The organism is Streptomyces sp. NPDC048353 (assembly GCF_055587165.1).
In genome coordinates this window covers 1-54,791 of the sequence record NZ_JBVJGU010000004.1, presented here as the reverse complement: position 1 = coordinate 54,791, position 54,791 = coordinate 1, and the positions used below count along the sequence as shown (strand labels likewise).

Here is a 54,791-nt window from a genome sequence, read left to right as displayed (position 1 = left end):
TCAAGAACGCGCAGGGCGACTTCTCCTCGTGGGTGCTCTACGGCGCGGACAACGTCAAGGACGAACTGTCGGACGCCGTGATCCGGCAGATCCTCTCCACCGTGCGGCTGGCACCGGCGACCTCCTGACCGGTAAATCGCTTGGTCCGAGGGGGCGGCGGCGGGGATAGTCCCACAGTGAGCTCTCCCGCCGCCCCACCCCCCTCCCCTCCGGTCGTCCCGCCGCCGCCTCCCGCTCCCTCGTCCCGGTGGCGCTCGCGCCGCCCCGAGTGGGCGGGGCGCAACTATCTGCTGCTGACCGCCGCCGCGATCATCACCAACCTCGGTACGCACGGGGCGCTGATCGCGGCGGCGTTCGCCGTCCTCCACTCCGGTGGCGACGCCGGCGACGTGGGCCTCGTGGCGGCGGCCCGTACGCTGCCGCTCGTCCTCTTCCTGCTGATCGGCGGCGCCCTGGCCGACCGCCTCCCCCGCCACCGCGTGATGGTGGCGGCCAACGCCCTCAACTGCGTCTCGCAGGGCGCGTTCGCGGTCCTCGTCCTGACCGGCGACCCGCAGCTGTGGCAGATGATGGCCCTGACCGCGCTGTGCGGCACGGGCCAGGCCTTCTTCAGTCCTGCCGCCGAGGGCATGCTGATGTCCAGCGTCAGCGGCGAACAGGTCAGCCGGGCCTTCGCGCTCTTCCGGATGGGCATGCACGGCGCCGGGATCGGCGGAGCCGCGCTGGGCGGCGCGATGATCGCCGCCGTCGGCCCGGGATGGGTGCTCGCCATCGACGCGGCGGCCTTCGCCGTCGCCGGGGCGCTGCGCGCCTTCCTCGACGTCGGTCACATCGCCGCCCGGCAGCCGGGCGGCGGTCTCCTCTCCGATCTGCGGGAGGGCTGGCGGGAGTTCGTCGGGCGCCCGTGGCTCTGGTCGATCGTCGCGCAGTTCTCCATCGTGGTGGCGCTGATCGGCGCGACCGAGTCCGTGTACGGGCCGCTGGTCGCCCGGGACCATCTGGGCGGGGCCCGGCCCTGGGGGCTGGCACTGGCCGCTTTCGGCGCGGGGATGCTGTGCGGCGCGCTGCTGATGATGCGGTGGAAACCGCGGCGGATGCTGCTCGTGGGGACGCTGGGGGTGTTCCCGATCGCGCTGCCCTCGGCGGCGCTCGCGGTGCCTCTGGACGTCGTCGGGGTCTCCGTCGCCATGTTCGTCAGCGGAGCGGCGATCGAGGTGTTCGGCGTGGCCTGGATGACGACGCTGCACCAGGAGATCCCGGAGGAGAAGCTGTCGCGGGTCTCGGCGTACGACTATTTCGGCTCGACGGCGATGCTGCCGCTGTCGACGGCGCTCGCGGGCCCCGCGGAGAACGTCTTCGGGCGCGGGTCGGCGCTGTGGGGTTCGGCGGCGCTGATCGTGGTGGTGACGGGGCTGGTGCTGCTGGTCCCGGACGTACGGAACCTGACGCGGCGTACGAAGCGGGTGACGGGCCTTGACGAGGGCGCCGTCCCCCGCGCGGCCCCCGCCGCGCCTGCGCGGCCGTAGGGCGCCCGACGCCCTCGCCGGGGCGTGTCACCCGATGCTGAAAGACCCGTCCGGCGGTACCGGAGAGGGCACGGCGTCCTCGTCGTGGACGGGCCGGGCGTCGCCGGTGAAGCGGGCGAGCGAGGCGCCGTACTCCACCCGCGCCGGGAACGCGTCGGCGGCCGCGCGGCGGGCCAGGCGGGCCGTGTCGATCTCCGCGTCGGAGGCGACGAGAACGGCGTTGCCGAAGCGGCGTCCGCGCAGGACGGCGGGTTCGGCGATCAGCGCGAGTTCGGGGAAGACGGCGGCGAACGTGGCGAGTTGGGAGCGGAGAAAGGCGAAGGGGGTGCCGTCGGCGAGGTTGGCGGCATAGAGCCCGCCGGGCCGCAGGACGCGCCGGGCGGACCGCGCGTACTCGACCGAGGTCAGATGCGCGGGCACCCGCGAGCCGCCGAACACGTCGGCGACCAGCACGTCCACCGCCCCCTCCGGCGCCTCCTCCAGCCAGGCACGGGCGTCCGCCGCGTGCACGGCGACCCCCGAACCCTCCGGCAGCGGAAGCCGCTCCCCGACCAGGGCCAGCAACCCCCGGTCGGCCTCGATCACCTCCTGCCGCGAACCGGGCCGGGTGGCGGCGACGTAACGCGGCAGGGTGAGCGCCCCACCCCCCAGGTGCAGGACATCGAGGGGCTCGCCCTCGTCGGCGGCGCTGTCGAGGACGTGGGCGAGCCGGCGCGTGTACTCGAACTCCAGATACGCCGGCTCATCCAGGTCGACGTACGACTGGGGCGCCCCGTCGACGGTCAGCAGCCACGCCCGCGCCCGGTCGACGTCGGGCATGAGCCGGGCGACACCCTGATCGACATCCCGCACGACGGGGATCTGCTCGTTCGCGCTCTCGTTCACCTCCCCATTGTGCCGAGCGGGGCGGGGGGCGGTCCCCCCACCCCGCTCGCCCCGGCCGGCGGGCCGGCGGCCGTCACCCCACGGACGTGACCGTCCCGGCGCCGACCGTGCGGCCGCCCTCGCGGATCGCGAAACCGAGGCCCGGCTCCAGCGGTACGTCGCGGCCGAGTTCGACGGCCATGGTGACCGTGTCGCCGGGGCGCGCGAGGGCGGTGACGCCGAGGTCGACGTCGCCGACCACGTCCGCCGTGCGGATGTAGAACTGCGGCCGGTAGCCGGTGGAGACCGGCGTCGTGCGGCCGCCTTCCTTCGCCGACAGGACGTACACCTGGGCGGTGAACCGGCGGCGCGGCACCACACTGCCCGGCGCCGCCACCACGTGGCCGCGTCGGACGGCGTCCCGTGGGACCCCGCGCAGCAGCAGCGCCACGTTGTCCCCCGCCTCCGCCGACTCCATGGGCTTGCCGAAGGTCTCCACCCCGGTGACGACCGTCTCGGTGTCCGCGCCGAGGACCTCGACGCGGTCGCCGACGCGGATCGTGCCCCGCTCGACCGCCCCCGTGACCACGGTGCCGCGCCCCGTGATGGTGAGGACGTTCTCGACGGACATCAGGAACGGCGCCTCCACATAGCGCACGGGCATGGGCACGTACGTGTCCACCGCGTCGAGGAGCGCCTCGATCGCCCCGGTCCAGCGCGGGTCGCCCTCCAGGGCCCGGAGGCCGGAGACGCGTACGACCGGGACGGAGTCGCCGCCGTAACCGTGCGCGGTCAGCAGCTCCCGTACCTCCAGCTCGACCAGGTCCGTCAGCTCGTCGTCGCCCGCGTCGGCCTTGTTGAGGGCCACCACGATGTGGTCGACGCCGACCTGACGGGCCAGCAGGACGTGCTCGGCGGTCTGCGGCATGATCCCGTCGAGCGCCGACACGACGAGGATCGCCCCGTCGAGCTGGGCCGCGCCGGTGACCATGTTCTTGACGTAGTCGGCATGGCCCGGCATGTCGACATGGGCGTAGTGGCGGGTGTCGGTCTCGTACTCGACGTGCGCGATGTTGATGGTGATGCCGCGCTGCGCCTCCTCGGGCGCGCGGTCGATCCGGTCGAAGGAGACGTAGGACGTCGGGCTGTCGGTGCCGCGCTCGCTGAGGACCTTGGTGATGGCGGCGGTCAGGGTGGTCTTGCCGTGGTCGACGTGGCCCATGGTGCCGATGTTGAGGTGCGGCTTGGTGCGCACGTATGCCGTCTTGGGCATGGTTTCGCTCTTCCTCGAGCTCGAAGCGTGAGGGGACCCCGGGGCCGAACCGACCCTCCCCCTACGGGGTCCGCCGGACGATCCGGGGAGGGTCAGCTTCGGGCGCCGTCGAAAGCGGCGGCGGAGTACGCGAAGGAGGCGAGGGGAGCATCGGCAGCCTTCGGCGCGGCCGCGACTGCGGGCCGTGCTGCGAGGAAGGCGTACCGGGACATGCCCACGATCATGGCGGGACGGGCCGTCGGCGTCGAACGATTTTCCCGGCCGGTACGACCGGGGGGAACCGCCCCCGTCGCCGGCGGCGAGGTCATCCAGGACGCCTGCCCGCAGCAGGCGGGTCCGCCCGTGCGAAGGGCCCGCACCACGTGGTGCGGGCCCTTCGCCACCCGGAGGCCCGCCGAGGGGGGAGTTCGGCGGAGCCCCGCATATCCAGAGCGGTCCCATGCGCTCCCCACGCGCATGCCCCCGATCCCACCGTTCACACCCCCCGATCACCGGCCCACGGCCGCCAGGACGGGGCCGACACCGGCAACCGTCAGATGTTCTTCAGGGCTTCGCGTACGGAGAGCGGCGAGAGCCGCCCCTCGTTCGCCCCGACGAAGGCCCGCACCTCCCCGGGCGCGGTCTTCGCGTACTCGCGCAGCGCCCAGCCGATCGCCTTGCGGATGAAGAAGTCCGGGTGCGAGGAACGGCGCAGGCAGTAGGCGAAGAGGCGCTCCGTGTCGGTGGCGGCCTTGAACCGGAGTTGGTGCAGGAGCGCGGTGCGCGCCACCCACAGGTCGTCGTCCTCGATCCACTCGTCCATGCGGGCCGCGAGGCCGGGGTCGGCGGCCACGAGCCCGCCCACCACATGTGCGGCGAGGTGGTCGACGGTGTCCCACCAGGAGACGGTGGTGACGAGCTGCCGGGCGACGGGCAGGAAGTCCGAGGAGCAACTCCTCACGTGGCGGCGGAGATAGTCGACCGCGAAGTAGTGGTACTCCCGCTCGGGGAGGGCGAAGCAGCGGAGGGCGACGGCCGCGCAGTCGTCCTCGCCGGGGCGCGCGAGGCCGTCCAGGACGGTGCGGGAGAGGGCGCGCCGCTCGGGGGTGCGCAGGCCGAGAAAGGGCGCGACACCCTTCATGTAGGCGATCTGCTCCTGCGCCCGGAAGGGGTTCGCGGCGGACGGGTAGACCTTCACCAGGCGGGCCAGTACGGCGTCGGCGAGAGCGCTGTCGGGCACGGCGATCGTCATGCATCTCACAGTACGGTGGATGACGGACATTACGGCGATCACATGTCCTCTTCGGTTAGTCTCCCCTGATGCCTGCCCCCGTCACCCGGCCGCCGGGCTCCCTCGCTCTCCGCTGCTCCCGGGCGCTGCTCTCGCCCCGGGCTCGGCTCTCCCTCCTCGCCGTCGTGCTGGTGTGCGCCGCGACGACGGTGGTGCTGTTCGAGCCCCAGCGGCTCCTCGCCGAGGGCTGGCCACCCCAGATGAGCGGTGCGGGGGCCGTGGTGCTGTTCGGCCTCGCGTACGGGCTCTGCACGGCGGCCTTCGTGCCCCGGCCGATCCTCAACCTGGCGGCGGGCGCGCTGTTCGGCACTCAGGCCGGGCTCGGGGCGGCCGTGGCGGGGACGGTCCTCGGGGCGGGGATCTCCTTCACGCTCGGGCGCCTGCTGGGTCAGGAGGCGCTGCGGCCGCTGGTGCGGGGCCGTTGGCTGAAGGCGGCCGACGGGCAGTTGAGCCGGCACGGGTTCCGCTCGATGCTGGCGATCCGGCTCTTCCCCGGGGTGCCGTTCGCCGCGGCCAACTACTGCGCGGCGGTCTCCCGCATGGGGTACGCGCCGTTCCTGCTCGCCACCGGGATCGGGTCGATCCCCAACACGGCGGCGTACGTGGTGGCGGGCAGCCAGGCCGGTTCCCCGACCTCGCCCGCCTTTCTGATCTCGATGGGGTTCATCGTGCTGTCCGGCCTCGCGGCGGCGGTCGTCGCCTGGCGCAAGCGGCACAGCCTCCGGGCGAAGGCGGCGGCCCCGTCGCCGGAGCGCGTCGAGGCGGAACGCCCGCTGGCCGGGGCCGGAATGGGCGCGGGCGTGCGGGGCGGTCCGGACAGGGAGCGGGGATAGCGGCGCAAATCGCCCCCGCGCCCGGTCCGGCAGCCCACCCGTGACGTCTCCTCAGAGCGCTTCGACCACCATCGCGTTGGCCAGGCCGCCCGCCTCGCACATCGCCTGCAGGCCGTACCGCGCGCCGCGTGCCCGCAGCGCGTGGACCAGGGTGGTCGTGAGACGGGTGCCGCTGGCGCCGAGGGGGTGGCCGAGTGCGATCGCGCCGCCGTGGACGTTGACCTTGTCCGGGTCGGCGCCGGTCTCCTGCTGCCAGGCGAGCACCACGCTCGCGAAGGCCTCGTTGATCTCGAAGAGGTCGATGTCGGCCAGGTCGAGGCCCGTGCGCCGCAGGACCTTCTCCGTCGCCGGGATGACGCCGGTCAGCATGAGCAGCGGGTCGGAACCGGTCACGGCGAAGCCGTGCAGCCGCGCGAGCGGCCGCAGGCCGAGGCGTTCGGCGGTCTCCGCCGCCATCACGAGCACGGCCGAGGCGCCGTCGTTGGTCGGGCTGCTGTTGCCCGCGGTCACCGACCAGTCGATCTGCGGGAAGCGTTCGGCGAAGACCGGGTCCTGGAAGGCGGGCCGCAGGCCGGCCAGGATCTCGGGCGTCGTCGAGGGGCGGACGGACTCGTCACGGCGGACGTCGCCGTAGGGGGCGACCTCGGCGTCGAAGAGCCCGGCCTCCCAGGCGCGCGCCGCCTTCGCGTGCGAGGCGGCGGCGAAGTCGTCCATCGCCTCCCGTCCGAGGGACCACTTGGCGGCGATCAGCTCCGCGCTGACGCCCTGCGGAACCAGGCCTTCGGGGTAGCGCTCGGCGACCCCGGGGCCGAAGGGATCCGCGCCCGGCGGCACGTTCGACCACATGGGGACGCGGCTCATCGACTCGACTCCGCAGGCGACGACGATGTCGTACGCCCCGGAGATCACGCCCTGCGCGGCGAAGTGCACGGCCTGCTGCGAGGAGCCGCACTGCCGGTCCACGGTGGTGGCGGGCACGGACTCGGGGAAGCCCGCCCCCAGCCATGCGTACCGGGTGGTGTTCATGGCCTGCTCGCCGACCTGGTCGACGGTGCCGCCGATGACGTCGTCGACGAGCACCGGGTCGATGCCGGCGCGGGTGATCAGCGCCTCGAGGGTGTGGGAGAGCAGGGCCACGGGGTGGACCTCGGCCAGCGCGCCGCGGGCCTTTCCCCGGCCTATGGGCGTACGGACCGCTTCGACGATGACGGCGTCGCGCATGATGACGGCTCCTCGATCACCTGGTGAGTTGGAAAATCGAACCAACACGTGTCGGTAACATAGCCCAGTCGGTTGGCTTTTCAAACCCACCCGCTGCCCTCTGCTCTAGGCTTGCCGCATGAAGGCCGCTCCCCGCCCCTGCTCGATCGCCGACGCCCTCTCCCTGGTCGGTGAGAAGTACTCCCTGCTCGTGCTGCGCGAGATCTCGCTCGGCGTGCGCCGCTTCGACCGGATCGCCCGCAACACGGGTGCACCGCGGGACATCCTCACCGCGCGGCTGAAGCGTCTGGTGGAGGCGGGGATCCTGGAGAAGGTGCCGTACAGCGAGCGGCCCCGGCGCTTCGAGTACCGGGCGACGCCGGCCGGTGAGGAGCTGGGGCCCGTGCTGCTGACGCTGATGGCCTGGGGCGACCGGCATGTGAACAAGGACGACCGGCCGGTGCTCCTCGAGCACAGCTGCGGCGAGATCCTCAGTCCGCGGGTCGTGTGCGCCTGCTGCGGCGGCGAGGCGGACGCCACGAACCTCACGACGCACGTCCGCGCGCCCGGCTGGACGGCGGCGGGCCCCACCCCGGCCCCCGCGCCGGCCCCCGCGCCGGCCCCCGCCGCGACCGCCGAACCGGGCCCCGCCCCTTCGAACGGCCCCGTGCGGAGCCCCTCGGAGACCTGAGAACGGTCCCGTCATCTCGGGACGGTACGCTGCGCAGCGACCGGCGGTCGATCTCCGATCCGACCGCGGCGGCCTCGGGGGGTGACGCTCGCGCGGCCGCATCCTGGTCTCCATCCGACCGCACGAGCATTCCGGGACGGCCCTAGCCCCATGAGTTGGTTCGAATCATTCATCCTCGGACTCGTCCAGGGGCTGACGGAGTTCCTTCCCATCTCCTCCAGCGCGCACCTCCGCCTCACGGCGGCCTTCGCGGGGTGGCACGACCCGGGCGCGGCCTTCACCGCGATCACCCAGATCGGCACGGAGACCGCCGTGCTGATCTATTTCCGCAAGGACATCGCGCGGATCGTGTCGGCGTGGTTCCGCTCGCTGCGCGACAAGTCGATGCGCGGCGACCACGACGCCCAGATGGGCTGGCTGGTCATCATCGGCTCGATCCCGATCGGCGTGCTCGGTGTGACCTTCAAGGACCAGATCGAGGGCCCCTTCCGCGATCTGCGGCTCATCGCCACCACGCTCATCGTCATGGGCATCGTCCTCGGCATCGCGGACCGGCTGGCCGCGCGGGACGAGGCCGGCGGCCGCCACCGGGTGGTCCGCGAGCGCAAGACGCTCAAGGACCTCGGCGTACGCGACGGTCTGATCTACGGCTTCTGCCAGGCGATGGCCCTGATCCCGGGCGTCTCCCGGTCCGGCGCGACGATCTCCGGCGGTCTGCTCATGGGCTACACCCGCGAGGCGGCGGCCCGTTACTCGTTCCTGCTCGCCATCCCGGCCGTCCTCGCCTCGGGCGCCTTCGAGCTGAAGGACGCCGGCGAGGGGCACGTCTCCTGGGGCCCGACGATCTTCGCGACGATCATCGCCTTCGCCGTCGGCTACGCCGTCATCGCGTGGTTCATGAAGTTCATCACGACGAAGAGCTTCATGCCGTTCGTGATCTACCGGATCCTGCTCGGCATCCTGCTCTTCATCCTCGTCGGCACGGACGTCCTCAGCCCCCACGCGGGCGAGTCCGCCGGCTGACCGACCCCTCCCACCCCGGGGCGCGTTCCGGAAGTCCCGGCCGTTCGGCGGCCGGTCCGTCCGGGCGGGAGCCGGGCTGCGCGCCGGGCGGTGGAGGGGCGCCGGACTCGGGGTTTCCGGCGACTCTGCTCGGGTGCGCCCCACCCGAACGGACCCGACGATCCTCCCGCGCCTCGCGGGCGTCGGCGAGGGTGTACGAAGGGCCGTTCGACGCGTCCCGTTCGCACCCCGTGCGAAGAGAACACTCCTCGCCGCCGAGCGGTCCCCGGGCGGACGCCGCACCCTGGAACCATGGCCTGGCACCCACCCATCGTCGTGCACCGCCCCTCCCCCGGCGGCGGCCGGCGCGTCACCGTGCGCGGCCAGATCGTCGGCCTGGCGCACAACGACACCGATCTCGTCGAGTTCCTGCGCCGCGCGGGACTCGAGGACGCCGACATGATCCTGGACGACCCCCAGCTGGTGGAGTGGCGCGGCGGCCGCCCGCACCGCTGGGAAGCCGCGTAGAGCGGGTCCTCGAACGTTCCGCCTGGCCGCAGGACGACGGTCGAGTCGCCGATCCGCAGCGTGCGGTGCGGCTCGCACTCCGGGGCCACCGGCGCCTCGGCCACCGGGGGCGGCTTGACCATCGGGACAGCATCGCCGGGATCCGGCCGCTCTGACGCACGGCTCTTGGCCCCGGGCCCCGGCTGCCCGACACTGAGCCGATGACGCAGCGCGTGGATCTCGCGACCGTGATGGACCGGATGGCCATCGACGACCTCGTCACCGGGTATGCGGTGGCCGTGGACGATTCCGACTGGGCGGGGTACCGGGCGCTGTTCACCGCCGAGGGACGCGCCGACTACCGGGGCTCCGGCGGCATCGAGGGCCCCGCCGCCGAGGTGGCCGACTGGCTCGCGGAGACGATGCGGCTCTTTCCGGTACGCCAGCACCTCATCGTGAACCGGCGCGTCCAGATCCAGGACCTCGGCGGCTATCCCGGCGACAGCGCGGAGGTGCGCGCCGACTTCGTGAACCCGATGCGGTTCGAGTCCGGCGAGGACTTCGTGTGCGGCGGGCGCTACACCTTCGCCCTGCGGCGTACGGACTCCGGCTGGCGGCTGCGGTCGGTGACCGTGGACGAGAAATGGCGCCGGTTGTAGCCGCCACGCGCACACTGGAGGCGTCACCCCGACGGCGTGGGACTGGAGGCGCGGAATGCGGTTTCCGTACGGCCGACGCGGCCGCCGCCGTGCTCCGGGCCCAGGCACCGGCCCCGACCGGGACCCGGACGGGACCCCCGACGAAGACCCGGACGGCACCCCCGAGCAGAGCCGGGGGAAGCCCGGACCGAACCCCGCTGTCGGCGCGGGCCTCGACCGGTACGCCCCCGGCCGGGGCCGGGCCCTCCTCCCCGCCCCCCGCTCCTCCGCCGCCCGCGCGGCCCTCGCGGTGCTCTTCGGGGCCGTGCCCGCGCTCGCCTTCCCCGCCCCCGGGCTCTGGTGGCTCGCCTACGTCGCCCTCGTCCCCTGGATGCTGCTGCTCCGTACGGCTCCGACCGCGCGCCGGGCGGCCGTCGAGGGCTGGCTGGGCGGCATCGGGTTCATGCTGGCCCTCCACCACTGGCTGCTCCCGAGCCTGCACGCCTTCCTGCTCCTCCTCGCGGCCCTGCTCGCGCTCCTGTGGGTGCCCTGGGGCTGGCTGGTGCGGGCGATGCTCGGGGACGGCCCGTCCGGTCCGCGCGCCGTCGCCTCCCTGCTCGCCCTGCCCTCCGGCTGGCTGCTCGTCGAACTCATACGGTCCTGGGAGGGCCTGGGCGGCCCCTGGGGCCTGCTCGGGGCCAGCCAGTGGCAGGTTCCCCCCGCCCTTCGGCTCGCCTCGGTCGGTGGCATATGGCTGGTGAGCCTCCTGGTGGTGGCCGTCAACACGGCCGTGGTCCTGCTGCTGTCGACGGCGGCCGGCCGCCGCGCGGGTGTGGTCGGGCTCGTGGTGTGCGGCCTCGCCGTGGGGTCGGTGTGGTGGGGGGCGTCGCCGCCGCGCGAGCGGGGGACGGTACGCGTCGCCGTCGTCCAGCCCGGTGTCCTCGACGGGCCGGACGGGGCCGAGCGGAGGTTCGCCCGGGGCGAGGAGCTGACGCGGGGGCTGACGGGCCGAGGCGTCGATCTGGTCGTCTGGGGCGAGAGCAGCGTCGGCGCCGACCTGGCGTCCCGTCCGGACCTCACCGCCCGGCTGACCGCGCTCGCCCGGGCCGTGGACGCGCCGATACTGGTCAACGTGGACGCCCGCCGCTCCGACCGGCCCGGCATCTACAAGAGCAGTGTGCTCGTCGGGGAGGACGGACCGACCGGTGACCGGTACGACAAGATGCGGCTGGTGCCGTTCGGCGAGTACGTCCCGGCCCGGGCGGTGCTCGGCTGGGTGACCTCGGTCGGCAAGGCGGCGGGCGAGGACCGGCGTCGGGGCGCCGCGCCGGTGGTGATGACGCTGCCGGCCGAGAACGGCCGTCCGGCCCTGCGGATCGGCCCGCTGGTGTGCTTCGAGTCGGCGTTCCCCGACATGAGCCGCCTGCTGACCCGGGAGGGCGCCGGACTCCTGATCGCGCAGTCGGCGACCTCCACCTTCCAGGACAGCTGGGCTCCCGCCCAGCACGCCTCGCTGGCGGCGTTGCGCGCCGCGGAGTCGGGCCGCCCGGTGGTGCACGCGACCCTGACGGGCGTCAGCGCGGTGTACGGCCCCGACGGGCGGCGCGTCGGCGCGCCGCTGGTCACCGACCGCAGCGCCGCCGCCGTGCACGACCTGCCGCTCTCGCGGTCCGCGACGGGTTACGTACGCCACGGCGACTGGCCGCTGTGGGGCGCCGTCGCCGTGCTCGCCGTGCTCTGTGCCGTCGAGGGCATGGGTGTGCTCAGGAGGCCTGCGTCAGGGACTCGCGCACCACGCGCTCGCACAGCTCGTGGGTCAGCAGCGCGTCCCGCGCGCTGAGCGGCGTGCCGGCCCGTACCGCGTCGAGGAAGGCGAGGACCGCCTGCTCGATGCCGCGCTGGCGGGCCACCGGGAACCAGTCGCCGCGCCGCCGGACCGACGGCTGGCCCTTGTGGTCAACGACGTCCGAGAGGTTGAGGACCTGGCGCTTGGTGTCCTGTCCCGAGACCTCCAGGATCTCCTCGGTGGAGCCGCTCATCCGGTTCATCATGCCGATGGCGGTGAAGCCGTCCCCGGAGAGCTGGAGCACGACGTGGTGCATCAGGCCGTCGCGGATCCGGGCCCGTACGTCCGTGTGCTCGACCTCGCCGGGCAGCAGGAAGCGCAGGGTGTCGACGACGTGGATGAAGTCGTCGAGCACGAGGGTGCGCGGGTCCTCGGGCAGCCCGACGCGGTTCTTCTGCAGCAGGATCAGCTCGCGCGGGTGGTCGAGGCACTGCGCGTACGAGGGGGCCATACGGCGGTTGAAGCCGACGGCCAGGCTGACGCCGGTCTTCTCGGCCAGCTCCACGATCCGTTCGGAGTCGGCGTACTCGTAGGCCAGCGGCTTGTCGACGTAGGTCGCCACCCCCGCTTCGATCAGCCGGGTGGCGATCTCGGCGTGGGCGGCGGTCGAGGCGTGGACGAAGGCGGCGTCGAGACCGGCGGAGAGGAGGGAGTCGAGATCGGTGTGACGGCGGGCGGACGGCACGTGGTAGGTGTCGCCGAGCCGGTCCAGGGTCGCCGACGTGCGGGTCTGGAGGTGGAGTTCGACTCCCGGCAGGGCCGCGAGGACCGGGAGGTAGGCCTTCTGCGCGATGTCGCCGAGTCCGATGCAGCCGATCCTCACGGGGTCTCCTTCGCCGTTCCACGCATGCCGCTGTCCGTCCGCCGGCCCCTGCCGGCCGCACGCGCCGGTCAGCTTACGCGGGGCCGCCGTGCGGTCCGGCGGGGGCCGGGGCCGGGGGCCTCCAGTCGGCGATGCCGTCGAATCCGCGCAGGACGAGTCCGGGTCCGAAGCGGGAGACCGCGGCGATGAGCGTGTCCCGGACGGCGACGGCGGGGCGGGCGGAGACCAGGGTGAGCCGGCCGGTGCGCGCGGCCTTGCGGACGATCGCCGTGGTGCGCGGCAGCCGTTCGGCGGTGTACGCGGCGAGGGCGCGGCTCGGCGGGAGGCCGGGTCGGGCGTGGTGGGCGAGGACGATGGCGTCCTCGATCGCCTGGTTGCCGCCCTGGCCGAGGGTGGGCTGCATGGCGTGCGCGGCGTCGCCGAGGAGTGCCACGCGGCCGCGGTGGAAGGCGGGCAGCGGCCGCGGCATGTGGTGGACGTCGTGGCGCAGGACCCCGTCGGCGCCGGCGGCGGCGAGGATGTCGGGGACGGGGTGGTGCCAGTCGCCGAAGAGCCGCAGGAGTTCGGCCTTCTCGCCGTCGGGGGCGTGGGCGCCGGCGGGCGCGGGGGCCATGGCGTACGCGTAGGTCCGGCCGTCCTTGAGGGGCTGGGTGCCCCAGAGCCGGCCGGCTCCCCAGGTCTCGTGCGGGGCGAACGGGCGGCCGGGGGTGGGGACGACGACGCGCCAGGTGGTGAATCCGGAGTAGGTGAGGCCGGTGTAGTCGGGGAAGAGCGCGTGGCGGACGGCCGAGTGGATGCCGTCGGCGCCGAGGACCAGTTCGGCCTCGATGTCGCCGTCGGGGGTGCGGAGGGTCGCGGGCCGGCGGTCGTCGCCGGGGTCGGCGAGGGTCGCGGCGGCCCCCGTACGGATCACCCCGTCGGGGAGGGCGGCGGCGAGGAGGTCGACGAGGGTGGCGCGGTGGAGCACGGCGAGCGGTCCGCCGAAGCGTTCGGCGGCGGCCCGGGCGCTGGTACGGGCGAGCCAGCGGCCGTTCGGGGCCCGCATGCCTCCGTCGCCCTGCCAGGCGGACAGTTCGCGGACGCGGTCGCCGAGACCGACGACGTCCAGGGCGCGCTGGGCGTTGGGGGCCAGCGCGATGCCGGCCCCGACGGGCGCGAGGGCCGCGGCGCGCTCCAGGACGGTCACGCTCCAGCCCTGACGGCGGAGGGCGACGGCGGCGGTGAGACCGCCGATACCGGCTCCCACGACGACGGCACGGTGCTGTTCCATGACGACTCCCCTCGAAAACTACATCTGTAGTGACGCCTTCACCGTACCCGACGAACTACGCCTGTAGTGAGAGGGGTGGATAGGTTGGTCCCATGACCGCACGCACCCCCGAGGCGCCCGCCGCCTCCCCCGGTCCCACCCGCGCCGACCGGATCGGCGACGCGGCGCTCGACCTGCTCGTGGAGCGGGGGATGCGCGGCCTCACCCACCGCGCCGTGGACGAGCGGGCCGGGCTGCCCCAGGGGTCGACCTCCAACCAGGCCCGCACCCGCCAGGCCCTGCTCGAGACGGCCGTACGGCGCCAGGTCGAGCGGGAGGCGGGGGTACTGGCCCCGCAGGAGATGCCCGCCCTGGCCGGCGGCGCCGACGCGCTGGTCGACGCCCTCTCCCTCGCCCTGCACCGCTATCTCACCGACCACCGGTCGCTGCTCGTCTCCCGTTACGAACTCGCCCTGGAGGCCACCCGCCGGCCCGAGCTGCGCGGCTTCTTCGACTCCGCCGGCGCCGTGTTCCACGGTCCGCTGGTCGCGATGATGGAGGGCGCCGGTTCCGCCGAGCCGGAGCGGCACGCCCTGTCCCTGATCGCCTGGTGCGAGGGGCTGATGTTCTCCTGCGCCGCCGGATCGTTCCATTCCGTCGTGCCGAGCCGCGACGAACTGCGCACCGGCTTCCGGGAACTGCTCCGCGGCATGCTCGGCCGCTGAACCGCCCCGAACCCGCTGGCGCCGGGCAGCACGCGTGGGCCACGATGCCTCGCATGACCTCTCCGGAAAGCACCGCCACCACCGCCGCCCCCACTCCCCCGGGCGCCGTCGCCCCCGCCACCGTCGCCGCCCCGCGCGCCGAGGGCGCCGAACGTGCCATGCCGTCGACCCTCGCCGGTGAGCGCGAGATGCTGGAGGGCTGGCTGGAGTTCCACCGCGCGACGCTCGCCATGAAGTGCGAGGGACTCGACGACGCGCAGCTGCGGACGGCTTCGGCCCCGCCCTCCGACCTGAGCCTCCTCGGCCTGGTACGGCACATGGCCGAGGTGGAGCGCGGCTGGTTCCGCCGCGTGCTGGCCGGCGAGGAGGCCGGCTGGATCTACACCAGGGAGGAGCGCGACAGCGACATCCACGTCACGGAGACGGACACCTGGCAGGAGGCGTACGCCACTTGGCAGGGCGAGATCGCCCGGGCCCGCACCCTGGCGGCGGCCCGCGGCCTCGACGACATCGGCACGGGCAGGCACCGCAGCGGCGAACGCTTCAACCTGCGCTGGATCTACACCCACATGATCGAGGAGTACGCCCGGCACAACGGCCACGCCGACCTGCTCCGCGAGCGGATCGACGGAGCCACCGGCGACTGATCGGGCCGGCACCGGAGGGCGGCACGGCCGCTGGTCGACGACCCCTTGTCATCGTGATCGCGGCCGTCACCCGTGTGGGGCATTCCCCGTCGGTAGGGGCGCGAAGATCGCGGTCGGGCCCGCAGAGTGGCGCGGTGCATGGAACGAGAACCACAGCGAAGGTCCTGGCCGGGGTGGCGGTCGCCGTCCTCTCCGGCTGCGTCTCGGTCGCGACGCCGCCGCCCGCCCCCGAGCCGTCGCCCGAGGCCGGCCGCTCCGCGCAGGACGTGACGCCGCAGGGCGCCGACGGGCCCCAGCTCCTCGAAGGCCCGGCCCGCGAGGCCCTGGAAGCGGCGCTCCCGGCCCCCGCGCCACGCAAGCCCCGCGCCACGGCCCCCGGTCCACGGGCGCCGCACTCCGGACCGCCCGCCTCGGAACAGGACGGCACAGGCCCCTCGTCCGCTCCGCCGCGGCGGAGCGACGCGGAGACGGGGCGGCCGCCCGCTCTGCCGGAGCCGCCCCGCTCCCTCGACGAGGTGTGCGATCTGGGCGAGCGCCTCGGGGGCTGGCGGCCGGACAGCGACGAGGCGAGGATCTGCCGGGGCGCCGCCCTGCCCTGACGGGCAGCCACCGTGGGCCGCGCACCACTCACAGGGTGCGCAGCCGTACCTCCAGGCGGTCGATCGCGGCGCGGACCCCCTGGCCGTACCCGTCGTCGTCGAGGGCTTCCGACGCGGCGCGGGCCCGGTCCAGATGGGTCCGCGCCGCGTCGGGCCGCCGCAGCTTGACGTAGTCGGCGGCCAGGTTGAGGTGGAGCGAGGGGTACAGGGCGCGCAGCGCGACCGCCGAGTCGTGCCGGGCGAGCCGTTCCTCGCCCAGCTCCTCGGCGGCCAGGAGCGCCCGCAGGTCCCAGGCCAGCTCGGTGTCCGGGTCGTCCTGCGCGTCCGCCGTGTAGTGCGCGAGGGTGCAGCGGTGCAGCGGGTCGCCGTCCGGGCCGATGCGCTGCCACAGCTCCACGAAGCGGTTGCGGGCCTCCTCGCGGTCCCCGCCGTGCAGCAGCATCAGCGCCTGCCCGATCCTGGTCATGACGCCGTCGTCCGCCACCTGCTGCTGCTCCGTCACTGCGGCCTCCACGCGCTTTCGGTCCACGTCCTTCGACGCCAACGGCTGTCCCGTCATCCCCGGCGGGCGCTCGACGACAGCTACGGCACCTCGCCGCGGTGTCGGAACGCCCGAATACTCCCAGTATGCGGGCGTGCCTCCGCCTTGCGATGCACCACATCCGACGCCGCGCGCCGATCCGCCAGGGATGACGGGACAGCCCTGAGCCGCAGCGGTCACCGATCCGGCACAGGCTCGGGCGGGCCCCCGAGCCTGTCAACCGGGCGGGCTCAGCCGAGGTCCGGGATCCGCCAGTCGATCGGCTCGTGGCCCTGGGCGGCGATCGCCGCGTCGATCTGCGTGAAGGGGCGGGAGCCGAAGAACTTCTTCGCCGACAGCGGCGAGGGGTGCGCGCCCTTCACGACCACGTGCCGCTCCTCGTCGATCAGCGGGAGCTTCTTCTGCGCGTAGGCGCCCCAGAGGACGAAGACGGCCGGGTCCTTCCGCGAGGCCACCGCGCTGATCACGGCGTCCGTGAACTTCTCCCAGCCCTGGCCCTTGTGGGAGTTCGCCTCGCCGGCCCGGACGGTGAGGACCGCGTTGAGCAGCAGGACGCCCTGCTCGGCCCACGGCATCAGATAGCCATTGTCCGGGACGGGGTGCCCCAGCTCCTCCTTCATCTCCTTGTAGATGTTCCGGAGGGAGGGCGGGGTCCTGACCCCGGGCCGCACGGAGAAGCAGAGGCCGTGCCCCTGCCCCTCGCCGTGATACGGGTCCTGGCCCAGGACCAGGACCTTCACCCGGTCGTAGGGCGTCGCCGCCAGGGCGGCGAAGACCTCGTCGCGCGGCGGATAGACCGGCCCCTTGGCCCGCTCCTCCTCGACGAACTCGGTGAGCTGCTTGAAGTACGGCTTCTGCAGCTCTTCGCCGAGGACGCCGCGCCAGGACTCGGGCAGCATGTCGGTGTCGGTCACGTCAACAACCTCCGGTAGACCATGTTCTCCACTGATCATCGAACCTACCGGGGGCCACTGACAACGCCCGCGCGCGGGCCTCCCGTCCGGCTTCCGCCGGTCCGGGAGGCGACGCGCGAGCGGGCGCTTCCTACCAGCTGGCGCGGCGGTTGAGCTCCCACATCTGCATGACGGTCTGCGGGTCGAGCGCGCGCTCGCCGCCGCCGATGTCCTCGCTGGCCGCGATGTAGAGCTTGCCCTGCCACAGCGGCAGCAGGCGGACGTCCTCCACCATGAGTTCCTGGGCCTTCTTGAACTCGTCCGTGGCCGCCCCCCGGTCGCTCTCGCGCCGGGACTTGGGGAGGAGCTGGTCGGTGATCTCGGGGCGCAGGTACGGGGTTCCGAGCACGTTCTGCTTGCCGATGAACGGCGCCACGAAGTTGTCCGGGTCCGGGAAGTCGGGGAACCAGCCGCGGCCGAAGACCGGATACTGGCCCTTCTGGTAGCCCGCCTGGAACTCCTTCCAGGGCTTGCTGCGCAGGGTCACCTTGAAGAGGCCGGACGCCTCCAGCTGCCGCTTGAGCTCGGCGAACTCGGGCGCCGTGGCGGAGCCGTAACGGTCGGTGGTGAACCAGAAGTCCAGCTCCACGGGGTCGGTGATCCCGGCGTCCCGCAGAATGTCGCGGGCCTTGTCGACGCTGGGCTCGCCGAAGCGGTCGAAGAACTCGGTGGTGTGACCGGCGATGCCCTTGGGAACCATGGAATAGAGCGGCTCGGCGGTGCCCTGGTAGACCTTCGCGACGAGTTCGTCGCGGTCCACGAGCTGGGCGATCGCCTTGCGGACGGGCGCCTTGGCGACGGTGGAGTCCTGGGCGTTGAAGACGAGGTAGCGGATGTCGGCGCCGGTCGACTCGATGAGCTGGAGGCCCTTGTTCTCTTCCTTGTCCTCCTGGAGGGCGACGACCTCGGCGGCGGTGAGTCCGCGGTAGGTGGCGTCGATCTCCTTCGCCTTCAGAGCGGCGACCATCGGCTCGGACTCCTTGAAGTACCGGATGGTGACGCCGCCGTTCTTGCGGTCGGCGAACCCCTTGTAGGTGGGGTTCTTCGTCAGCTCCGCCTTGTCGCCCTCGGCGTAATCGTCGAGGACGTACGGTCCGGAGCCGACGACCTTGCCGTCCTCGCGGAGCTTGTCGGCGGGGTACTCCGCCGGGTCCACCAGCGACATGGCGGGCGTGGCAAGGATGAAGGGGAAGGTCGCGTCGGGCTTGTTCAGCCGGAAGACCACCGTCCGGTCGTCGGTGACCTCGATCTTGTCGAGGGAACCGAGCATGCCGTTGGGGCCGCCCTCGACGTTGATCTTCCGAATGCGTTCGATGGAGTACTGGACCGCCTTGGCGTCCAGTTTGTGCCCGTTGGAGAATGCGAGACCCTCGACGAGTTTGCATTCGAAGATCCGGCTGGACGTGTCCTTGAATTCGCAGTCGGCCGCGTCGGACTGCGGTGTCGTGCTTCCGGTCGGGAAGCTCACGAGCGTCTGGAAGACATTCCGGAACAACTCCCAGGAGTTGTCCCAGGCAGCGGCCGGATCAAGCGTGGAGGGAGAACTCGTCGTACCGACGACGATTCTCTGCTCCCCGGCGGATTCAGCATCCGAAAACAGGCTGCATCCGGAAACCAGGGATATGGACGCAAGGGCTGCAGCGGCCTGCAGACTGGTCCGGTTGAACACGTGCACGCTCCTCGTTCAGCCATGGGTCGGCCGACCATACCGCAGCACCCCGCCAGGTCAATGTTCGACCCTGGCGGGGCACTTGCGTCATTCACTGCATAACCGGGTCTAAACCGGTCACATATTCCGGCGAGTGTCCGGATACCGGTCACCCGACTCCGGCGTTGAGGAAAATCCCACCGTCGACCACGAGCGTCTGGCCGGTGATCCAGTCCGACTGGTCGGACGTGAGGAAGGCGGCCGCCCCGCCGATGTCCTCGGGGACGCCGAGCCGGCCGAGCGGGTACGCCGCCGCTGCCTCGGCTTCCCGGCCCTCGTAGAGGGCCTGGGCGAACTTGGTCTTCACGACCGCAGGGGCGATCGCGTTGACCCGGACGCCGGGCGCGAGCTCGTGCGCCAGCTGGAGGGTCAGATTGACCATGGCCGCCTTGCTCATGCCGTACGCCCCGATGAAGGGCGAGGCGGAGATGCCGGCGACCGAGGCGATGTTCACGATCGCGCCGCCGTGCTCCTTCTGCCAGGCGCGCCAGGTCTGCTGGGCGAAGCCGAGCGCGGAGATCACGTTGGTCTCGTATACCTTGCGTGCCACGTTCAGGTCGAGTTCGGCGATGGGGCCGAAGACCGGATTCGTACCGGCGTTGTTGACCAGGAAGTCGACCCGCCCGAAGGCCTCCATCGTGGCGTCGACGGCGGCGGCCTGGTGGGCCTCGTCGTGCGCCTTGCCGGCGACCCCGATGACCCGGTCGGCGCCCAGCCGCTCCACGGCCTCCTTGAGGGCTTCCTCGCCCCGTCCGGTGATGCAGACCCGGTCGCCGCGGGCGACCAGGGCCTCGGCGACGCCGTAACCGATGCCCCGGCTCGCCCCGGTGACGAGGGCGACCTTGCCGGAGAGTTCGGGAAGTGCGGTGGTGCTCATGTCCGTCTCCTTTTCCGCTCGCGTGGGGGCGAGGTCAGTTGAGCGGGCCGCCGGCCACGTACAGGACCTGACCGGAGACAAAGCCGGCGTCGTCGCCCGTGAAGAAGGCGATGGCGTTGGCGATGTCGTCCGGGTTGCCGACGCGCTGCACGGGGATCATGGAGGCGGCCGCGGCCTGGAACTCCTCGAAGCCCATGCCGACGCGCTCGGCGGTCTGCGCGGTCATCTCGGTGACGATGAAGCCCGGCGCCACGGCGTTGGCGGTGATGCCGAACTTGCCCAGCTCCTTGGCCAGGGTCTTGGTGAAGCCCTGCAGACCGGCCTTGACGGCGGAGTAGTTGGCCTGGCCGCGGTTGCCGAGCGCCGAGGAGGACGAGAGGGAGACGATCCGGCCGAAGCCCGCGTCCACCATGTGCTTCTGACAGGCCTTCGCCATCAGGAAGGCGCCCTTCAGGTGCACGTTCATGACCGTGTCCCAGTCGGACTCGGTCATCTTGAAGAGCAGGTTGTCGCGGAGCACGCCCGCGTTGTTGACGAGGATCGTCGGCGCGCCGAGCTCGGCGGCGACCCGCGCGATCGCGGCCTCCACCTGGGCGCCGTCGGAGACGTCGCAGCCGACGGCGAGGGCCGTGCCGCCCGCCGAGGTGATCTTCTCGACGGTGTCCTTGCAGGCCGCCTCGTCGAGGTCGAGTACGGCGACGGCGCGGCCTTCCGCGGCCAGCCGTACCGCGGTCGCGGCGCCAATGCCCCGCGCCGCGCCGGTGACGACGGCTACGCGCTGCTCGGTGGTGGACATGCTGGTTCTCCTCGCCCTTGGATCATCCCTGGTGTGCGGCCCACACTGCGTCCCGCTGATGAGCGACCGCTTAGTACCTTCCGCAGGACGAGACGCTAGAAGCCCTGGCACCCGGTGTCAACGGCCCACCGGGTGCACCCGATCACTACCCTTCCCACGGACGCGGTTCAGCGCACCAGGAGATCGAGCAGCCTTTCGACCTCGGCGCCGGGATCGGCGGTCAGACCGGTGTGCACCGGGCCGGGCTGCACCACCGTCGAGCGGGGCGCGATGAGCCAGCGGAACCGGCGCCCGGCGTCATCCCGCGCCGCCTGCCCCGCGTCGTCGCCACCCCGGCAGACCCCTTCGACGCCGTGCAGCGCGGCCCGTACGCCGATCACGTCGGCCGCCGGGTCGAGCGCCCTCAGCTTCGCCTCGTCGAGGTGGGTCCGGGCGGCGACGAAGGACTTGGCCCGGCAGTAGACCACCACTCCCGCGTTGAAGAACTCGCCGCGCTCCACGCGGGGCATCACGCGCAGGACGGCGTACTCGAAGACATCGCGGTCGGTCACGTGGTGCGGTCCTTCTGGGTGGGGTTCGGCCGAGGGGGCAGGCGGTCGGCGAGCCAGCCGGGCGCCTGGGCGGGCGCGCGCTCGGCGCGCGGCCCGAGGGTGATCCTCTCGTGGATGGAAGCAGCGCGCGGGAGCAGCGCCTCCACGTAGGCGCGGCGCAGCGCGTCGGGCGTCTCGAAGCCGGGCTCGTCGAGCAGCCACTCGTCGGGCACGTCGGCCGCGACCTCGTGGAGCAGCTCGCGCGTGACCAGCGGGGCCAGTTCGGCGGCGGCGGAGGCGACGTCGGGTCCGAACGGGGCCAGCGCGTGGTCCGATGCGTCGTAGGGCTTGGCGGCGGACGCGGCGGCTCCGGGCCAGTTGTGGTGCCAGATCATGGTGGCGCCGTGGTCGATCAGCCACAGGTCGCCGTGCCAGACCAGCATGTTCGGGTTGCGCCAGGACCGGTCGACGTTGTTGATCACCGCGTCGAACCAGACGACCTTCCCCGCCTCCTTCGGGTCCACCTCGTACGCCAGCGGGTCGAAGCCGAGCGAGCCGGGCAGGTAGTCCATCCCGAGGTTGAGGCCGCCGCTCGCCTTGAGCAGCTCCTGCACCTCCTGGTCGGGTTCGGAGAGCCCGATGACGGGGTCGAGCTGGATGGTGACCAGCTCGGGCACGCGCAGCCCGAGCCGGCGGGCGAGCTGCCCGCAGACGACCTCGGCGACGAGGGTCTTGCGGCCCTGCCCCGCACCGGTGAACTTCATGACGTACGTACCGAGGTCGTCCGCCTCGACGATCCCGGGGAGCGAGCCGCCCTCACGCAACGGCGTGACATAGCGGGTCGCTACGACCTCTTCCAACATTCTCCCAGGTCACCCATCTCTTCATCTGACAATCCACGGACGGCTTTTGGGGGCGGAGGGGCGGGAATCGCCGGTCGACGGCGTCGGAGAGGGCCCTGGGGACGCCGACCGGCAAGCCGGTTCCCCTGCTCCCGAAGCAGACCGCCGATGGTGCCGCGCCTCGTGCCGCCGGCCTCCGGCATGAAGTGAGCAGCGTAACCGAGGGTGATCGCGCGCGAGCATCACCCAAGGGCACAGCGCCATGGTCGCGATGGATCGGGCGTGTACATGGGGTGACGCGCGAGGCGCTCGAAGAAGCTCCAGCAGGATGCCGCGCCGGCACTACCGGCGGCCCGACGTCCCCTCCTGTTCGTCCAAGGCGGCCAGGAGGCTGCGGAGCGAGGCGCGCGTGGCCCGGATCTCCTCGTCGGGGAGATCCGCGAAGAGGGAGCGGTGCCGCTCCTCGGCCCGCGCGGTCACGCGGGCCAGCGCGTCCTTGCCGGCCGGCGTCGGGGCCAGCAGGGGCGAGGATCGGTGGTCCGGGTTCACGGCGAGGTCGGCGAGCCCGAGCGTCACGAGGTCGTTGGCGACGCGCTGGACGTTCTGACGGCTGACACCCAGGCGCCGCGCGGCCTGGGGAACCGTGAGCGGCTCCTCGGACACGACGCTCAGCAGCTGCCACCGCGCCTGGGTGAGTCCTTCCGCACCGGCGGTCTCCTCGCCCAGCCGCCGCAGGGCGCCGGCCGCCTCGTAGACGTCGGCGATCAGCAGAGCTACCTCGTCGGGCATCGCACACTCCCTCCCATTGACAACACGTTGCCACTGCAGCAACATGTTGTCATCTTGTTCGCTTCGGATCCCCTTAGGACACGACATGCCCAGGACCGACCTCTACCGGAATGTTCACATGGGGCAGCGCGCCCGCATGTTCACGCTGGCCATCGAGCTCGGGGCCGCCGACCTCGACGGGGCCGGCGCCGCGGTGTACGCCGAACGCTGCCTCGACCTGACCCGGGAACTCCGCGCGCACGCCGAGCACGAGGACACCTTCATCCATCCCCTGCTGCGGCAGCGCGCCCCCGCCGCCGCCGACGCGCTGGACGCCGAACACCTCCGCCTCGACGCCGCCTTCGCCGCGCTCGACGCGAGCGCCCGCGCCCTGCCGGGCACCGCCCCCGACGACCTGCCGGAGGCCCGGCACGGGCTGTACCTGACCCTCAACGAGGTGATCGCCGCCTATCTCGCCCATCTGCACGCCGAGGAGACGGTCGCGATGCCGGCCCTGTGGGAGAACGCCACCGACGGTGAACTGGAGGCCGTCTTCGCCGCCTTCCGCGCCTCCCGCACCGCGGACGAGGCCCTGGCGGACCTCCGCGCGATGCTGCCCGCCCTGCCGGCCGCGACCAGAGCCGCGATCGTCCGCGGCGCGGTCGAGGCGGCACCCGGCGAGGAACACCGCACGCTGGCCGCCCTCACCACCACCCTCGCCCCCGACCAGCGCAACCGCCTCTACGCGGACCTCGGCCTGCCTGAGCTGTGGGCACTCCGCGACCGCTGACTTCGGAAATCGCGTAGCTGCCGCGTTCCCGGCGCCGGTACCGTCCGGTCCGAGACCAGCCGCACCAGCGGCTTCCCACGTCCAGAGAGCGACACGCACATGACCGGCCGGCGAGCAACGACGACCCTGTGGCGCCCGACAGGCCCCGAGGAGCTGGATCTGGTCCGCGCGCTGAACTGGCGCGCTTGGCCGCCTCGGCTCCCCGAGCAGCCGATCTTCTACCCGGTCCTCGACGAGGACTACGCGATCAAGATCGCGAGGGACTGGAATGTGAAGCACAGCGGTGCCGGCTTCGTCACCCGCTTCGAGGTCGAGTCGGAGTTCGTCCGCCGGTACCCCGTGCAGCAGGCCGGAGGGCGGACGATTCTCGAGCTGTGGGTCCCGGCGGAGGAGCTGGACGACTTCAACGCTCACATCGTCGGCGAGATCCAGGTGGTCCACGAGTTCCGCTGAGGCTCCGATGACGACGGCCACCCCGCCTCCGCCCCCCGGCATCACGGTTGAGGTCGCTCGGTTCCGTGAGGGCGGTACGGTGAGGGCATGAAGGAGACCGCGACCGTCGAGACCGTCCTGCCACCGGCGCCCGGCGCCGAGGAGTATCCGGCGCTCGATCTCGCCAACACCGCGATCGCCCTGCCCGGCGGGCAGTTCGCGGATCTTCTGGGGACGCCCGCCGTCGCCGGCCAGTGGCTGGTCGATCACGGCCTGGCCCCCGCGGACGTCCGGATCCAGGAGATGTGCGCGGCGCGGATGCGGTCCCTGCGCGAGCAGGTACGGGCCCTGCTCGCCTCCCGCGTCGGCGGTCATCCGGCCCCGCCCGGCGCCCTCGCGGCCGTCAACGACGCGCTCACCCGGGTGCCCACCGCCTCCCCGCTCGCCTGGGACCCGACCCAGGGGCTGCACCGGACGACCCCGCACCCCGTCGACCAGATGCTGGAGCAGGCCCTGGGCATCCTGGCCGCGAACGCGGCCGATCTGCTCACCGGCCCCGACGCCGAGCGTCTCGCCGCCTGCGACTCCGCCCCCTGCAACCGCTTCCTCATCCGTTCGGGGCGCCGCCAGTGGTGCTCGACCCGCTGCGGCGACCGGGTTCGCGCGGCCCGCGCCTACGCCCGCCGCACCCAGGGCGCCGTCGATTGAGCCCATCTCCCGTCCCGAGGCCGTGACCGACGCCACCCGAGAGGCCCCTCCGCACGCGCGGAGAGGCCTCTCGCATCTCCACTTCTCACGTTAAGGCTTGCACTTATCCGTGAGACCAAGCTAGGTTCACTCACGGATAATCATTCTCTCAACCGTGAGGTTCCGATGACCGACGCTCCCACCACGCCCGCCACCACCGCCTCCGCCCTCGTCCCCGTCCACGTCTTCGGCGGCCCCACCGCCCTCATCGAGTACGGCGGCCTGCGCTTCCTGACCGACCCGACCTTCGACGCCCCCGGCGCCTACGACTCCGGCCTGACCAAGACCGCCCCGACGGCCACGACCCCCGCCGCCCTCGGCCGCGTCGACGTGGTCCTGCTCTCGCACGACGAGCACGACGACAATCTGGACGCCTCCGGCCGGGACCTGCTCGCCGACGTGCCGCTCACCCTCACCACGCCCGGGGGCGCGGGGCGCCTCGGTGGAACCGCCCGGGGCCTGGAGGACTGGGAGTCGGTCGACCTCGACCGCCCGGGCGGCGGCACGGTCACGGTGACGGGCGTCCCCGCCCTGCACGGCCCCGGTCGGCGGGAGGAGCTGGAACCGGTCGTGGGCGAGGTCGTCGGCTTCGTCCTGACCGGCGAGGGACTGCCCACGGTCTACGTCAGCGGCGACAACGCCCAGCTCGGCCCGGTCCAGGAGATCGCCGACCGGTTCGGACCGGTCGACACCGCCGTCCTGTTCGCCGGCGCCGTCCGCCTGCCCGTCCTCGACCACCAACTGCTCACCCTGGACAGCGACCAGGCCGCCGAGGCCGCCCGGATCCTCGGAGCACGTCGGATCGTGCCCGTCCACTTCGACGGCTGGGCCCACTTCACCGAGGGCCGCGACCGGCTGGTCGCCGCGTTCACCGCGGCCGGACTGATCGACCGCGTACAGCTGGGCTGACCACCCCGAAACCGGCCCGGTGCGCCGTCGCCTCACCCGGTCGGGTTGCTCGTGAACGATCCGGGCCGCTCGCGCGTACTTCCTCCCGACAAGGTCATCGGCTCGGTCGGATCGATATCTAGGGGAGCGTATGAGCACAGTGGCACGCCGGACAGTGGTCTCCGCGGCGAGCGGCGCGGGCCTGGTGGCGGTACTCGCCGCCTGCGGCGGCGGCTCGGACGGTGACGGCTCGGGCGGCAAGGCGGGCGGCGGTGGCGCGACCGACGCCCCGGCGGACGCGGGCACGGGCGCACCGCTCGCGAAGACCGCCGATGTCCCGGTGGGCGGCGGCATGGTGATCGCCGACAAGGGCGTGGTGATCACCCAGCCGACCGCCGGCGAGTTCAAGGCGTTCTCGTCGAAGTGCACCCACATGGGCTGCGCCGTCAGCGGAGTCGCCGACGGCGTCATCACCTGCCCCTGTCACCAGAGCCTCTTCGACGCGTCGGACGGCAGCGTCAAGGGCGGCCCCGCGACCGCGCCGCTGCCACCGACGTCGATCAAGGTCGAGGGGGACGCGATCACCCTGGCGTAGGACTCTTCCAGCAGCGCAGCACCTCCTCGGTGGTGGTGACGGTCGAGACGAGCGCGAGCGTGTGGCGGATCATCGCGGGGGTGTAGTCGGCCGGTACCCCCGCGATGGCGTCGCCCGGCACGACCACGGTGTAGCCGAGGTTGACGGCGTCGAACACCGCGTTGGGTACGGCCACGTTGGCCGAGACGCCGGTGACCACGAGAGTGCGGCAGCCGAGGTTGCGCAGCACCGGGTCGACGTCGGTGCCGGCGAGCGGCGAGAGCCCGTGGAGCCTCCGTACGATCAGGTCCTCGTCCGCGACCTCGATCGGTTCGGCGATCCGTACCGCCGTGCTGCCGCTGTGCTGCTGTACGGGCAGTCGGGCCACGGCCTGGAAGAGCCTGGCGTTGCTGTTGGCGCCGCGCCCGTCGGGCCGGCGCTCGGCGACGGCGTGCAGCACCTGGACATCGGCCTCGTGCGCGGCGGCGACCAGGCGCGCCACGTTCGCCAGCGCCCCCGAGGAGCGGGCCACGGCGGCGAGTTCGGGAAGGGCGCTGTCCCGGCCGACGACGCCCTGCTGGCATTCGACGGTGAGCAGCACTGTGCCCGGCGGGTCGAGCAGGTCCTGGAGTCGAGCCCTTCGAGCGGTGTCGGTCATGTCTCCCCCTCCGGTCGCCGCGGGACCTGGCTCCCCCGGGCGGGCGAGGCTAGCCACCCTCGCTCTCGGAGGGAAGAGCCATCATTGTTCCGTCCTTGCTCTCCGCGGGAGGAGCCCTCATGCTTTCTGACACTTCATCAGAGAGCGAGAAGGGGGCGGGCGATGACCGTCACACAACGCCGTGGGCGCCGGATCATGATGAGTCCGGCCGAGCTGGACACCTTCCTCACCGAGCAGCGCACCTGCCGGGTCGCGACCGTCTCCGCCGACGGCCGGCCGCATGTCGGTGCGCTGTGGTTCGTCTGGGACGGCACCTCGCTCTGGCTGTACTCGATCACCCGGAGCCGCCGCTGGGCGCAGTTGCGCGCCGACCCGCGGATCGCGGTGGTGGTCGACGACGGGGAGGAGTACGGAGAGCTGCGCGGTGCCGAGCTGTCGGGCACGGCGGTCTTCGTGGGCGAGGCTCCGCGTACGGGTGAGCCCTGCCCGGAACTGGAGGTTCCCGAGCGCCTCTTCGCGGCGAAGAACTTCGGCCTGGAGACGATGCCGCACGACGGCCGGCACGCCTGGCTGAAGCTGACTCCGGACGCGATCGCCTCCTGGGACTTCCGCAAACTGGCCCGGCTCTGAGCACCGGGGGCAGAGGCCCCCGGAGACCGAACCGGCGAACCGGCGACCGGACCCGGACCCCGGACCGCCCGACCCCCGGACCCGGGCCTCGGACCCCGACGCCGGACCCCGACCCCCGGACCCCCCACCCCCGACCCCGAACCCCCGCCTACGGACCCCGGTCGCGAGACCCCGGGGCCCCGTCTCAACTGCTCTGTGCGGCCCCCGCCTCCCTCAGCGCCCCCACCGCCGCCCGGATGGACGGCCGCCGGGCGGCGTCCGCGCGCCAGGTCGCGTAGATGTGCCGGCGCATCTTCTGGCGGACGGGAACGAAGGCGACCCCTTCCGGCGGGCGGCCGCGGCCGAGCCGGGGTGTGACACAGACGCCGAGGCCGGCCGCGATCAGGACGAGCTGGGTGTGGTGCTCCCCGGCGAAGTGCGCGATGCGCGGCTCGATGCCCTGGGAGCGCAGGGTGAACAGAAGCCAGTCGTGACAGAACTCGCCCTCGGGCCACGACACCCAGTCGTCGTCGCCGAAGTCCTCCAGGTCGACCTCGGCGCGGCCGGCCAGCGGATGGTGCGCGGGCATGGCCACGTCGGCGGCGTCGTCGAGGAGATGGACGCGCTCCAGGCCGCCCGGCACGGGGGCGCGCTTGTTGCTCCAGTCGAGCACGATCGCGAGGTCGGCGTCGCCCCGCAGGACTTCCCGGATGCCCCGCTCCGGCTCCATCTCGGCGGTCCGCACCCGCAGGTCGGGGTGGTCCACGCGCAGGGCTCCGAGCGCGCCGGGGAACAGCCCGCGGGCGGCCGTCGGGAACCCCACGACGCGCACCTCCCCCACCACCTGGCCGCGCTGCGCCTCGATGTCGGACTGGGCGAGCTCGACCTGGGAGAGGATGCGGGCGGCGTGCTCGGCGAGGAGCAGTCCGGCGTCGGTGAGCCGCACTCCCCGCCCGTTCTTGGCGAGGAGCTGCTGCCCGACCTCCCGCTCCAGCTTCGACAACTGCTGCGACACGGCCGAAGTGGTGACGTGCAGCCCGTCCGCCGCGCCACTGACCGACCCGTGCCGCGCCACGGCGTCCAGGGTCCGCAGGCGCTCCAGATTCAACATGTAAGCAATGCTAAGGGAACTCCTCCAAGAAATCTCGCTTGTTCTACGAGATGGGAGAAGTCACTCTGAGAGGCATGAGCTCCGTCGCCCCGTCCCGGGCCCCCTCTCGCGCCCCTCGCCGCTCCGCCATGCTGGACTGGCGCGTCCGCTTCGGCGTCCTCGCCCTGATCTGGGGCTTCAGCTTCCTCCTCATCAAGGTCGGCACGGAGGGGTTCGCTCCGTTCCAGGTGACCTTCGGCCGTCTCCTGTTCGGTACGGCGGTGCTCGCCGTCGCCATGGCGATCAAGCGTGAGCGGCTGCCCAGGGGCGCCCGCACCTGGCTTCACCTCTCGGTCGCCGCGTTCCTCCTGAACGCCCTGCCGTTCTCGCTCTTCGCGTACGCCGAGCTGACGATCCCGTCGACGCTCGCCGGCATCTGCAACGCCACGACCCCCCTGTGGGGCATGGTGCTCTCCCTCGTCGCGCTCTCCGAGGACCGGCCGACGCGGGTGCGGGCGGCGGGGCTGGGCATCGGGTTCATCGGGGTGCTGACGGTGCTGGGCGCCTGGCAGGGCTTCTCGGGTCTCGACGTCACCGGCACGGCGTTGGCGCTGCTCGCGTCCTTCAGCTACGCGGTGGGGTGGATCTACGTCCGTCGCACGCTGAGCGGAACCGGCGCCTCCCACCTCTCCCTCGCGGGCTCCCAGGTCGCACTGGGCACGCTGCAACTGGCCGTCGTGACCCCAATGTTCACCTCGCTCCCTGACTCGGTCGAGATCGTCCCGCTGCTCGCCGTCATCACCCTGGGGGCGCTGGGGACGGGGTACGCGATGCTGCTGCAGTACGGGATCGTGGCCGAGGTGGGGCCGACGACGGGGGCGATGGTCACGTACTTCATCCCGGTCATCGCCACGGCCGCGGGCGTCGCGGTGCTGGGCGAACAGCTCTCCTGGAACACCCCCGTCGGCGCCGTCATCGTCCTCGCGGGTGCGGCCCTCACCCAGACGCGCGGCCCCCGCCGCCGGGCCGGGGCGGCGACGCCGATCGCCGCGGCGGCCACCGCTCCGCCGGCCACGGAACCCCTGGCACCCCTGCCCCCGGCGGCGACACCGACCGGGGCGCCCACCCCCGGGGACGCCGCCGTGCGGTCTCCCGCCGATGCCGCCGGCGCATGCCCCTAGGGAGAGACCGGAAGATGTCGGGCGGGTCGTTCGGGACACGGCTCGCCCACCGGGGACCCTGCGGGCGGACGACGCCACGTCCGAAACACGACCTAGCCGTACGTGCGTGCCGGAGCCGGCCCCGCCGCCGAGGCGATCGCGTCGGCCAGGTCCTCGATCTCGTCCACGGCCAGCCCTGAGACGGTCAGCCGGACGGCCGGCCCGGCGTCGATCCGGAAGCGGGCCCCCGGGGCCACGGCCCACCCCACGCCGATGAGACGGGCCACGGCCCCCGTCTCGTCGGCGACGGGGACCCACACGTTCATCCCGGTGCGACCGTGGGCCTCGATGCCGCGCCGCCCGAGGGCGGCGACCAGTCCGTCGCGCCGCCGGGCGTAGGCCCGCGCGACCTCCGCCGTGTTCACGGCGCCCGTGACCCACAGGTGCACCACGGCGCGCTGGAGCAGTCTGCTGACCCAGCCGGGCCCGAGCCGCTGGCGCCCGAGGACTCGGTCGACGGTCTCGGGGTCACCGGTCAGGGCGGCGACCCGCAGATCCGGCCCGTACGCCTTGGCGACCGAGCGCACCAGCGCCCAGCGGTCCGTCGTACCGGCCAGGGGGTGCAGCGGCAGGTCGACGAAGCCGTGGCCGTGGTCGTCCTCGATGAGGAGCACGTCCCGGTGGGTGGCCAGGAGGGGGCGCAGCTCCGCCGCGCGGGGCGCGCTCACCGCCGCGCCGGTCGGGTTCTGTGCCCGGGCGGTGACGACGATCGCGCGCACACCGGCTCGCAGCGCTCGTGCCAGGGCGTCCGGCAGCGGGCCTTCGTCGTCGACGGCGACCGGGACCAGCCGCAGTCCGAGCGCCGGAACGAGGTCGAGCAGGCTCCCCCAGCCCGGGTCCTCGACGGCGACGGCGTCTCCCGGCCGGAGGTGGACGGCGAGGATCCGCTCGATGGCGTCGAGCGAGCCCGAGGTGACGGCCATCGGCCCGCCGGGCACCCCGTCCGCGTCCAGCGCGGCCCGCGCCAGCCGCGCGAACTCCTCGTCGACGGGCGCCTCGCCGTACATTCCGGGCCGCTCGGCGTCCCTCAGGGCCGCCTGGGCGAGCGCCGGGCCCAGCGCCGGCAGGAGCGCCGGGTCCGGGTTGCCCTTGCTCGCGTCGCGGACGCCGGCCGGGGCGTCCACCCGGATCGAGCCGCGTGCCGTGGTCGCGGGCTTCGGCCGTACCCGGCTGCCCCGTCGCCCGTCCGTCGCGATGACCCCGCGCTCGCGCAAAGTGCGGTACGCGGCCGCGACGGTGTTGGGATTCACCCCCAGGCTCTGCGCCAACTCCCGCATGGGTGGCAGCAGTTGCCCCGGCTCCAGCGCACCGGCGGCCACCCCCCGCTCCACACTCGCGGCGATGTCCGATGCGCGACGACCCTCGATCCGATACTCTCCTAGCACAAAAGAGATTATGCACTAGTGCAATGGAGAGCGCAATGACCGACACCTACGAGCGGACCGAGCGGACCTTCCCCACCCGCGGCCGCGATCGAGCCTCGTACGACCGCGCGCTGGTGCACTCGATACTCGACGAGGCGTACGTCTGCCATCTCGGCTTCGTCCGCGACGGTGCGCCGGTGGTTCTCCCGACGCTGTACGGCCGGGTCGGCGAGCGTCTCTACGTCCACGGTTCGACCGGCTCCCGGCCCCTGCGGATGGCGGGCCGGGGCGCCGAGGCTCCGGGGCTGCCGGTCTGCCTGACCGTCACCCACGTCGACGGCCTCGTGCTCGCCCGGTCCGCCTTCCACCACTCGATCAACTACCGCTCGGTCGTGGTACACGGCACCGCCCGCCCGGTGACCGACCCCGAGGAGCTGCGCACCGCCCTGGACGCCCTGGTCGACCACGTCGTCCCCGGCCGCTCCGCCGACTCGCGCCCTGCCGATGCCAAGGAGCTCGCCGCCACGGCGGTCCTCCGGCTCGACCTGGACGCGGTGTCCGCCAAGGTCCGCACCGGCGGCCCGAACGACGACCCCGAGGACGCCGCGCTCCCCCACTGGTCCGGCGTGGTCCCCGTACGCAGGAGCTACGGCACCCCCGTCCCCGCCGACGACCTCGACCCCACGATCGCCCTGCCCGACTACCTCTCCGCCGTCTGAGAGGGCCCGGCGTGCCCACGTCTAATTACGCGAACCGCAAGCCGGAGGCGGTCCAAGGCCGCATCGTCGCCGCCCTCGCCGAGCGCGACGGGTCCGGCGACAGGACCGCCCGCGCCCACCGGCTCCGCCGCCGTACCGACACCTGACTCAAGCGGGTCGAACGCCGTCGGCTCCCGTGCGCCGTCACCCCGTCCGCCTGCTCCCGGTGCGCGGCCTCCGTCCGTCAGCTTCCCGCCCGGTCGGCGGGAGCCGAGGCCCGGTCGGCGGGCGGCCCGGATTCGAAGGCGGCTGCCCCGGCCCCCGCCACGGGCTGGGCCGAGGCGGCCTTCGGGGTCGAGGACTGGGCGATGAACGCGCCGATCAGGACCACCGCGCCGCCGATGATCTGCGGGGCGGCCAGGTGCTCCCCCAGGAGCACCCAGGCCAGGACGGTCGCGATCACGGCCTCCAGGCAGGCGACGACGCCGGCCACCTGGGGCGAGAGCCTGCGCACCGAGATGACTCCCGTGACGTAGGCGAGGACGGTGGCGATCAGGACGATCCAGCCGAGCAGCAGCCAGGCCGGCGCGGCGCTGCCGTTCATGTCGGCGGTGCCGCCGAGGACGGACCAGTCCATCCCCCACGGCCGGGCGATGACGGTGAGGACGAGGGCGCCGAAGAGGAGTCCGTACGCGATGACGCCGAGGGGATCGGCCGGGTCCGACTCGTCGCCGCTCTGGTCGGAGAGGACGAAGTAGCCGACCTGGCAGCAGGCGGCGCCGAGGGCGAGCAGCAGCCCGAGCAGATCGAAGCTCAGCCCGGACCAGACCTGCACGACGCACGCGAGTCCGCCGACGGCGAGGACGACGCCGACGGCTGCGGCGCGGGTCACGGGGCGGCGCTGGACGAAGCGGACCCAGCCGAGCACGAGGGCCGGGGCCAGGTACTCGATCAGCAGGGCCACGCCGACGGGGATGCGGGAGAGGGAGGCGAAGTAGAAGGCCTGGACGCCGGCGACGGCGAGGAGGCCGAAGCCGGCGAGGAGTGCGGGTTTGCGCCTCAGGAGGTCCCGGTGGCGCCAGGCCACGGGCAGCATGAGGAGCGCGGCACCGGCGACCCGGAGCCACACCACATGGAGCGGGTCGAGTCCCGCCTCGATGAGCGGCTTGGCCGCCACACCTGAACCACCGAATGCGAAGGCCGACACCAGGGCGAGTCCCAGGCCGGCGCTTCTCCCCTGAGACGCGTGCATCGGGCCATCATGACAGGGCGGGGACAGGTGCGTAAGTCCCGTTACACCTGTTGAGACAGCTCCGCGATCCGGGTGGTCAGCGTCTGCCCGTCCACCCGCGACCTGCGGAGCACCTCGGCGGCCCTGCTGTCCTGGTCCGCGACGATCGCGGCCAGCAGATCGAGGCCGCGGGCCCGGGGCTCGCCGCGCCGGGCGGCCCGCTCGAAGGCCCGGGCCATGGCAGCCGCGGCGGAGGGGGACCACCCGGCCACCCCGGTCCACCCGGCCACTCCCGCCCGCTCCACCGCGCCCGGCCGGTCCGGCCCGCCCGACCGGCCCAGAGCCCCCGGCCGATCCAGAGTCCCCGGCCACTCCAGGCCGCCCGGCCGGTCCAGGGCGTCCAGCGCCCCCACGGCCTCCGGCGCGTCCCGCCGTACGACGTGTCCGGCGCCGGTCTCCTCGGCCGAGCGCCGCCAGCGGAGCCCGTAGCCGATGGAGCGCTGGACGAGGTATCCGAGCACCCGGGCGAGCTGCGCGGGGCCGTCGAAGACGGCTCCCACCTGGGGATCGGATTCGATGAGGGAGTGCAGCAGATGGGCGGTGTCGACCTGCCGGTCTCCGCCCCGCAGCGCTCTGCGGCGCGCCCCCGCCACGACGGTCGCGAGTTCGACGGTCAGGCCGGAGACGAGGTCCTCGTGGGGGACCGCCGGCTGTCGGGGGCGAGGGACGGGGCTGTGCACTCTCCTACCTCATCAGGTCGCGACGGCCGGAACATCCCCGCGGAGAAGCATGTGTACATCCCACCGGAGTGGGGGCCGGGCGGTCGGTTCCTCCTCCTTGGGGATGAGATCGCGCGGATGCGACGTCCGGCACGCGCGCCGTCTTGCCTCCGGCCCGGGACACGACCATGTCCGCTTCCGGTGTCTTCCGTACAGGGGCAGGGGGCCGGCCGCATGCAGAACGACGGCCAAGAACTGACGGTTCATCAGTATTGAATGTTCGCGACCACGCGGCTACGTTCCGCGACACGGGATCCCAACGAGCACACGTGAACGCGTGAAGGGGTGGTCGCATGGCCGAAGTCAGCGCGGAGACACGGATCAAGGCGCCGGCCGAGAAGGTCTGGGCGCAGCTCACTGACTTCTCCTCGTACGGCGAGTGGAACGCCACCCACACGGACTTCCCGCAGGGCGGCCCGGACCGGCTCGAAGCGGGTGCGACCTTCGCCGAGAACATGAAGCTGATGGGCTTCCCGGCCGAGGTGACCTGGACGGTCGAGGAACTGGAGACGGCGCGGGTGCTGGCCATCCGGGGCAAGGGCCCGATGGGGGTCACGGTCGGCACCCGCTACTCCCTGGCGCCGGAGGGGGACGCCACGACCCTGCGCATCGACGGGGAGTTCACCGGCGCGGCGGTCTCGCTGATGGCGGGCAAGCTCAAGGACTCGGCGACGGCGGCGCTGAACGAATCCCTGCGCAAGCTGTCCGGCCTGGTCGCCTGAGGCGGGCGTGTGACGGAAGGGCCCCGCGGCGATTCGCCACGGGGCCCTTCTTCACGCGCGGTGCTCGTCCTGAACGATCAGTGCTCGTCGGCCAGGATCAGATACAGCTTCTTACGGGCTTCGTTGATGACCCCGACGGCCTTGTTCCGCTGCTCGGCGCTGCCGGTCTTCCAGACCTGCCCGAAGGCCTCCATCAGACCGAAGCCGGCCTGCCGGATCTCGTTCACGGCCTCCCAGTCGACACCGCGCCCGGCCTCTTCCCACGGGGCCTCCGGCCCCGTCTCGGCCTCGGCGCGCCCGGCGTCGGTGAGCGTGAACAGCTTCTTGCCGCCGTCGGTGGCGCTCTCGATCAGCCCCTCGTCCTCGAGGAGCTGGAGCGTGGGGTAGACGGAGCCGGGGCTGGGCTTCCACGCTCCGCCGCTGCGCTCGCCGATCTCGCGGATCATCTCGTAGCCGTGCATCGGCCGGTCCTTGAGCAGCGCGAGGATCGAGGCGCGCACGTCTCCGCGCCGCGCCCTGCCCCGCCCGCCGCCTCCACGGCCACGGCCACCCCCGAAGGGGCCTCCGCCGAACGGCCCGCCCCCGAACCCCGGCCCGAAGGGGCCGAAGGCGGGTCGGCGCCGCTCGAAGTCACCGTCTCCGAAGGCGCCACGACCGAACTGGCCGCGCCCGGAGTCACCCCGCCCACGAGGGCCGGGGCCGCAGTCTCCATGTCCGTGTTCGTGTCCATGAGTACGCATCGCAACGCTCCTTCCATCGGATGACATCATCGAACTGTCGCGATGCTTCAACGATATATCGGAAGCGTTCTTTTGCCAACCCTCCTCGCAGCGAGCACACCGAGGCCGGGCCGAGGGGCGCGCCACGGGCGGCGGACGTCTCGGTCCACCGACGACGGATTGGCCTTGGCCTGGGACTTCACGGCGCCGGTAGCGTCCTGGGCATGCGGATTCGAATCGTCGACGCCTTCACCGACCGACCCTTCTCCGGCAACCCGGCGGGGGTCCTGCTGCTCGACTCCTTCCCGGACGACCACTGGCTCCAGAAGGTGGCCGCGGAGGTCAACCTCTCCGAGACGGCCTTCGCCCACCCGCTGCCCGAGGGCGGCGAGGCGGACTGGGCCCTGCGCTGGTTCACCCCGACGACCGAGGTCGACATGTGCGGCCACGCCACCCTCGCCACCGCGCACGTCCTGCACACCACGGGCGCGGCGACCGGGACCGTGCGGTTCGCGGCCCGCTGCGGCGTCCTCAGCGCCACGGCCGAGGACGACGGCACCCTCACGATGGACTTCCCCACGTCGTCGGTGACCCCCGTCCCCGTCCCGGACGGGCTGGAGAAAGCGCTGGGCGCCGAGATCGTTTCCGTCCACGACACCGCCGCCCACATCGGCGACCTGGTCGTCGAGCTGCGGGACGAGGCGACCGTCCGCTCCCTCGCACCGGACTTCGCGGCCCTGGTACACCTCTCGGACCGGGGCGTCATCGTGACCGCCGCCGCCGAACAGCCCGCGCGGGGTTACGACTTCGTCTCCCGGGGCTTCTTCCCCGGCCTCGGCATCGACGAGGACCCGGTCACCGGCAGCGCGCACACCGCGCTCGCCCCGTTCTGGTCGGCGCGTCTCGGCCGCGACGAACTGACCGGCTTCCAGGGCGGTGCCCGCACCGGCCTCGTCCGCACCCGCCTGCGCGGCGACCGCACCCTGCTGACCGGCCACGCGGTCACGGTCATCGAGGGTGACCTGCACGCCTGACCCGCCCGCGCCGCCCGGACGACGAGGAGGGGCGCACGGCCACCGCCGTACGCCCCTCCTGGTCCGCCCCTTCGTCTCCTCCCGCCGCACCTCCGCCTCAGCGGTCGGCAGCCGGTCCACTCCCCCGTCTAAGCGGTCGGCAGCCAGTCCACTCTCCCGGCGAGCAGGCCGTACCCGACGAAGGCCACGATGTCGAGCAGCGCGTGCGCCACCACGAGGGGCCCGACCCGCCCCCACCGCCGGTACAGCCAGACGAAGACGACGCCCATCACCATGTTCCCGATGAAGCCGCCGACGCCCTGGTAGAGGTGGTACGAACCGCGCAGCACCGAGCTGGCCACCAGCGCGGCCGTCGGCGTCCAGCCCAACTGGTCGAGCCGGCGCAGCAGATAGCCGACGACGATGACCTCCTCCACGACGGAGTTCTGCACCGCCGAGAGGATGAGCACCGGGTACTTCCACCACACGTCGGGCAGCGACTCGGGCACCACCGTCAGGTTGAACCCGGACGCCCGCGCCACCAGGTAGAAGGCGAGACCGGCGCTGCCGATCCCGGCCGCCACCAGCGCGCCGCGCCCCAGGTCCGGCCATGGCCGGGTCCGGTCGAAGCCGATCGCCCGCAGACCGGAACGCTCCCGCACCAGCAGATGGGCGACGAGCAGCACGGGGACGAGGGCGGAGGCGATGCCGAAGAGCTGCCAGGCGAGGTCGAGCCAGGGCCGCCCGGGCGCGTACGAGCCGTTGAGCGTCGCCGCCTGGTCCTTCAGCCCGCCCGGCTTGGTCAGCGAGCCGATGAAACTGATGAGGGCCGAGACACCGCTCGCACCGAGAGAGAGCGCGAGCACGATGAACGTCTCGGACCGCAGGATTCCGCGCGAAGGCCCGTCAGGGGGAAGAGGACCGGCCACCACTCGTTGCTCCGACACCACACCTGTCTCCACTTCCCCATCGCTTCCCGGGTACGGAGATCATGCGCGACGCCGGGCTCCGAGCGCCATTCCCTGCGGCAGCCGTCCACCGGCGGCCGGTCACCCGGTCGCGGGGGGCCTCAGGCCGAGGCCCGCCTCACACGCCCCCCGTCGGCCACGTGTGCACGGGGTCGCCCTTCCGCATCAGCTCGGCGTACCGGCGCGTCATGGCCGACAGCGCCTCCTCCCGGTCCAGGCCGGACTCCAGCGCCCGGTGGAAGGTGTCGGCCTGCCAGGACGCGCCGTTCACCCGCTTCCGGCAGCGCTCCTCGATCACCCCGAGGTAGAAGTCGCGGTCCGCCGGCTCGACGTGCCAGGCGTCGAGCCCGGCCGCGGCCAGCGGCAACAGCTCGTCCACGACGAGCCGCGCCGCGGGCACCGCCGCCACGCCGCCGGAGCGGCCGGGCCGGGGCCAGCGCAGCTCCGCCTCGATCCCGTGCCGGCAGGCCGCGTCGAAGTTGGCCGCCGCGTCCTCGAACGCCAGCCGCTTCCACACCGGCCGGCTCTCCTCCGCCAGCGACCGTACGAGGCCGTAGTAGAAGGCCGCGTTGGCGACGACGTCGGTGACGGTCGGGCCGGCCGGCAGGACGCGGTTCTCCACCCGCAGGTGCGGCACGCCGTCCACCCACCCGTAGACCGGGCGGTTCCAGCGGTAGACCGTGCCGTTGTGCAGCACCAGCTCGCGCAGCTGCGGCACCCCGCCCCGGTCCAGGATGAGCAGCGGGTCCTCCTCGTCGCAGATCGGCAGCAGCGGCGGGAAGTACCGCAGGTTCTCCTCGAAGAGGTCGTACGCGGAGTCCACCCACCGCTCCCCGAACCAGGTCCGCGGCCGCACCCCCTGCGCCTGCAGCTCCGGCGGCCTGGTGTCCGTGGCCTGCTGGAAGAGCGGCGGCCGGGACTCGCGCCACAGTTCGTGCCCGAAGAGGAACGGAGAGTTGGCGCCGACCGCGATCTGCACCGCGGTCACGGCCTGGGCGGCGTTCCACACGGCGGCGAAGCGCGCCGGAGTGACCTGGAGGTGGAGCTGTACCGAGGTGCAGGCGGCCTCGGGCACGATCGACGTGGACGTGCACGACAGCCGCTCCACGCCGTGGATGTCGAGGACGAAGTCCTCCCCGCGCGCGGCGACGATCTGGTCGTTGAGAAGGGCGTAGCGGTCGACGTCCGAAAGATTCTCGGGGACGAGGTCGTGCTGGGCGAGCGTGGGAAGAATTCCGATCATGACCACGCCCGCGTCGACTTCCTGGGCTTTGCGGTCGGCATATCCCAGACCGGTGCGCAGCTCCTCCGCGAGCCGGTCGAATACGCGCCCGGCGAGACGGTGCGGAGCGATGTTCACTTCGAGATTGAACATTCCGAGTTCCGTCTGGAAATCCGGGCTGGCGATCCGCTCCAGGACGCGCCCATTGACCATCCGGGGCATGCCGTCGGGGCCCGCGAGATTGAGCTCGATCTCCATGCCCATGAGATTCCGGGGCCCGTCGAACCTCTTCTCCGCCAGGAGCCTCGCGAGCCCCGCGAGGCACTGCTGGAGCTTCCTGCGGTATCGCTGCCGGTCGGACAGGTCGAACCCGTCCGCCACGACCTTCTCCCCCATCGAGCGTCCTTCCCCGCAATGGGCGGCCGCGGCGACGGCCGCGCGTGTCACGGACGATGATGCCCCGGCGGGCCGATCTATAACGCCTGCGCGGCGACCGTGTTGAACGATAGTCTGGGATGAGTTCCGTCCGGCACACCCCGCGGGCATCCAGCATAGGACATATTCCAACGGCATAATCAACGGAACCGTTCGATCGATTATCGGCCGTCCGCCTTACGGGGAACGTCGCAGGCAGGCGCCACGACACTGCCCCCAGGCCGGGAAATCACCGCGCGAATGCGTCCGGATGAAGCCTTGCCCGCAATATCCCCGTCAGGTAGCGGAAACACTGTGTGAACACCTCTCGTATAAACTCCGCGAACGAGGCAGAGTGTTGGCGCCCGGCCATGGCCTCATGGCCCCTTCCGGCCGGCAGCTGACAGCGCCGTCGTACCTGCCCATGCGTCACCGTGTCTCCTGAGCGAGAGGCGACCCACCATGCTCCGACCCACACCGGCCCCTGCGCCGGCCCTGCGTAGTGTCCTCGCGGCCCTCGGTTCCCCCACCGCGGTCCGTGAAGCGCGAACGCCCGCCCTCCGGAACGCCCAGGGCCCGTTGAGCCCCGAACTGCCCCTCCCCGTCCACGTACTCGACGTACGGGACGAGGTTGCCGCACCCGGGCAGGCTCCGCGCACCCGACTCGCCGGATGGCGCTTCCTGATCCGGGGCACCGACCGGGCCGTCGCGGCCGCGGACACCATGCTCACCCCCGACGGCTGGACGTTCTCGCACTTCTTCGAAGGGCCGTACGTGGGCGCCACGGAGCGCGCGCTGCTCCAGGCAGAGGCGTTGCCGTCGGCGTACCAGCCCCGGCTGCTGTCCGTTCCGGAGCTGTACATGCTGACCCTCTGGCTGCACGGCGACACCGAGGCCGACGGCGCCTCCGCCTCCCCCGCGCCCACCGATCTGCTGATCCCGCTCGCCCCCGCCCCGCCCGGCATCGCCGCTCACCGCCCGCACCGGGTCGCCGACCTGCTGCCCGTGCTGAGCCTGCGCCTCGCCCCGCCCCCGCTCTTCGGCACCCCGGCGCCGGCCTGACCCGGCGCACACGCCCCCGCGCGCCCCGCGACCGCCCCGGTCGCGGGGCGCGGTGCGTAAGAACACCCGGCCCGGAGCGCGGGCGGCCGCTCACCACCCGCCTCGAACACCCCTGCCGAACGGGCCTCCCCCAACGGACTAGCCCGCTGGGGCTATGCCGAACCACCCGAAGTGACCGCCCAGTTGCGTTGAACCGCCCGCGCGGGTGATACGTCTTCATGCAGTAGGAAGAGCTGCCGCGAAATACCTGCGGATCGACGTCCGTAGGGGAACACTGGACCAACCGAACCTACAACGGGGGGCGGCCATGAGCACCGCGTCGAGCCGCAGGACGACACTCACCACGACCCAGCGAAAGAACCCACCCATGTGCCAGCACCAGCCAGCCTGTCCCACCGCCGACTCCGCCGACCGGGAGGCGGCGCGCCTGATGGCGCACCACCCGGAGCAGGGCTGGAGCCTGCTGTGCAACGGGGTCCTGCTCTTCGAGGACACCGGTGAACTGCTGCCGGACGGACAGATCATCGCCCCGCACCGCCCGCTCCGGGCGGCTCAGGTGACGACCGCCGCCTGACGGGAGGGCAGTCCCGCGCACGACGTACCCCCGCACGACGGGCAGGAAGACGAGGAAACACGAAAGGGCCGGCCCGGAGGAGAACCTCCGAACCGGCCCTGACTCATGCTCAGTTGTCGTACTCGTCCAGCGGCGGGCAGGAGCAGACCAGGTTGCGGTCGCCGAACGCCCCGTCGATCCGGCGGACCGGCGGCCAGTACTTGTCCGCGGCCGAGACACCGGCCGGGAAGACCGCCTCGTCACGGGTGTACGCGTGGTCCCACGCCCCGCCCAGCGCGGCGGCGGTGTGCGGCGCGTTGCGGAGGGGGTTGTCCTCGGCGGGCCACTCGCCCGACGCGACCTTCTCGATCTCGCCCCGGATCGCGATCATCGTGTCGCAGAAACGGTCGAGTTCGGTCAGGTCCTCGGACTCGGTCGGCTCGATCATCAGCGTGCCGGCGACCGGGAAGGACATCGTCGGCGCGTGGAAGCCGTAGTCGATCAGACGCTTGGCGATGTCGTCGACGCTGACACCGGTCGCCTTGGAGAGCGGGCGCAGGTCGACGATGCACTCGTGGGCGACCAGACCGGCCGGGCCGGTGTAGAGCACGGGGTAGTGCGGCTCCAGGCGCTTGGCGATGTAGTTCGCGGCGAGGACGGCCACCTGCGTGGCGCGCTTGAGACCCTCGCCTCCCATGAGACGCACGTATGACCACGAGATCGGCAGGATGCCGGCCGAGCCCCAGGGGGCGGCCGAGATCGGGCCGACGCCCGTCTCCGGGCCCGCGGCGGGCTGCAGCGGGTGGTTCGGCAGGTACGGCGCGAGGTGGGCGCGCACGCCGACCGGGCCGACGCCGGGGCCGCCGCCGCCGTGCGGGATGCAGAAGGTCTTGTGCAGGTTCAGGTGGGAGACGTCGCCGCCGAACTTGCCCGGCTTGGCGAGGCCGACCAGCGCGTTGAGGTTGGCGCCGTCGACGTACACCTGGCCGCCGGCGTCGTGCACGGCGCCGCAGATGTCGGCGACGTGCTCCTCGAACACACCGTGGGTGGACGGGTAGGTGATCATCAGGACGGACAGCTCGTCGCGGTACTGCTCGATCTTGGCGCGCAGGTCCGCGATGTCGACCTCGCCGTCGTCGGCGGTCTTGACGACGACGACCTTCATGCCCGCCATCACGGCGCTGGCGGCGTTGGTGCCGTGCGCGGAGGACGGGATGAGGCAGACGGTGCGCTGGTGGTCGCCGTTGGCCCGGTGGTAGGCGCGGACGGCGAGCAGACCGGCGAGCTCGCCCTGCGAACCGGCGTTGGGCTGGATCGACACCTTGTCGTACCCGGTGACCTCGGCGAGGCGCTCCTCCAGCTCGGTGATGAGCGTGAGGTAGCCCTGGGCCTGCTCGATGGGGGCGAAGGGGTGGATCTGGCCGAACTCGGGCCAGGTCACCGGCTCCATCTCGGTGGTCGCGTTCAGCTTCATGGTGCAGGAGCCGAGCGGGATCATGCCGCGGTCCAGCGCGTAGTCACGGTCGGCGAGCTTGCGGAGGTAGCGCAGCATCGACGTCTCGGAGCGGTGCGCGTGGAAGACCGGGTGGGTCAGGTACGCGTCGGTGCGCAGCAGCCCGGCGGGCAGCTTGTCCTCGGTGTCGGCGTCCAGGGCCTCGATGTCGGCGTCGACGCCGAAGGCGCTCCAGACGGCGCCAAGCTGGGCGCGTCCGGTGGTCTCGTCGCAGGAGACCGAGACGTGGTCGGCGTCGACGCGGTGGAGGTTGACCCCGGCCTCGCGGGCGGCGGCGACGGCCTCGGCCGCCTTGCCGGGCACGCGGACGGTGAGGGTGTCGAAGTACGCCTCGTGGACGACCTCGACGCCGCCGGCGCGCAGCCCCTCGGCGAGGACGGTGGCGTAGCGGTGGACGCGCCGGGCGATCTGCTTGAGCCCGTCGGGACCGTGGTAGACGGCGTACATGCCGGCCATGACGGCAAGGAGCACCTGGGCGGTGCAGATGTTGCTGGTGGCCTTCTCGCGGCGGATGTGCTGCTCGCGGGTCTGCAGGGCCAGACGGTAGGCCTTGTTGCCGTCGGCGTCGACGGAGACGCCGACGAGGCGGCCGGGGAGGGAGCGGGCGTGCTTGTCCTGGACGGCCATGTAGCCGGCGTGCGGTCCGCCGAAGCCCATGGGGACGCCGAAGCGCTGGGTGGTGCCCACGGCGATGTCCGCGCCCAGTTCGCCCGGGGAGGTGAGGAGGGTCAGCGCGAGCAGGTCGGCGGCGACGGTGACGATGGCGCCGAGCTCGTGCGCCGCGTCGATGACGGGCTTGATGTCCCGGACGGCGCCGGAGGCGCCGGGGTACTGCAGCAGCACGCCGAAGACACCGCGCTCGGCCACGTCGGCGGGGATGCCGTCGCTCAGATCGGCGACGACGACCTCGACACCGGTCGGCTCGGCGCGCGTCTCGATCACGGCGATGGTCTGCGGCAGGGCGTCGGCGTCGATGAGGAAGACACCGTTCTTGACCTTGCCGACCCGGCGGGAGAGGGCCATGGCCTCGGCGGCCGCGGTGCCCTCGTCGAGCAGCGAGGCGCCGGAGGTGGGCAGACCGGTCAGGTCGGCGACCATGGTCTGGAAGTTGAGCAGTGCCTCCAGACGGCCCTGGGAGATCTCCGGCTGGTAGGGCGTGTACGCCGTGTACCAGGCGGGGTTCTCCATCACGTTCCGCAGGATGACCGGCGGGGTGAAGGTGCCGTAGTAGCCGAGGCCGATCATGGGGGCGAGGACCTGGTTGCGGTCGGCGAGCTCACGCAGCTCGGCGAGGACCTCGGCCTCGGTACGGGCGGCGGGCAGGCCGAGCGCCTCGGCGCTCTTGATCACGTCCGGCACGGCGGCGGCCGTCAGCTCGTCCAGGGAGCCGTAGCCGACCTGCGCGAGCATCTTGGCGCGGGCTTCGGCGTCGGGCCCGATGTGCCGCTGTTCGAACGGGATGCCCTGCTCGAGCTCGGAGAGCGGGGTGCGGTGAGCGGTCATGTACGGAGGCCTCCTGGTCGTCACGACCTGCGAGAAGCACCACGGCGCGGGTGCCCGGACGGCCTCCCCCTCTGTCATCTCAACCTGAGAGCTTCACCGGCACGCCGAAGGGGCACGCCGGCTTTCACCGTCGGTGAGAGCGAATGCCGTCTGACGTCCGCCCTGCTTTCCAGAGTGACCTCGTCCGTGCGGTACGGGGGCCTGAGAGATTCCGGGGAGGATTTGCTCCTTCGGCGCCTCCGAAAGCTTTCTCCGGAGGACTCTCCCGCACGGGGTCGACAGCCACAGCCAGCCTACCAGCGCGCTTCCCCGTGCCGTCGCTCAAGTGGCCGACATCCCAGATGTGCACTTTCGTAGTCTTTGTAGAGCAGCCGCGACCAGTTGGAGGGACCGTGCAGACCGACATCGATCCGCGCAGCCTGATCGGCCGCAAGGCGTTCGACCGTAACGGCAACAAGATCGGGACCGTGGACGAGGTGTACCTCGACGACGCGACCGGCGTACCGGAGTGGGCCGCGGTCCGCACCGGTCTCTTCAGCCGGGACGCCTTCGTCCCGCTGGAGCCCAGCGAACTGGTCGAGGACGGCCTGCACATCCCGTACGAGCGCGCCCTGATCAAGGACGCCCCGGACTTCGGTGTGGGCCGCCACCTCTCCCCGGAGCAGGAACTCCAGCTGTACCGCCACTACAACATCGCCCTCCCGCCGGTCCCGGACCGCGACTTCGGCCGTCTGGCGGGCCAGGAAGAGGCCTGACGAGCCGGCCGGCCCCATCGGCTGCCCCAGACCCGACGGACCGCGCCGCGGCTGCCCCGGCGGTACGCGTCCGCCCCCTGGGCGCCTCCCGCAGTCGGCGCTGCCCGGCCCGTCCCCCTCAGGCGACCGCGGCCGTCCCCTCCCCGCCTCCCACCAGCGGCAGCGGGTCCGCGGGTTCCAGCTCCGGATCGTCGACGGGGAAGGTCCGCACCCGGCCCGGCGCCGATCCCGGCTGCTCGAACCGGACGGTGACCCGTCCGACCCCGCTGCCCTGCACCCAGCCGGCTCCGTACACCGCGTGCCGTACGTCGTGCCCGGGCGCCCACCGCCGCTCCGCCGGTGTCTCCGCCTCGGCCGGCGGGGCGGAGGCACCCGCCGCCCCTGGCCCCGCCCCGTGCTCCGCGCCCCGTACGGCATCCGCGCCGGCCGAGGCGCCCCCGGCCGCCGCCTCGGCCTCCGCGCGCGCCTCCGCCTGGGCATCGGCCTCCGCCTGGGCGAAGAGGTCCTCCTGGGTGTAGTCCGCGAGCCCGCTGACGCCGACCCCCAGCAGCCGCACCCCGCCCGTCGTGTCCACGCCCTCCAGCAGCCGCCCCGCCGCCTCCCGCACCACCACGGGATCGTCCGTGGGCCCCCGCAGCGTCTCGGACCGCGTGAGCGTCGAGAAGTCATAGCGCCGCACCTTGAGCACGATCGTCCGCCCCGAGTGCCCGGACCCCCGGAGCCTCCCCACGCACCGCTCCGCCAGCCGCTCCACCTCCGTGCGGATCCGGAGCCGGTCGTGCAGGTCCACGTCGAAGGTGTCCTCCACCGACACCGACTTCGCGTCCCTCTCGGCCACCACGGGCCTGTCGTCGTACCCCTGGGCCATCCTGTACAGCGACGTGCCGTGCGACCGCCCCAGGAGCCGTACAAGCTCGTCCTCGCCCGCCTCCGCGAGATCGGAGACCGTGGTCATCCCGGCGCGCCGCAGATGCTCACCCGTGGCCGGCCCGACCCCGGGCAGGATCCGCACCGACTTCGGCCCCAGCAGCTCCCGCTCCGTGCCCGGCTCGATCAGAACGAGGCCGTCCGGCTTGGCCTCCTCCGAGGCGATCTTCGCGATCATCTTGGACCCCGCGAGCCCCACCGACCCCGACAGCCCCGTCGTCGCCAGGATGTCCCGTCTCAGCCGCTCCCCGGCCCTGCGCGCGCTGTCGCGGTCGTCGGCCTGTCCCCCGGCCTCCAGGTCGACGAAGGCCTCATCCAGGCTGAGCGGCTCGACCAGCGGCGACAGCCGCCCCAGCAGCTCCATGACCTGCTCGCTGATCGACCGGTAGAAGGCGAAGCGCGGCACGAGATACGCGGCGTTCGGCGCCCGTCTGCGGGCCTGTGCCATCGGCATCGCCGAATGGACCCCGAAGACGCGGGCCTCGTACGACGCGGTGGCGACCACCCCGCGCGGCCCGAGACCGCCGACCACGACCGGCTTTCCGCGCAGGCTCGGCTTCGCCGCCTGCTCGGCGGCGGCGAAGAAGGCGTCCATGTCGAGATGCAGGATCGTCGGCGCGGCTCTCACATCTCCGATGCTGCCCTACGCCACTGACAATCGGCTCACACCGCCGTACGGAGGCGGAAACGAGGGAGCCTCAGCCGCCGGCTGCCCGCCGGGGGCTGCGCGGCTCAGACGGCCCGGTCGCGCCGCCGCCGGGCGAGTTCGTCCCCGGGGTTGTGCCCGATCAGGGTCTCGCCCGTGTCCACCCGCTCGCCGTGCAGCTGCGACAGCGCGGCCTCCACGTCCCGCCACACCACGCCCACCGCGATCCCGAAGACGCCCTGCCCGCCCTGGAGCAGGTCGACGACCTCGTCGGGCGAGGAGCATTCGTAGACGGTGGCGCCGTCGCTCATCAGCGTCATCCGCTCCAGGTCGCGAAAGCCGTGCGCCCGCAGGTGTTGCACGGCCGCCCGGATGTTCTGCAACGCGACCCCGGTGTCCAGGAAACGCTTGACGATCTTGAGGACGACCACGTCGCGGAAGCTGTACAGCCGCTGCGTCCCGGAGCCGTACGCCGCCCGCACGCTCGGCTCGACCAGACCGGTTCGCGCCCAGTAGTCCAACTGGCGGTACGTGATGCCCGCCGCGGCGCACGCGGTGGGACCGCGGTACCCCACGGTCTCGCCGTCGGTGTCCGAGGGCGTCGCCGCGCCCTTCGCGCCCGCGCCCGTGGCGCCCGGACCCGCGCCCACGTCCGTACCGAAGTCGCTCACACCGCCGTGAAGCGGATACGGACCGCTCTCCCCGGGCGCACGCCCGAGGGAGCCCCCCGCCGTACCGTCGCCGCTGCTCATCACGCCGACCCTCCGTCCTTGACCTGCCCACACGAAGGTAGGCAGTCACTAGGGGTGCGTCAACGATCGCCACACTCGGCACGCCGAGTGATAATCACCCTGAGAGTGGTTTCCCGTATCTCTCTTCGGGGAACGGCTAGTCGGATGCGCTGACGCACCGTCGGATCAGCGTGCCTCGAAGCGACTCCCGGCCGGGCCGCGGCGCCTCACTGGCTGCTGGAACCGAAGTCCTCGGGGGAGATCTGGTCGAGGAACTCGCGGAACTTCTCCACCTCGTCCTCCTGCTCGTCCGGAATCGCGATGCCGGCATCGTCCAGGACACCGTCACTGCCGAAGATCGGCGTCCCGGTGCGGAGAGCCAGCGCTATCGCGTCGGACGGCCTGGCACTCACCTCGACGCCACTGGCGAAGACCAGCTCCGCATAGAAGACCCCGTCACGGAGGTCGGTGATGCGGACCTCGGTGAGCTCCTGGCCCACAGCCTCAAGGACGTCCTTGAAGAGGTCGTGCGTCAGCGGCCTCGCGGGAGCCATGCCCTGCTGAGCGAAGGCGATCGCGGTCGCCTCACCTGGTCCGATCCAGATGGGGAGGTACCGGTCGCCTCCCACTTCACGCAGGAGCACGATCGGTTGGTTCGAGGGCATTTCCACCCGGACACCCACAACGTCGAGCTCGTTCACACAGCAACCCTAGGACGTGCTCGACCGGTTTGGGTAGTCGGGGCCCCGCAAGGTCAGTGCAACCGCACTCCCAGCGCGGTCTGGACCAGCGCCGCGTGCAGCCTCACGGACAGGCCGGCCAGCTCCTTCGCGGTGGCCTCCGCATGTGCTCTGGTCTGCGGGTTACGGTGCCGGCGCAGCGGCGCGACCATTTGCTCGACCAGCCCGGCCTCCCGTTCGGCGGCCGCTTTCACCGCCCGGAGGTGACGCGGTTCGAGACCGAATCTCCCCAGGTCCGCCACCAGCCTGGCGACCGTGACCGCCTCGGCGTCGTATCCGCCCTCGGCTCCCGGGGAGATCAGGCCGTACGACTCCCATTCGGCGAGCTCCTCCTCGCTCACCTCCGCGGCGGCGAGCAGCTCGGCCCGCCCCAGCCGCGCCACGGTCGGACGCTCCGCGTCCGGCTCCCACGGCCCTTCCAGCAGGTCCCGCTGGGGGCTCGGGGCCGGCAGCTTGATCTGCTCGCCCCGGGCGAGGGCGTCGAGGTGCTCCCGGATCACCTTCAGCGGAAGATAGTGGTCGCGCTGCATCCGCAGGATCTGGGCGAGACGCTCCACGTCCTCCGGGCTGAACTTCCGGTACCCGGAGGCCGTCCGCCGGGGCTCGACGAGCCCCTCGGCCTCCAGGAACCGGATCTTGGAGATGGTCACTTCGGGAAACTCGTCCCGCAGCTGACTCAGCACCGCGCCGATGCTGACCAGCCGGTCGCCCGCGGTGGCGGTGCCGTGTCCGGCACCGCCCGTCGGTGTTCGCAGCATGGACCTTCCCTGAAGGCTTCTCCGAGGCGTTACACAGCCCGCTGGCTCGAGTAGAAGACCAGCCGGTACTTCCCGATCTGCACCTCGTCGCCGTTGGACAGGACGGCCGAGTCGATCGGCTCGCGGTTGACGTACGTGCCGTTGAGGCTGCCGACGTCGGCGACGGTGAAACTGCCGTCCTGCGCCCGACGGAACTCCACGTGGCGCCGCGACACCGTCACGTCGTCCAGGAAGATGTCGCTCTGCGGGTGACGGCCGGCCGTGGTCAGCTCGCCGTCCAGCAGGAAGCGACTGCCGGAGTTCGGACCGCGGCGCACCACCAGGAGCGCCGACCCCGTCGGAAGCGCCTCGACGGCCGCCAGGGCCTCGGGGGACAGCGACGGGACCGCGGTCTGGCCGGTGACCTCGGAGTCGTACGCCTCCAGGCCCGAGATCGAGATGGTCGACGTCGTCTCGGACGCACGCTCCACCGGGGCTCCGCCCCGCAGCGGCGTACCGCAGTGGGAGCAGAAACGGCTGTCGGCGGCGTTGCGGTGACCGCACCTCGTACACACCGGCATGGACGCATCCTCCTGCCGCGGCTGACCCGCGGAGGTCTGGGTCGCATACGGGTCGGGGGCGGACCCTCCACCCGTACCTGAGGTCGATCGATCCCCGAAACCTATGCGGCCGGCACCGGCGGGGTCAACAGACGACGCGCCCTGTCCGCCCGGAATGTCACCGCCCTGACCACCGACCTCGTCACGGAAGAGGGGGCGCTCGCCACCCTGTTCCTCACTCTGGGCGTGGCGCGGCGCGCGGTGCTTGGCGTTGCCGCCGTCCTCGCGTGCGCTCTTGCCGAACAACTTCGCAAACAACTTCACGGGCGATTCCCCTTGACCGAAACAGACCCGCCCGTGGGGCAGGACGAACCCTTGATGACCACACCTGCCGAACCGGACATCCTCACAACGTCCGTATCCTCCGGACAGTTTCCACCACGCACCACGCTTGTGGTGCGGCGACCCCCCGCAACCTCATGCCCTTGTCGCGCGACCGCCATGCACCCCCGCCTCACTGCGAGGACGACTGAGCGTAGTCAGGCCGCTTCGCAGGCCGCAAGGCGTCCACGACGATCTTCTCGGACCGGGCCACGGTGGCTGTGGCCTGCTCCTTCTCCAGGGTCTGGACGACTCCGCCCGGGATGTTGAGCGCGGGCTCGAGATCCTCGGGCTTGCCGATGACCTTGAAGACGTACGGAGCGGCCACCTTCGTTCCATCGATCTCTATCGAACCGTCGCCGCCCGAGAAATAACTGTCCGCGACCACGCGCACGTCGTTGATCTGGATCGCCTCGGCGCCGGCCGCGCGCAGCTCCTGGATGGCATCCAGCAGCATGTCCGACTCCACCGCGCCGGAACCGTCCGAGACGGTCAGCGTGATGCCGGGCCCCTCGGCAGCGACCGTGCCGGCCAGGATCCCGAGCTGGCGCTCCTTCTCCTGGGTCTGCTTCCGCGCCTCCTCGGCCTGGTCCGAGCTCGACTCCAGCTCCGAGCGCTGGCTCTCCAGCCGTGCCTTCTCGTCCTCGAGCCGCTGCGTACGGTCGTCCAGCTCGTCGAGGATGCGGACCAGGTCCTCCTGGCGGGCGCCGCGCAGCGCGCTGTTGTCGCTGGTCGAGCGCACCTGGATGGCGAGCCCCAGGCCGAGGACGAACAGCAGGAGGGCGACGATGAGTTGGGCCCGGCTGACCCGCGGAGGCCACAGGCCGGCCTTGAGCCGCTGCCGTCCCGTCGCCTGCTCCGTCGTCTGGCCCTGCGCCGGCGCGGGAGCGGGAGGCGGCGGCGGAGGCGGTGCCGGTACGGCCGGAGGCAGCGGGTTCCCGGCCCCCGGGCCCCCGGGCGTGCCGTTCTGCGGAGTCCCGTTCTCGGGGGTCTCGTCGTTGCTCATCGGCTCCACCTCACGCCCGGAACACATGGCGCCGGATGGCGGCCGCGTTCGAGAAGATCCGGATGCCGAGGACGACGACCACACCGGTGGACAGCTGCGCGCCGACGCCCAGCTTGTCGCCCAGGAAGACGATCAGGGCGGCCACGACCACGTTCGAGAGGAAGGAGACCACGAAGACCTTGTCGACGAAGATGCCGTCGAGCATGGCGCGCAGGCCGCCGAAGACCGCGTCGAGGGCGGCGACCACGGCGATCGGAAGATAGGGCTCGACCACCGCCGGAACTTCGGGGCGGACCAACAGTCCGACCACCACTCCCACGATCAGGCCCAGTACGGCGATCAAGATGTGCCCTTCCCTGTGTCGGCCGTGGCCTGTCCGGTGGCCTTCGCGGCCCCGGTTCCCCTCGGCACTGCTGTTCGTACGATCAGGCTCGGCGCGGCGGGCAGCCGCACCTCGGCCTCGGCCGAGATGCTGGTCCGGATCCCGAAGTTCTCCTGCAGGGCGTGCAGGTACTGGCCGTCCGCGCTGTCCTGGAAGGCGGTGCTCAGCCGCTGCCCGTCCCCGACGGCCAGCACGGTGTACGGCGGCACCAGCGGCTTGTTGTCGACCAGTATGGCGTCGCCCGCCGCCCGGATCGCGGAGAGCGATGTCAGCCGCTGGCCGTTGATCGCGACCGCTTCCGCGCCGGACTCCCACAGGCCGTTGACCACCCGCTGCATGTCCCGGTCGCGCACCCGCCCGGTGTCGGCGAAGCCGCTGCTCTCCCGCGGGCCGCCGCCACCCTGCTCGGTCCCCTTGGCGTCGTCGACCATCAGCTTCACGCCGGGCCCGCGCACCGGTGTCGCCCCGGACAGGAGCGCCACCAGCTCGGTCTGGTCCCCGCCGTGCTGCTCCAGCGCCTTGCGCTGCCGGTCCCCCACCTCGGCGCGGATCTTCTCGACGTCCTGCTCCAGCTTGTCGGCGGTCGCGGTCTCCGCGTCGATCCGGCCGATCAGCTCCTGCCGTTCCTTGGCGACGACGGGCGCCGAAATCCGCGCCTCCGCTGCGCCCACGGTCACGACGGCCGCGGCCAGGACCAGACCGGCCGCGAGGCCGAGCTTCGCCCGCAGGGTCCGCGGCAGACCGCCGCCCTCGGCCTCACGGCGTGCGGAGGCCTCCGCGTAGCCGTCGTCGAGCGCGTGGTCCATCACGTTGTTCAGCAGCGACATGGACGCGTCCGGACGCGGGGGTGGTGATCCGGTGCTCCGAATGGGGGGCTGCTGCGACATGCCGCACATCGTCGCACGTCGCACGGCCTGCCGCCGAATGGCCCCACCGGAAAACCGGGAGGCGTCGGTACGACACCTCCCGGCTCACCCTTTGTCCCGCGTCAGTGACCTGCGCTCTCGACCACACCCGACCACTCGTCGAGCAGGGCCTGCGCGGAGGCGTCGTCAGGGCCCTCCGCCCACAGATGGGTGACGGCCTCGGCCGGGTCGGGCAGCACCATCACCCAGCGCCCGTCCGCCTCCACGACCCGCACCCCGTCGGTGGTGTCGACGGACCGGTCGCCGGCCGCCTCCACCACGCTCCGCATCACGAGCCCCTTCACGGCCCACGGGGTGGCGACGTCCCTCTTGAGGACGTGTGCCCGCGGGATCCGCGCGTCGATCTGGCTGAGCGTGAGCTGCGTCCGGGCCACCAGTCCGATGAGCCGTACGAACGCGGCGGCGCCGTCGAAGACGCTGCTGAACTCGGGGATGATGAAGCCTCCGCGGCCGTCGCCGCCGAAGATCGTCGTCTCCTCGCGTCCGACCCGGGTCAGGTCGTCCGGCGAGGTCGTGGTCCACTCCACCTGGGTGCCGTGGTAGGCGGCGACCTGCTCGGCGATCCGCGTGGTCGTCACGGGCAACGCCACCCGTCCCGAGCGCCGCTCGGCGGCCACCAGGTCGAGCATGACCAGCAGGGAACGGTCGTCCTCGATGATCCGCCCCTTCTCGTCGACCAGCGAGAGCCGCTCGCCGACCGGGTCGAACCGCACGCCGAACGCGGCGCGCGCCGAGGCGACGATCTCCCCGAGCCGTACGAGGCCGGCCCGCCGGGTCTCGGCCGACTCGGTGGGCCGCGACTCGTCGAGGCCCGGGTTGATCGTGAGGGCGTCCACCTGGAGCCGGCCGAGGAGGCTGGGCAGGACGAGGCCGGCACTGCCGTTGGAGGCGTCGACGACGACCTTGAGCCCGGCCTCGGCGATCCCGGAGGTGTCCACGTTCCTCAGCAGGGAGCCGGTGTACGAGTCGAAGACGCTCGCCGGGAAGGAGAGGTCACCGATCTCGCCCGGGAAGGCGCGCCGGTACTCCTGCCTCGCGAAGACGCGGTCCAGCTTGCGCTGTCCGGCCTGCGACAGGTCCGCTCCGCGTTCGTCGAAGAACATGATGTCGACGGAGTCGGGGACGCCGGGCGAGGTCCGCAGCATGATCCCGCCGGCGCTGCCCCGCGCGGTCTGCTGCCGGGCCACCGGCAGTGGCACGTTCTCCAGGTCCCGTACGTCGATGGCACTGGCCTGCAGCGCGGAGATCACCGCGCGCTTCAGCGCACGGGCGCCTCGGGAGTGGTCACGTGCCGTGGTGACCGTGGAGCCCTTCTTCAGGGTGGTGGCGTACGCGCCGGCCAGCCGGACGGCCAGTTCGGGCGTGATCTCGACATTGAGGATGCCGGAGACGCCCCGCGCTCCGAAGAGGTGGGCCTGTCCGCGGGACTCCCAGATGACGGAGGTGTTGACGAAGGCGCCGGCTTCGATCGTTTTGAACGGGTAGACCCGGACGTTGCCCTGAACGATCGATTCTTCACCGACGAGGCACTCGTCGCCGATGACGGCTCCGTCCTCGATCCGAGCCGCCCGCATGACGTCGGTGTTCTTGCCGATCACACAGCCGCGCAGATTGCTCTGCTGCCCGATGTACACGTTGTCGTGGATGACCGCCTTGTGGAGGAAGGCACCGCTCTTGACGACGACGTTGGAGCCGATGACCGTGTGTTCCCGGATTTCGGCGCCGGCCTCCACCTTGGCGTAGTCGCCGATGTAGAGCGGGCCGCGGAGCACGGCGTCGGGGTGGACCTCGGCGCCTTCCGCGACCCAGACGCCCGGCGAGATCTCGAAGCCGTCGAGCTCGACCTGGACCTTCCCTTCGAGCACGTCGGCCTGCGCCTTGACGTAGCTCTCGTGGGTGCCGACGTCCTCCCAGTAGCCCTCGGCGACGTAGCCGTAGATGGGCTTGCCTTCCTTCATGAGCTGAGGGAAGACGTCGCCGGACCAGTCGACCGGTACGTCGGCCTCGACGTAGTCGAAGACCTCGGGTTCCATGACGTAGATGCCCGTGTTCACCGTGTCCGAGAAGACCTGCCCCCAGGTCGGCTTCTCCAGGAAGCGTTCGACCTTTCCTTCCTCGTCGACGATGGTGATGCCGAATTCGAGGGGATTCGGGACGCGGGTCAGGCAGACGGTGACGAGGGCGCCCTTCTCCTTGTGGAAGGCGATCAGGTCGGTGAGGTCGAAGTCGGTGAGGGCGTCTCCGGAGATCACGACGAACGCGTCGTCCTTCAGTGCCTCCTCGGCGTTCTTCACACTCCCCGCCGTGCCGAGCGGCTTCTCCTCGTTGGCGTAGGTGAGCTCCATTCCGAGCTCTTCGCCGTCGCCGAAGTAATTCTTGACGAGAGAGGCGAGAAACTGCACGGTGACCACGGTCTCGTTGAGACCGTGTCGTTTGAGCAGTCGCAGGACATGCTCCATGATCGGCCGGTTTGCGACCGGCAGAAGAGGCTTGGGCATGCTTGAGGTCATGGGGCGAAGCCGGGTGCCTTCGCCACCGGCCATCACGACGGCCTTCATGTCGGAAGCGTCCTCCTTGAAGAGACGACGGTCCGGCCGACTGCACCCGGTCCGCTCAGCGGACTCGGGGCGCCCTCGTTGCTGCCGGCGACGTTGCTCGGCAGAGGACAAACGGGCTCAATCGGCCGCGGTATCCGCCTTCACGAGTCGACGGACCTGGACCACGTAGAGGATCCCTGCCCACCAATACAGAGTTGTACCCCATCCGGCGAAGGCCCACCCGAAAACTTCAGCGAGTGACGCCAGCCATCCGGTTCCGTCACTGAGCAGCAGGAGCGGGAACGCGTACATCAGGTTGAAAGTGGCGGCCTTACCGAGAAAGTTCACCTGCGGCGGCGGATAGCCGTGCCGGCGGAGGATTCCCACCATGACGAGCAGCATCAGCTCGCGCGCCAAAAGGGCCGCGGTCAGCCAGAGGGGCAGGATCTCGCGCCAGGTGAGCCCGAGGAGGGTGGAAAGGATGTAGAGCCGGTCGGCGGCCGGGTCGAGGAGGCGGCCGAGGCTGCTGATCTGGTTCCAGCGCCGGGCGAGCTTGCCGTCGAGGTAGTCGCTGACGCCGCTCAGCATCAGGACGAGGAGGGCCCAGCCGTCGCTCTTGGGGCCGCCGAACTCGGGGCGGAGAATCAGCCACAGGAAGAGCGGCACGCCGAGGAGGCGAGCCATGCTCAGAATGTTGGGGATGGTGAGGACCCGGTCCGTCTGAACGCGAGTCTCCTGGACCTCCACCCGGGGGCCTCCTGTGGGGAACGTGCCGATGTTGCCCCCTGACCTTACCCGCAGCCACGACGCCCGGGAGCACAGGGGGCGCCGGCCTCTCCTGAACGCAAAAATGCCTCAACCCCCTGACATGGTCAGGGGGTTGAGGCTAAAGATTGTTCGGCGGCGTCCTACTCTCCCACAGGGTCCCCCCTGCAGTACCATCGGCGCTGAAAGGCTTAGCTTCCGGGTTCGGAATGTAACCGGGC

General features: G+C 72.1%; 57 protein-coding genes, 1 rRNA gene, 1 pseudogene and 1 riboswitch (1 of these 60 running past the window's edge). Of the genes and pseudogenes, 25 read left to right on the top strand and 34 right to left on the bottom strand.

Annotated features, from left to right (window positions below; translation table 11 throughout):
- Positions 1-128, top strand: partial view of a DUF8017 domain-containing protein gene (locus tag ACZ6RC_RS15520; RefSeq protein ID WP_391138365.1) — the end only. The gene continues 1,003 nt to the left of window position 1, outside the view; the window shows 128 of its 1,131 coding nt (coding positions 1,004-1,131); the start codon falls outside the window, past its left edge; it ends in the stop codon at positions 126-128.
- A gap of 48 nt (positions 129-176) precedes the next feature.
- Positions 177-1,526: an MFS transporter gene (locus ACZ6RC_RS15515; protein ID WP_453619453.1), complete on the top strand. Its 1,350-nt coding sequence runs from the start codon at positions 177-179 to the stop codon at positions 1,524-1,526.
- Between the two features lie 27 nt (positions 1,527-1,553).
- Here the strand turns inward: ACZ6RC_RS15515 and ACZ6RC_RS15510 are convergent, their stop codons facing one another.
- From ACZ6RC_RS15510 to ACZ6RC_RS15500, 3 genes are all read right to left on the bottom strand, one after another.
- On the bottom strand, positions 1,554-2,345 hold the full coding sequence (locus ACZ6RC_RS15510; RefSeq protein WP_391138582.1) for a spermidine synthase: 792 nt from the start codon (positions 2,343-2,345) through the stop codon (positions 1,554-1,556).
- A gap of 139 nt (positions 2,346-2,484) precedes the next feature.
- Positions 2,485-3,663, bottom strand: coding sequence for an elongation factor Tu (tuf, locus tag ACZ6RC_RS15505; RefSeq protein WP_469583001.1), 1,179 nt, complete (start codon positions 3,661-3,663; stop codon positions 2,485-2,487).
- A 532-nt stretch (positions 3,664-4,195) separates the two neighbouring features.
- On the bottom strand, positions 4,196-4,894 hold the full coding sequence (locus ACZ6RC_RS15500; protein WP_469582999.1) for a DNA alkylation repair protein: 699 nt from the start codon (positions 4,892-4,894) through the stop codon (positions 4,196-4,198).
- A gap of 68 nt (positions 4,895-4,962) precedes the next feature.
- Between ACZ6RC_RS15500 and ACZ6RC_RS15495 the strand changes: the two genes are divergently transcribed.
- The gene (locus ACZ6RC_RS15495) at positions 4,963-5,766 is read left to right on the top strand and encodes a TVP38/TMEM64 family protein (RefSeq protein ID WP_453619447.1); all 804 of its coding nucleotides are present in this window, start codon (positions 4,963-4,965) and stop codon (positions 5,764-5,766) included.
- 51 nt (positions 5,767-5,817) lie between these two features.
- Here ACZ6RC_RS15495 and ACZ6RC_RS15490 read toward each other — a convergent pair whose 3' ends face one another.
- A complete protein-coding gene (locus ACZ6RC_RS15490; protein WP_469582996.1) occupies positions 5,818-6,987 on the bottom strand; it encodes a thiolase family protein in 1,170 nt (389 codons plus the stop codon).
- A gap of 118 nt (positions 6,988-7,105) precedes the next feature.
- On the opposite strand from ACZ6RC_RS15490, the pseudogene ACZ6RC_RS15485 reads away from it, so the two are divergent.
- The 5 genes and pseudogenes from ACZ6RC_RS15485 to lnt all read left to right on the top strand — a co-directional run.
- A pseudogene (locus ACZ6RC_RS15485) lies at positions 7,106-7,564 on the top strand (winged helix-turn-helix transcriptional regulator); the annotation flags it as partial.
- 243 nt (positions 7,565-7,807) lie between these two features.
- Complete coding sequence (locus tag ACZ6RC_RS15480; protein ID WP_391138379.1) at positions 7,808-8,680, top strand: undecaprenyl-diphosphate phosphatase; 873 nt, start codon at positions 7,808-7,810, stop codon at positions 8,678-8,680.
- 291 nt (positions 8,681-8,971) lie between these two features.
- Positions 8,972-9,187 carry a hypothetical protein gene (locus tag ACZ6RC_RS15475; RefSeq protein WP_391138381.1) on the top strand — a complete coding sequence of 72 codons (216 nt, stop codon included), beginning with the start codon at positions 8,972-8,974 and terminating at the stop codon, positions 9,185-9,187.
- Between the two features lie 200 nt (positions 9,188-9,387).
- Positions 9,388-9,825, top strand: a complete 438-nt coding sequence (locus tag ACZ6RC_RS15470; protein ID WP_391138383.1) for a nuclear transport factor 2 family protein — start codon at positions 9,388-9,390, stop codon at positions 9,823-9,825.
- Positions 9,826-9,880: 55 nt separating this feature from the next.
- Positions 9,881-11,644 (top strand): apolipoprotein N-acyltransferase, encoded by a 1,764-nt coding sequence (gene lnt, locus ACZ6RC_RS15465; protein WP_469582991.1) that lies wholly within the window; start codon positions 9,881-9,883, stop codon positions 11,642-11,644.
- Here lnt and ACZ6RC_RS15460 read toward each other — a convergent pair.
- Positions 11,568-12,473, bottom strand: coding sequence for a Gfo/Idh/MocA family protein (locus tag ACZ6RC_RS15460; RefSeq protein ID WP_469582988.1), 906 nt, complete (start codon positions 12,471-12,473; stop codon positions 11,568-11,570). The two genes, lnt and ACZ6RC_RS15460, sit on opposite strands and share 77 nt — an antisense overlap.
- Positions 12,474-12,546: 73 nt before the next feature.
- Positions 12,547-13,743 (bottom strand): FAD-dependent monooxygenase, encoded by a 1,197-nt coding sequence (locus ACZ6RC_RS15455; protein WP_469582984.1) that lies wholly within the window; start codon positions 13,741-13,743, stop codon positions 12,547-12,549.
- A gap of 92 nt (positions 13,744-13,835) precedes the next feature.
- On the opposite strand from ACZ6RC_RS15455, the gene ACZ6RC_RS15450 reads away from it, so the two are divergent.
- The 3 genes from ACZ6RC_RS15450 to ACZ6RC_RS15440 all read left to right on the top strand — a co-directional run bounded on the left by ACZ6RC_RS15450 (position 13,836) and on the right by ACZ6RC_RS15440 (position 15,693).
- Positions 13,836-14,447 carry a TetR/AcrR family transcriptional regulator gene (locus ACZ6RC_RS15450; protein WP_453619435.1) on the top strand — a complete coding sequence of 204 codons (612 nt, stop codon included), beginning with the start codon at positions 13,836-13,838 and terminating at the stop codon, positions 14,445-14,447.
- A gap of 158 nt (positions 14,448-14,605) precedes the next feature.
- On the top strand, positions 14,606-15,094 hold the full coding sequence (locus tag ACZ6RC_RS15445) for a DinB family protein (protein WP_453619538.1): 489 nt from the start codon (positions 14,606-14,608) through the stop codon (positions 15,092-15,094).
- 134 nt (positions 15,095-15,228) lie between these two features.
- A complete protein-coding gene (locus tag ACZ6RC_RS15440; protein WP_469582981.1) occupies positions 15,229-15,693 on the top strand; it encodes a hypothetical protein in 465 nt (154 codons plus the stop codon).
- Positions 15,694-15,721: 28 nt separating this feature from the next.
- Here ACZ6RC_RS15440 and ACZ6RC_RS15435 read toward each other — a convergent pair whose 3' ends face one another.
- The 8 genes from ACZ6RC_RS15435 to ACZ6RC_RS15400 form a co-directional block, all read right to left on the bottom strand.
- The gene (locus tag ACZ6RC_RS15435) at positions 15,722-16,195 is read right to left on the bottom strand and encodes a hypothetical protein (RefSeq protein WP_391138586.1); all 474 of its coding nucleotides are present in this window, start codon (positions 16,193-16,195) and stop codon (positions 15,722-15,724) included.
- A gap of 269 nt (positions 16,196-16,464) precedes the next feature.
- Entirely contained in the window at positions 16,465-17,148 is a 684-nt protein-coding gene (gene ung / locus ACZ6RC_RS15430; protein ID WP_391138395.1) for a uracil-DNA glycosylase, read from the bottom strand.
- Positions 17,149-17,278: 130 nt separating this feature from the next.
- Positions 17,279-18,856, bottom strand: a complete 1,578-nt coding sequence (locus ACZ6RC_RS15425; protein ID WP_391138397.1) for an ABC transporter substrate-binding protein — start codon at positions 18,854-18,856, stop codon at positions 17,279-17,281.
- Positions 18,857-19,004: 148 nt separating this feature from the next.
- The gene (locus tag ACZ6RC_RS15420) at positions 19,005-19,772 is read right to left on the bottom strand and encodes an SDR family oxidoreductase (RefSeq protein ID WP_469582974.1); all 768 of its coding nucleotides are present in this window, start codon (positions 19,770-19,772) and stop codon (positions 19,005-19,007) included.
- 34 nt (positions 19,773-19,806) lie between these two features.
- Positions 19,807-20,568, bottom strand: a complete 762-nt coding sequence (gene fabG / locus ACZ6RC_RS15415) for a 3-oxoacyl-ACP reductase FabG (RefSeq protein WP_391138401.1) — start codon at positions 20,566-20,568, stop codon at positions 19,807-19,809.
- Positions 20,569-20,735: 167 nt separating this feature from the next.
- Entirely contained in the window at positions 20,736-21,119 is a 384-nt protein-coding gene (locus tag ACZ6RC_RS15410; RefSeq protein WP_469582971.1) for a DUF3037 domain-containing protein, read from the bottom strand.
- On the bottom strand, positions 21,116-21,961 hold the full coding sequence (locus tag ACZ6RC_RS15405; RefSeq protein WP_469582968.1) for a HipA family kinase: 846 nt from the start codon (positions 21,959-21,961) through the stop codon (positions 21,116-21,118). Before ACZ6RC_RS15405 ends, ACZ6RC_RS15410 begins: the two co-directional genes overlap by 4 nt.
- 321 nt (positions 21,962-22,282) lie before the next feature.
- Complete coding sequence (locus ACZ6RC_RS15400) at positions 22,283-22,729, bottom strand: MarR family winged helix-turn-helix transcriptional regulator (protein ID WP_469582965.1); 447 nt, start codon at positions 22,727-22,729, stop codon at positions 22,283-22,285.
- 85 nt (positions 22,730-22,814) lie between these two features.
- On the opposite strand from ACZ6RC_RS15400, the gene ACZ6RC_RS15395 reads away from it, so the two are divergent.
- The 5 genes from ACZ6RC_RS15395 (at position 22,815) to ACZ6RC_RS15375 (ending at position 26,160) form a co-directional block, all read left to right on the top strand.
- Positions 22,815-23,498 (top strand): hemerythrin domain-containing protein, encoded by a 684-nt coding sequence (locus ACZ6RC_RS15395; protein ID WP_469582962.1) that lies wholly within the window; start codon positions 22,815-22,817, stop codon positions 23,496-23,498.
- Between the two features lie 99 nt (positions 23,499-23,597).
- Positions 23,598-23,951: a hypothetical protein gene (locus ACZ6RC_RS15390; protein ID WP_453619426.1), complete on the top strand. Its 354-nt coding sequence runs from the start codon at positions 23,598-23,600 to the stop codon at positions 23,949-23,951.
- An 87-nt stretch (positions 23,952-24,038) separates the two neighbouring features.
- Positions 24,039-24,638, top strand: coding sequence for a CGNR zinc finger domain-containing protein (locus ACZ6RC_RS15385; protein WP_469582958.1), 600 nt, complete (start codon positions 24,039-24,041; stop codon positions 24,636-24,638).
- Positions 24,639-24,803: 165 nt separating this feature from the next.
- Complete coding sequence (locus tag ACZ6RC_RS15380) at positions 24,804-25,586, top strand: MBL fold metallo-hydrolase (protein ID WP_469582955.1); 783 nt, start codon at positions 24,804-24,806, stop codon at positions 25,584-25,586.
- A 130-nt stretch (positions 25,587-25,716) separates the two neighbouring features.
- A complete protein-coding gene (locus ACZ6RC_RS15375) occupies positions 25,717-26,160 on the top strand; it encodes a Rieske (2Fe-2S) protein (RefSeq protein ID WP_391138418.1) in 444 nt (147 codons plus the stop codon).
- On the opposite strand, the gene ACZ6RC_RS15370 is transcribed toward ACZ6RC_RS15375, so the two are convergent.
- Entirely contained in the window at positions 26,147-26,797 is a 651-nt protein-coding gene (locus ACZ6RC_RS15370; RefSeq protein WP_469582953.1) for a cysteine hydrolase family protein, read from the bottom strand. The genes ACZ6RC_RS15375 and ACZ6RC_RS15370 overlap by 14 nt on opposite strands.
- A 162-nt stretch (positions 26,798-26,959) precedes the next feature.
- On the opposite strand from ACZ6RC_RS15370, the gene ACZ6RC_RS15365 reads away from it, so the two are divergent.
- A complete protein-coding gene (locus tag ACZ6RC_RS15365; RefSeq protein WP_391138422.1) occupies positions 26,960-27,427 on the top strand; it encodes a pyridoxamine 5'-phosphate oxidase family protein in 468 nt (155 codons plus the stop codon).
- 184 nt (positions 27,428-27,611) lie between these two features.
- Here the strand turns inward: ACZ6RC_RS15365 and ACZ6RC_RS15360 are convergent, their stop codons facing one another.
- Positions 27,612-28,517: a LysR family transcriptional regulator gene (locus ACZ6RC_RS15360; protein WP_391138424.1), complete on the bottom strand. Its 906-nt coding sequence runs from the start codon at positions 28,515-28,517 to the stop codon at positions 27,612-27,614.
- 74 nt (positions 28,518-28,591) lie between these two features.
- Here ACZ6RC_RS15360 and ACZ6RC_RS15355 point away from each other — a divergent pair, with 74 nt between their 5' ends.
- Positions 28,592-29,677 (top strand): DMT family transporter, encoded by a 1,086-nt coding sequence (locus tag ACZ6RC_RS15355; protein ID WP_469582948.1) that lies wholly within the window; start codon positions 28,592-28,594, stop codon positions 29,675-29,677.
- A 92-nt stretch (positions 29,678-29,769) separates the two neighbouring features.
- On the opposite strand, the gene ACZ6RC_RS15350 is transcribed toward ACZ6RC_RS15355, so the two are convergent.
- Positions 29,770-31,101, bottom strand: coding sequence for an aminotransferase class I/II-fold pyridoxal phosphate-dependent enzyme (locus ACZ6RC_RS15350; RefSeq protein WP_469582945.1), 1,332 nt, complete (start codon positions 31,099-31,101; stop codon positions 29,770-29,772).
- A 35-nt stretch (positions 31,102-31,136) separates the two neighbouring features.
- Between ACZ6RC_RS15350 and ACZ6RC_RS15345 the strand changes: the two genes are divergently transcribed.
- Both ACZ6RC_RS15345 and ACZ6RC_RS15340 read left to right on the top strand, forming a co-directional pair.
- On the top strand, positions 31,137-31,799 hold the full coding sequence (locus ACZ6RC_RS15345; RefSeq protein ID WP_469582942.1) for a pyridoxamine 5'-phosphate oxidase family protein: 663 nt from the start codon (positions 31,137-31,139) through the stop codon (positions 31,797-31,799).
- An 11-nt stretch (positions 31,800-31,810) separates the two neighbouring features.
- Positions 31,811-31,945, top strand: a complete 135-nt coding sequence (locus ACZ6RC_RS15340) for a hypothetical protein (protein WP_469582939.1) — start codon at positions 31,811-31,813, stop codon at positions 31,943-31,945.
- Between the two features lie 77 nt (positions 31,946-32,022).
- Here ACZ6RC_RS15340 and ACZ6RC_RS15335 read toward each other — a convergent pair whose 3' ends face one another.
- A complete protein-coding gene (locus ACZ6RC_RS15335; RefSeq protein WP_391138434.1) occupies positions 32,023-33,030 on the bottom strand; it encodes an EamA family transporter in 1,008 nt (335 codons plus the stop codon).
- A 41-nt stretch (positions 33,031-33,071) separates the two neighbouring features.
- Positions 33,072-33,749: a Clp protease N-terminal domain-containing protein gene (locus ACZ6RC_RS15330; protein ID WP_469582934.1), complete on the bottom strand. Its 678-nt coding sequence runs from the start codon at positions 33,747-33,749 to the stop codon at positions 33,072-33,074.
- 332 nt (positions 33,750-34,081) lie between these two features.
- On the opposite strand from ACZ6RC_RS15330, the gene ACZ6RC_RS15325 reads away from it, so the two are divergent.
- On the top strand, positions 34,082-34,510 hold the full coding sequence (locus tag ACZ6RC_RS15325; RefSeq protein ID WP_469582929.1) for a type II toxin-antitoxin system Rv0910 family toxin: 429 nt from the start codon (positions 34,082-34,084) through the stop codon (positions 34,508-34,510).
- 77 nt (positions 34,511-34,587) lie between these two features.
- Here ACZ6RC_RS15325 and ACZ6RC_RS15320 read toward each other — a convergent pair whose 3' ends face one another.
- Complete coding sequence (locus ACZ6RC_RS15320; protein ID WP_391138440.1) at positions 34,588-35,250, bottom strand: PadR family transcriptional regulator; 663 nt, start codon at positions 35,248-35,250, stop codon at positions 34,588-34,590.
- 203 nt (positions 35,251-35,453) lie between these two features.
- On the opposite strand from ACZ6RC_RS15320, the gene ACZ6RC_RS15315 reads away from it, so the two are divergent.
- Positions 35,454-36,263: a PhzF family phenazine biosynthesis protein gene (locus ACZ6RC_RS15315; protein ID WP_469582923.1), complete on the top strand. Its 810-nt coding sequence runs from the start codon at positions 35,454-35,456 to the stop codon at positions 36,261-36,263.
- 128 nt (positions 36,264-36,391) lie between these two features.
- Here ACZ6RC_RS15315 and ACZ6RC_RS15310 read toward each other — a convergent pair whose 3' ends face one another.
- Entirely contained in the window at positions 36,392-37,171 is a 780-nt protein-coding gene (locus ACZ6RC_RS15310) for a CPBP family intramembrane glutamic endopeptidase (protein ID WP_453619536.1), read from the bottom strand.
- Positions 37,172-37,328: 157 nt separating this feature from the next.
- Positions 37,329-38,828 carry a glutamate-cysteine ligase family protein gene (locus tag ACZ6RC_RS15305; protein ID WP_469582920.1) on the bottom strand — a complete coding sequence of 500 codons (1,500 nt, stop codon included), beginning with the start codon at positions 38,826-38,828 and terminating at the stop codon, positions 37,329-37,331.
- 480 nt (positions 38,829-39,308) lie between these two features.
- Here ACZ6RC_RS15305 and ACZ6RC_RS15300 point away from each other — a divergent pair, with 480 nt between their 5' ends.
- Together ACZ6RC_RS15300 and ACZ6RC_RS15295 are read left to right on the top strand one after the other, a co-directional pair.
- A complete protein-coding gene (locus ACZ6RC_RS15300) occupies positions 39,309-39,908 on the top strand; it encodes a hypothetical protein (protein WP_469582917.1) in 600 nt (199 codons plus the stop codon).
- Between the two features lie 367 nt (positions 39,909-40,275).
- Complete coding sequence (locus ACZ6RC_RS15295) at positions 40,276-40,482, top strand: DUF5999 family protein (RefSeq protein ID WP_391138449.1); 207 nt, start codon at positions 40,276-40,278, stop codon at positions 40,480-40,482.
- Between the two features lie 109 nt (positions 40,483-40,591).
- Here the strand turns inward: ACZ6RC_RS15295 and gcvP are convergent, their stop codons facing one another.
- On the bottom strand, positions 40,592-43,477 hold the full coding sequence (gene gcvP, locus ACZ6RC_RS15290; protein ID WP_469582914.1) for an aminomethyl-transferring glycine dehydrogenase: 2,886 nt from the start codon (positions 43,475-43,477) through the stop codon (positions 40,592-40,594).
- 179 nt (positions 43,478-43,656) lie between these two features.
- Positions 43,657-43,755, bottom strand: a riboswitch (glycine riboswitch).
- A gap of 114 nt (positions 43,756-43,869) precedes the next feature.
- Here gcvP and ACZ6RC_RS15285 point away from each other — a divergent pair.
- Complete coding sequence (locus tag ACZ6RC_RS15285) at positions 43,870-44,232, top strand: PRC-barrel domain-containing protein (RefSeq protein ID WP_391138453.1); 363 nt, start codon at positions 43,870-43,872, stop codon at positions 44,230-44,232.
- 118 nt (positions 44,233-44,350) lie between these two features.
- On the opposite strand, the gene ACZ6RC_RS15280 is transcribed toward ACZ6RC_RS15285, so the two are convergent.
- The 11 genes from ACZ6RC_RS15280 to rrf all read right to left on the bottom strand — a co-directional run.
- The gene (locus tag ACZ6RC_RS15280; protein WP_469582911.1) at positions 44,351-45,787 is read right to left on the bottom strand and encodes a DNA polymerase IV; all 1,437 of its coding nucleotides are present in this window, start codon (positions 45,785-45,787) and stop codon (positions 44,351-44,353) included.
- 104 nt (positions 45,788-45,891) lie between these two features.
- Positions 45,892-46,557: a MerR family transcriptional regulator gene (locus ACZ6RC_RS15275; RefSeq protein ID WP_391138457.1), complete on the bottom strand. Its 666-nt coding sequence runs from the start codon at positions 46,555-46,557 to the stop codon at positions 45,892-45,894.
- Positions 46,558-46,763: 206 nt separating this feature from the next.
- Positions 46,764-47,237 carry a bifunctional nuclease family protein gene (locus tag ACZ6RC_RS15270; protein WP_315894873.1) on the bottom strand — a complete coding sequence of 158 codons (474 nt, stop codon included), beginning with the start codon at positions 47,235-47,237 and terminating at the stop codon, positions 46,764-46,766.
- A 53-nt stretch (positions 47,238-47,290) separates the two neighbouring features.
- Complete coding sequence (gene ftsR, locus ACZ6RC_RS15265) at positions 47,291-48,034, bottom strand: transcriptional regulator FtsR (RefSeq protein ID WP_391138460.1); 744 nt, start codon at positions 48,032-48,034, stop codon at positions 47,291-47,293.
- 29 nt (positions 48,035-48,063) lie between these two features.
- Complete coding sequence (locus ACZ6RC_RS15260) at positions 48,064-49,005, bottom strand: FHA domain-containing protein (protein WP_391138590.1); 942 nt, start codon at positions 49,003-49,005, stop codon at positions 48,064-48,066.
- An 82-nt stretch (positions 49,006-49,087) separates the two neighbouring features.
- The gene (locus ACZ6RC_RS15255) at positions 49,088-49,960 is read right to left on the bottom strand and encodes a DUF881 domain-containing protein (protein ID WP_469582908.1); all 873 of its coding nucleotides are present in this window, start codon (positions 49,958-49,960) and stop codon (positions 49,088-49,090) included.
- A gap of 10 nt (positions 49,961-49,970) precedes the next feature.
- Positions 49,971-50,303, bottom strand: coding sequence for a small basic family protein (locus ACZ6RC_RS15250; RefSeq protein WP_015032176.1), 333 nt, complete (start codon positions 50,301-50,303; stop codon positions 49,971-49,973).
- Entirely contained in the window at positions 50,300-51,229 is a 930-nt protein-coding gene (locus ACZ6RC_RS15245; protein WP_469582907.1) for a DUF881 domain-containing protein, read from the bottom strand. The genes ACZ6RC_RS15250 and ACZ6RC_RS15245 overlap by 4 nt, the downstream gene beginning before the upstream one ends.
- Before the next feature lie 101 nt (positions 51,230-51,330).
- A complete protein-coding gene (locus tag ACZ6RC_RS15240; RefSeq protein WP_391138466.1) occupies positions 51,331-53,826 on the bottom strand; it encodes a sugar phosphate nucleotidyltransferase in 2,496 nt (831 codons plus the stop codon).
- Positions 53,827-53,943: 117 nt separating this feature from the next.
- Complete coding sequence (locus tag ACZ6RC_RS15235; RefSeq protein ID WP_365722052.1) at positions 53,944-54,552, bottom strand: CDP-alcohol phosphatidyltransferase family protein; 609 nt, start codon at positions 54,550-54,552, stop codon at positions 53,944-53,946.
- 148 nt (positions 54,553-54,700) lie between these two features.
- Positions 54,701-54,791: ribosomal RNA gene (gene rrf, locus ACZ6RC_RS15230) — 5S ribosomal RNA — on the bottom strand; the annotation flags it as partial.

Excerpts from the sequence above, each read along its gene's own strand:
- ACZ6RC_RS15510 (WP_391138582.1), bottom strand. The coding sequence starts at position 2,345 with ATGCCCGACGTCGACCGGGCGCGGGCGTGGCTGCTGACCGTCGACGGG.
- tuf (WP_469583001.1), bottom strand. The coding sequence starts at position 3,663 with ATGCCCAAGACGGCATACGTGCGCACCAAGCCGCACCTCAACATCGGC.
- ACZ6RC_RS15500 (WP_469582999.1), bottom strand. The coding sequence starts at position 4,894 with ATGACGATCGCCGTGCCCGACAGCGCTCTCGCCGACGCCGTACTGGCC.
- ACZ6RC_RS15495 (WP_453619447.1), top strand. The coding sequence starts at position 4,963 with ATGCCTGCCCCCGTCACCCGGCCGCCGGGCTCCCTCGCTCTCCGCTGC.
- ACZ6RC_RS15490 (WP_469582996.1), bottom strand. The coding sequence starts at position 6,987 with ATGCGCGACGCCGTCATCGTCGAAGCGGTCCGTACGCCCATAGGCCGG.
- ACZ6RC_RS15480 (WP_391138379.1), top strand. The coding sequence starts at position 7,808 with ATGAGTTGGTTCGAATCATTCATCCTCGGACTCGTCCAGGGGCTGACG.
- ACZ6RC_RS15475 (WP_391138381.1), top strand. The coding sequence starts at position 8,972 with ATGGCCTGGCACCCACCCATCGTCGTGCACCGCCCCTCCCCCGGCGGC.
- ACZ6RC_RS15470 (WP_391138383.1), top strand. The coding sequence starts at position 9,388 with ATGACGCAGCGCGTGGATCTCGCGACCGTGATGGACCGGATGGCCATC.
- lnt (WP_469582991.1), top strand. The coding sequence starts at position 9,881 with ATGCGGTTTCCGTACGGCCGACGCGGCCGCCGCCGTGCTCCGGGCCCA.
- ACZ6RC_RS15455 (WP_469582984.1), bottom strand. The coding sequence starts at position 13,743 with ATGGAACAGCACCGTGCCGTCGTCGTGGGAGCCGGTATCGGCGGTCTC.
- ACZ6RC_RS15450 (WP_453619435.1), top strand. The coding sequence starts at position 13,836 with ATGACCGCACGCACCCCCGAGGCGCCCGCCGCCTCCCCCGGTCCCACC.
- ACZ6RC_RS15445 (WP_453619538.1), top strand. The coding sequence starts at position 14,606 with ATGCCGTCGACCCTCGCCGGTGAGCGCGAGATGCTGGAGGGCTGGCTG.
- ACZ6RC_RS15420 (WP_469582974.1), bottom strand. The coding sequence starts at position 19,772 with ATGAGCACCACCGCACTTCCCGAACTCTCCGGCAAGGTCGCCCTCGTC.
- fabG (WP_391138401.1), bottom strand. The coding sequence starts at position 20,568 with ATGTCCACCACCGAGCAGCGCGTAGCCGTCGTCACCGGCGCGGCGCGG.
- ACZ6RC_RS15405 (WP_469582968.1), bottom strand. The coding sequence starts at position 21,961 with ATGTTGGAAGAGGTCGTAGCGACCCGCTATGTCACGCCGTTGCGTGAG.
- ACZ6RC_RS15400 (WP_469582965.1), bottom strand. The coding sequence starts at position 22,729 with ATGCCCGACGAGGTAGCTCTGCTGATCGCCGACGTCTACGAGGCGGCC.
- ACZ6RC_RS15395 (WP_469582962.1), top strand. The coding sequence starts at position 22,815 with ATGCCCAGGACCGACCTCTACCGGAATGTTCACATGGGGCAGCGCGCC.
- ACZ6RC_RS15390 (WP_453619426.1), top strand. The coding sequence starts at position 23,598 with ATGACCGGCCGGCGAGCAACGACGACCCTGTGGCGCCCGACAGGCCCC.
- ACZ6RC_RS15385 (WP_469582958.1), top strand. The coding sequence starts at position 24,039 with ATGAAGGAGACCGCGACCGTCGAGACCGTCCTGCCACCGGCGCCCGGC.
- ACZ6RC_RS15380 (WP_469582955.1), top strand. The coding sequence starts at position 24,804 with ATGACCGACGCTCCCACCACGCCCGCCACCACCGCCTCCGCCCTCGTC.
- ACZ6RC_RS15375 (WP_391138418.1), top strand. The coding sequence starts at position 25,717 with ATGAGCACAGTGGCACGCCGGACAGTGGTCTCCGCGGCGAGCGGCGCG.
- ACZ6RC_RS15370 (WP_469582953.1), bottom strand. The coding sequence starts at position 26,797 with ATGACCGACACCGCTCGAAGGGCTCGACTCCAGGACCTGCTCGACCCG.
- ACZ6RC_RS15365 (WP_391138422.1), top strand. The coding sequence starts at position 26,960 with ATGACCGTCACACAACGCCGTGGGCGCCGGATCATGATGAGTCCGGCC.
- ACZ6RC_RS15360 (WP_391138424.1), bottom strand. The coding sequence starts at position 28,517 with ATGTTGAATCTGGAGCGCCTGCGGACCCTGGACGCCGTGGCGCGGCAC.
- ACZ6RC_RS15355 (WP_469582948.1), top strand. The coding sequence starts at position 28,592 with ATGAGCTCCGTCGCCCCGTCCCGGGCCCCCTCTCGCGCCCCTCGCCGC.
- ACZ6RC_RS15345 (WP_469582942.1), top strand. The coding sequence starts at position 31,137 with ATGACCGACACCTACGAGCGGACCGAGCGGACCTTCCCCACCCGCGGC.
- ACZ6RC_RS15335 (WP_391138434.1), bottom strand. The coding sequence starts at position 33,030 with ATGCACGCGTCTCAGGGGAGAAGCGCCGGCCTGGGACTCGCCCTGGTG.
- ACZ6RC_RS15325 (WP_469582929.1), top strand. The coding sequence starts at position 34,082 with ATGGCCGAAGTCAGCGCGGAGACACGGATCAAGGCGCCGGCCGAGAAG.
- ACZ6RC_RS15320 (WP_391138440.1), bottom strand. The coding sequence starts at position 35,250 with ATGCGTACTCATGGACACGAACACGGACATGGAGACTGCGGCCCCGGC.
- ACZ6RC_RS15315 (WP_469582923.1), top strand. The coding sequence starts at position 35,454 with ATGCGGATTCGAATCGTCGACGCCTTCACCGACCGACCCTTCTCCGGC.
- ACZ6RC_RS15305 (WP_469582920.1), bottom strand. The coding sequence starts at position 38,828 with ATGGGGGAGAAGGTCGTGGCGGACGGGTTCGACCTGTCCGACCGGCAG.
- ACZ6RC_RS15300 (WP_469582917.1), top strand. The coding sequence starts at position 39,309 with ATGCTCCGACCCACACCGGCCCCTGCGCCGGCCCTGCGTAGTGTCCTC.
- ACZ6RC_RS15295 (WP_391138449.1), top strand. The coding sequence starts at position 40,276 with ATGTGCCAGCACCAGCCAGCCTGTCCCACCGCCGACTCCGCCGACCGG.
- gcvP (WP_469582914.1), bottom strand. The coding sequence starts at position 43,477 with ATGACCGCTCACCGCACCCCGCTCTCCGAGCTCGAGCAGGGCATCCCG.
- ACZ6RC_RS15275 (WP_391138457.1), bottom strand. The coding sequence starts at position 46,557 with ATGAGCAGCGGCGACGGTACGGCGGGGGGCTCCCTCGGGCGTGCGCCC.
- ftsR (WP_391138460.1), bottom strand. The coding sequence starts at position 48,034 with ATGCTGCGAACACCGACGGGCGGTGCCGGACACGGCACCGCCACCGCG.
- ACZ6RC_RS15255 (WP_469582908.1), bottom strand. The coding sequence starts at position 49,960 with ATGAGCAACGACGAGACCCCCGAGAACGGGACTCCGCAGAACGGCACG.
- ACZ6RC_RS15245 (WP_469582907.1), bottom strand. The coding sequence starts at position 51,229 with ATGTCGCAGCAGCCCCCCATTCGGAGCACCGGATCACCACCCCCGCGT.
- ACZ6RC_RS15240 (WP_391138466.1), bottom strand. The coding sequence starts at position 53,826 with ATGAAGGCCGTCGTGATGGCCGGTGGCGAAGGCACCCGGCTTCGCCCC.